Below are 56,346 nucleotides of genomic sequence, written 5' to 3'. Positions count from 1 at the left end.
CTTCGCCGGGTACTTCAACGACACGGTCCGTCCGCAGACCACCGTGGTGATGGACGCGATGCAGGCCGAGGCGGACGCCCAGGGCGTGCAGGCCGCCGACCTGGCCGCCAGCACCGACTCGCTGGCCAACCGGTCGATCTGGACCGTGCTGATCGTGGCGCTGGTCGGCGCCGCCGGGGCCTTCGCGGTGGCGATGGGCGTGGCGCGCTCGATCGTCCGCCGGCTGGGCCGGGTCTCGACCAGCCTGTCCGCGGCCGGTGACGGCGACCTGACCGTGCCCACCGAGGTGACCGGCCGGGACGAGATCGGCCGCCTGGCGGTGGATCTGGAGCGCACCCAGGAGTCGCTGCGCACGCTGGTCTCCGGGGTGGTGGAGACCGCGCAGACCGTGGCCGCCGCCGCCGAGGAGCTGTCCGCCGCGTCCTCCCAGGTGGTCGCGGGCTCGGACCAGACCTCGGCGCAGGCCGGGGTGGTCGCCGCGGCTGCCGAGCAGGTGTCCCGCAACGTGCAGACCGTGGCCGCGGGCGCCGAGGAGATGGGTGCCAGCATCCGGGAAATCGCGCAGAACGCCTCGCAGGCGGCCAAGGTCGCCGGCCAGGCCACCGATGCCGCGGCGGTCACCAACGACCAGGTCGCGAAGCTGGGCGAGTCCTCGGTGGAGATCGGCAACGTGGTGAAGGTGATCACCTCCATCGCGGAGCAGACCAACCTGCTGGCGCTGAACGCCACGATCGAGGCGGCCCGCGCGGGGGAGGCCGGCAAGGGCTTCGCGGTGGTCGCCGGTGAGGTCAAGGAGCTGGCGCAGGAGACTGCCAAGGCGACCGAGGACATCGCCCGCCGGGTAGAGGCGATCCAGGCCGACACCTCCGGCGCGGTGACCGCGATCGGGGAGATCTCGACCATCATCGCCAGCATCAACGACTACCAGCTGACCATCGCCTCGGCGGTGGAGGAGCAGACCGCGACCACCACCGAGATGTCCCGGTCGGTCGCCGAGGCCGCCACCGGGTCGGGGGAGATCGCGAACAACATCACCGGCGTCGCCTCGGCGGCCAACTCCTCCAGCCAGACCCTGGGCCAGATGGGCTCGGCCATCGACGAGCTGGCCCGCCTGTCGGAGGACCTGCGCGGCCGGGTGTCCCGCTTCACCTACTGAGCAGCAGCCACGACGGCCCGCACCCACTCCGGGTGCGGGCCGTCGCGCATTCAGGGGAACCCGCGGGGTGAACGCTCACACGCACCCGCCGCCGTCCGATGGGCGGTCCGAGGGGCACCAGGGGAGTGTGCCCGCCGACGAGGGAGTCAACGGATGCCGCACAGAGGGCGTCACCCCGGGCTACTGGCCGTGATCGGCCTGATCGGTGCTGCCGGTCTGTCCGCCTGTTCCACCTCGGCCGCCGGTGACGACGACGGTGGGCGCCCGCTGGTCGGGGTGGCGATGCCGACCACCGCCTCCGAGCGCTGGATCGCCGACGGGGAGAACGTGCAGACCCAGCTGGAGGCGCTGGCCTACCGGGTGGACCTGCGCTACGCCGAGGACGACGTGCCCACCCAGATCGACCAGCTGGAGGAGATGATCGCCGAGGGCGCCGACGCGCTGGTGATCGGCTCCATCGACGGGGTGGCGCTCAAGGGCGTGCTCGCCGAGGCAGCCGCCGCGGACATCCCGGTGATCGCCTACGACCGGCTGATCCGGGAGTCCGGGGACGTCGACTACTACGCCAGCTTCGACAACGCACGGGTCGGCGTGCAGCAGGCCACCACCCTGTTGCAGGGGCTCGGGCTGCTGGACGCCGCGGGTGAGCCGACCGGGGCGACCGGCCCGTTCACCATCGAGCTGTTCGCCGGGTCCGCCGACGACAACAACGCCACCGTGTTCTACGACGGCGCGATGCAGGTGCTGCAGCCGTACCTGGACGCCGGGACGCTGGTGGTCGGCTCCGGGCAGACCGCCTTCGACCAGATCGCCACCGAGCGCTGGGACCCGGAGGTCGCCGCGACCCGGATGGCCGAGCTGATGCCGCGCTACACCGGCGACACCCGGCTGGACGGGGTGCTCTCGCCCTACGACGGCATCTCGATCGCGGTGCTGGAGGCCGCCACCGCCGCCGGGTACGGCAGCGCGGACCGGCCGTTGCCGGTGGTGACCGGCCAGGACGCCGAGCTGGCCTCCGCCAAGTCCGTGGCGGCCGGGGAGCAGTACGCCACGATCTTCAAGGACACCCGCCAGCTGGCCGAGGTGGCGGTGCAGATGGTGCACGACCTGATCCGTGGCGTGCAGCCCGAGGTCAACGACACCACCTCCTACGACAACGGGGTGACGGTGGTGCCCGCCTACCTGCTGGCGCCGCAGGTGGTCACCGAGGAGAACCTGACCGCCGTCCTGGTCGACGGCGGCACCTACACCGCACAGGAGCTGAGCTGATGTCCGCCGAGACCCCGCGTCGCCGCGCCGCCTGGTTCTGGGACCGGCCGGTGGCGGTCAAGATCGCCGTCACCCTGCTGGTGCTGGGCGGCACCTTCGCCGCGGTCGGTGGCACCGGCGCGTTCGCGCTGTTCCGGGCCGGGCAGAACCTGGAGGAGATGTCCGGCCTGACCGGCGACCTGCAGACCGCGATGGCCGAACTGCGCACCGGGCAGGCCCGCAGCCACCTGCTGGTGCACCGGGCGGCCGAGGCCACCGACGACACGCTGCGCGAGCAGCTGCTGACCACCTCGGAGTGGAACGACCAGGACGTCGCCGGGCAGATCGCCCTGATCGAGGAGTTCCCGGAGTTCCGGACCCAGCAGTGGACCGACTTCGTCACCCGGTGGGAGGCCTGGGTCGCCTACCGGGACGCCACCGTGATGCCGCTGGTCGAGCGGGGCGACGTGGCTGCGGTCGCCACCGCGCTGGCCGCCGACGTCTCCGCCGACCCGGACTGGGCCGGCCGGGCACTGGCGCTGGCGCAGGGCCAGATCGACGCCCAGGTGGAGCAGATCCTGGTCCGCTCGCAGTCCGAGGTGGACCGGACCATCCTCACGCTCGGCATCGCCTTCGTGGTGGGGGCCGGGCTGTCCGGGGTGCTGGCCGTGCTGGTCACCCGGCGGATCACCGGTGCGGTCCGGACCGTGCAGCGCTCGTTGGAGGCGATGGCCGACGGCGACCTCACCGTCGAGGCACCGGTGCAGTGGCGGGACGAGACCGGCGCGATGGCCGGTGCGCTCTCCGCCGCCCAGGGGTCGCTGCGATCCGCGCTGACCCAGGTCGAGCAGGCGGCGGCCTCGGTGCAGCTGACCGCCGACCAGCTGACCTCGGCCAGCGGAGAGGCGGTGGAGGGCACCAGCCAGACCAGCGAGCAGGCCGGGGTGGTCGCCAGCGCCGCCGAGCAGGTGTCCCGCAACGTGCAGAGCGTGGCCGCGGGCGCCGAGCAGATGGGTGCCAGCATCCGGGAGATCGCGCAGAACGCCTCGCAGGCGGCGAAGGTCGCCGGCCAGGCCACCGAGGTCGCCGCCGCCACCAACGAGCAGGTCACCCGGCTCGGCGAGTCCAGCCAGCAGATCGGCAACGTGGTGAAGGTGATCACCTCGATCGCGGAGCAGACCAACCTGCTGGCGCTGAACGCGACGATCGAGGCGGCTCGGGCCGGGGAGGCCGGCAAGGGCTTCGCGGTGGTCGCCGGTGAGGTCAAGGAGCTGGCGCAGGAGACTGCCAAGGCCACCGAGGACATCGCCCGCCGGGTGGACGCCATCCAGGACGAGACCCGGGCCGCGGTGGTCGCCATCGGGGAGATCACCCAGACCATCGCCGGGATCAACGACTACCAGCTGACCATCGCCTCGGCAGTGGAGGAGCAGACCGCGACCACCACGGAGATGTCCCGCTCCGCCGCCGAGGCCGCCACCGGCTCCGGGGAGATCGCCGGTGCGATCACCGGGGTGGCCGGTGCCGCCACCCGCTCGGTGGCCGGCCTGGACCAGGTCGCCGAGCGGATCACCGAGCTGGCCGGGCTGTCCGCGGACCTGCACTCCCGGGTCGCCCGGTTCCGGTTCTGATCCTCACCCGCTGACGCACCCCGGGGCCGCTCAGATCGGCCCCGGGGTGACCGATGGGGAGGTGTCGGCCACGGACGGCCGGTGGTGACAGAGAAGAGGATGCTCGTGACCCGGATCAGGGTGCTGGTGGTGGACGACTCGGTCGTCGTGCGCCGGCTGGTCACCGACTCGCTCTCCCGCGATCCCGACATCGAGGTGGTCGGCTTCGCCTCGAACGGGAGGATCGCGCTGTCGAAGGTGGACCAACTCGGTCCGGACCTGGTGACGATGGACATCGAGATGCCGGAGATGAACGGCATCGAGGCGGTGCGCGCGCTGCGCCGGGCCCGGCACACCATGCCGATCATCATGTTCTCCACCCTGACCGAGCGCGGGGCCTCCGCCACCCTGGACGCCCTGGTCGCCGGTGCCACCGACTACGTCACCAAGCCCGCGAACGTGGGCAGCGTGCAGGAGTCGCTGGCCCAGGTCGCCGGGCAGCTCATCCCCAAGATCAAGGCGCTGGTGCCGCGCCGGGCCGAGGCGCCGGCCGCCGTCGTGCCCAGCCAGGCGACCGCGGCCGCCCCGGTGCTCCGCAGCCCCGCCCGCGGGCCGGTCACCACCCGGCCGATGCCGCCGGTGCACCCGGTGCAGGCGCTGATCATCGGCTCCTCCACCGGTGGGCCCGAGGCACTGTCCCGGGTGCTCAGCAGCCTGTCCGCGCCGCCGCCGGTGCCGGTGCTGCTGGTCCAGCACATGCCGCCGGTGTTCACCCGGCAGCTCGCCGCCCGGCTGGACCGGCTCGGCCCGGCCACCGTGGTCGAGGCCGCCGACGGCGATGCGCTGCGTGCCGGCACCGTCTACGTCGCGCCGGGCGACCACCACCTGGAACTGCGCCGGTCGGCGGGCACGCTGCGGGTGGCGATCACCGACGGGCCGCCGGTCAACTTCTGCCGTCCGTCGGTGGACGTGCTGTTCCGCTCGGCGGTCCGGGAGTTCGGCGGGCAGCTGCTGTCCGTGGTGCTGACCGGGATGGGTGCCGACGGCCGGACCGGCTGCGAGGACGTGGTCAGCGCCGGTGGCACCGTCCTGGTGCAGGACGAGGCGACCAGCGTGGTCTGGGGAATGCCCGGCGCGGTGGCCACGGCCGGCCTGGCACACCGGATCCTGCCGGTCGGCGAGGTCGCACCCGCGATCGAGTCGGTGCTCGCCCGCAGCGGCACCGCCGTCCCGAGCGGAGGCCGGTGATGAGCCTGACCCGCGAGACCTTCGACTGGGTGGCCGACCTGGTCCGCCGCCGCAGCGCGATCCAGCTGGACGCCGGCAAGGAGTACCTGGTGGAGAGCCGGCTGCTGCCGCTGGCCCGGGAGGCCGGGCACGCCGGGGTGGACGCCTACGTCGCCGCCGTGCGGGCCGGGCACCGCGAGCCGGAGCTGGTGGCGGTGGTCGAGGCACTGACCACCAACGAGACCTCCTGGTTCCGGGACTCCTCCCCGTTCAGCGCGCTGCGCACCCACATGCTGCCCGCACTGCGCGCCGACCGCCCGGTGCTGGACCGGCTGCGGGTGTGGTCGGCGGCCTGCTCCACCGGGCAGGAGCCGTACTCGATCGCCATGACGCTGGCCGAGGTGCTCGGCCCGTCCACCCGGACCGAGATCGTCGCCACCGACCTGTCGGACCAGGTGCTGAACCAGGCCCGGGAGGGGCGCTACTCCCAGCTCGAGGTCAACCGCGGGCTGCCCGCCCCGATGCTGGTGCGGCACTTCCGCCGCTCCGGCGCGGACTGGCAGATCGCCGAGGAGCTGCGCCGCACCATCACCTTCCAGCGGCACAACCTGCTGGACGCCCCGCCGCTGGGCCCGTTCGACATCGTGTTCCTGCGCAACGTGCTCATCTACTTCGACCTGGACACCAAGCGGGCGATCCTCGGCCGGGTGCACCGGGTGCTGCGACCGGGCGGGTTCCTGGTGCTCGGCGCGGCGGAGACCACGATCGGGGTGGACGGCGACTGGGAGCGGGTGCCGGTCGCCCGCGGCTCGGTCTACCGGCCGGTGCACGGCGGCGCCGCCGGTCTGCCCACCCCGCGCACCGGCGCCGCCGCCTTCCCCGCTGCCATTCCCCCTGCCAGCCCCCCTGCCATCGTCAATCAAGGAGTGAGCCGATGAGAGCCCTGGTCATCGACGACTCGCGGACCATGCGCCGCATCGTCGCGCACACCCTGGAGGAGCTGGGCTTCAGCACCGTCCAGGCGGGCGACGGGCAGGAGGCACTGGACGTCCTGGCCGCGGGCGACCAGGTCGACCTGGCCTGCATCGACTGGAACATGCCGGTGATGGATGGACTGACCTTCGTCACCCGGGTCCGGGCCCGCCAGGAGTGGCGATCGATCACGCTGATGATGGTCACCACCGAGAGCGAGCACGGCCAGATCGTCCGGGCGCTCGCCGCGGGCGCGCACGAGTACCTGATCAAGCCCTTCACCCCCGATGCGATCCGGGACAAGCTCGACCTGCTCGGGCTGCTCCCTGCCGAGGAGCCGGTATGACCGCCGCCGTCGCGACCGACCAGGTCTACGCGATCACCGAAGAGGTCTTCGACGCGATGATCGACCCCGAGCCCGGCCACCTACGGCCCTGGGTGGGGGAGCTGCCCACCCCGGCCGACCCGCTGGCCGCCTGGGTGGACGTGCACGGCGAGCTGGCCGGCCGTGCCGCAGTGATCTGCGAGACCGCCACCGCCCACGACCTGGCCCGCGCCCTGCTGCGGATGGACCCGGACGAGGAGGTGACCCCCGCCGATCTGGTGGACGCCTTCGGCGAGGTCGCCAACGTGGTCGGCGGCAACATCAAGGCACTGCTGCCCAGCCAGGGTTCGCTCACCCTGCCCCGGGTCGCCGCCGCCGTGCCGCCCGCACCGGACGGTTCCCCCGCCCACGCCCTCGCGCTGGACTGGCGCGGCCACCCGCTGGCCGTCGTGGTCTGGCTGTTCTGACCCCCTCTCGCCCACCGCTCACCAACCGAAGGATGTGACCCGCCATGATCCGCGTGCTCATCGCCGACGACAGCCGTGTCATGCGGCAGATCGTGATCCGCACGCTGCGCCAGGCCGGCTACGACTGGGAGGTCCGCGAGGCCGCCGACGGGGCCGAGGCCCTGCAGGCGGTCCGGGACGACGAACCCGATGTCGTGCTGTCCGACTGGAACATGCCGGAGATGACCGGCATCGACCTGCTCCGGCGACTCCGGGCGGAGGGCTTCGGCACCCCGTTCGGCTTCGTCACCTCGGAGGGCTCGCCGGAGATGCGCGAGACCGCCGAGGCGGCCGGCGCGCTGTTCCTGATCGCCAAGCCGTTCACCGCGGACACCTTCCGCGAGGTCATCGAGCCGGTGCTGGCATGAGTGACGCGACTCCGCTGCCCGCCGCGCTGGAGGTGCGGGAACTCTGGGAGGGCCTGGTCGGCCGGGACGTCTCGGTCACCACCGGCGGCCCGATGGTCGATCCGGTGCTGGGCGGTGGCGCCCAGGTCGGGGTATACGTGGACCGGGCGATGCAGCTGTCCGCGCTGGTGCTGTTCGACCTGCCGCTGGCCGCCCGGATGGGTGCCGCCATCGCGCTGGTGCCGCAGACCGCCGCCGAGACCGCGGCGATCGAGGAGCAGCTGCCCGCTGCCTTGGCGGAGAACTCCGCGGAGATCCTCAACGTGATGGCCGCGCTGTTCAACGTCGGCGACGCCCCGCACCTGAAGCTGGACGCGGTCTACCACCCGCGCGAGCCGCTGCCGGCCGATGTGGCGCGGTGGGTGCTGGCCTACGTCCGGCGGCTGGACCTGGAGGTCGAGGTGGCCGGCTACGGTCGCGGCACCGCCTCGGTGCTGGTGATCTGACGCTACTCATCTGTAGCGGCTGCTACTCCTGAATAGCGGCTCCGCACTACCTCACCGGGGCGCCTGACCACCTCAGATCGGCGGTCCGGCGCCCCGAGCCCCTCCCAGCCGGGCCCGTTCTGGCTAGCGTCGTCGTCGTACCGATCGGTGCTACGGGTGCCGTGCTGGGGCGCGGCGGTCGGGTTGCCCGGAACCAGGTGCCGTGCCGTCCCGATGACAGATGGCACGTCAGGCACCTGCTGATCGGTCGGTCGGTCGGTCGACCTCGGACGGGTATCCCCCTGCCCGGACGGGTCGGCCGACCGGCACCCTCCCACCCTCCCGGCGGGTCACCCGTCCCGGTCCTGGAAGCCGCGCCTGCGCACCCGCGCGGCGTGCCATCATGTGCGCCATGTCCACCACCACGACGGGCACCGCTGTGCCCACGGCGCCGCGCAACGCGCTGGACCGCTTCTTCAAGATCACCGAGCGCGGCTCCTCCATCGGGGCCGAGATCCGCGGTGGTCTGGTCACGTTCTTCGCGATGAGCTACATCATCGTGCTGAACCCCCTGATCATCGGGACCGCCCAGGACGGCACCGGGCAGTTCCTCGGCGGCGGCACCGAGCCCAACCTGGCCAAGGTCGCCGCGACCACCGCGCTGGTCGCCGGCGTGATGTCGATCCTGATGGGCCTGGTGGCGAACTTCCCGCTGGCGCTGGCCGCCGGTCTCGGGCTGAACGCCGCGGTGGCCTTCTCGATCGCCGCGCTGCCGGACATGACCTGGGCCGACGCGATGGGCATCGTGGTGCTCGAGGGCATCCTGATCCTGATCCTGGTGCTGACCGGGTTCCGGCAGGCGGTGTTCCAGGCGGTGCCGATGGCGCTGAAGACCGCGATCAGCGTGGGCATCGGCCTGTTCGTGGCCTTCGTCGGGCTGGTCAACGCCGGGCTGGTCCGGATCCCGGCCAGCCAGTCCACTCCGGTGGAGCTCGGCATCGGCGGCTCGCTGGGCGCCTGGCCGCTGCTGGTGTTCCTGGTCGGGGTGTTCCTGGCGGTGATCCTGATGACCCGCAAGGTCAAGGGCGCCATCCTGATCGCGATCCTGACCTCCACCGTGCTGGCGATCATCATCGAGGCGGTCACCCATGTCGGCGCCCGGACCGCGGACAACGCCGGTGGCTGGGCGCTGAACATCCCCGCCCTGCCCGACGACCCGATCGCGCTGCCCGACTTCTCCCTGCTCGGCCAGTTCTCGCTGTTCGGCTCGATCAGCAAGATCGGCGTCGTCGCGGTGATCCTGCTGGTGTTCTCCCTGATGGTGGCGGACTTCTTCGACACCATGGGCACGATGGTCGCGGTCGGCGGCGAGGCCGGGCTGCTGGACGAGCAGGGCAACCCGCCGCGGACCAAGCAGATCCTGATCGTCGACTCGCTGGCGGCCGCCGCCGGTGGTGCCGCCTCGGTCTCCTCCAACACCAGCTACGTCGAGTCCTCCGCCGGGGTCGGCGACGGGGCCCGGACCGGTCTGGCCTCGGTGGTCACCGGGCTGGCGTTCCTGCTGGCGACCTTCCTGGCCCCGCTGATCGAGATGGTGCCCTCCGAGGCGGCCACCCCGGCGCTGGTCGTGGTCGGCTTCCTGATGTTCCTGCAGATCACCGGGATCGACTGGAAGGACTACGAGGTCGCGATCCCCGCCTTCCTCACCATCATCCTGATGCCGTTCGCCTACTCGATCACCGTGGGCATCGGTGCGGGCGTGGTGTCCTTCGTGGTGCTGAAGATCGCCGTCGGCAAGATCCGCCAGGTGCACCCGATGATGTGGGTCGCCACCGTGCTGTTCGCGATCTACTTCTTGACCGAGCCGATCAAGTCATTGTTGGGCCTCTGAGTACCTAGTCGGCCGTTCCTGCCACCCAGGCAGGTAGGTTGGTAGGTACCCCTCCGCCAGCAGAAGGACCCTCCTGTCATGCGCATCTCCGTCATCGGCTGCGGCTACCTCGGCGCGGTGCACGCGGCGAGTATGGCCACCCTGGGCCACTCCGTCGTCGGTGTCGACGTCGACGCGAAGAATATCGAACGCCTCTCCGCCGGGACCGCCCCGTTCTACGAGCCGGGCCTGCCCGAACTGCTCGACGGCCTGCGCGGCAGCGACCGCCTGGCCTTCACCACGGACCTGGCGCAGGTCGCCGGTGCGAGCGTGCACTTCCTGTGCGTGGGCACCCCGCAGAAGGACGGCGAGTTCCGGGCCGACCTGTCCTACGTGGAGGCGTCCTTCGCGGCGCTGCTGCCGCACCTGAACCCGGGCGACCTGGTGGTGGGCAAGTCCACCGTCCCGGTCGGCACCGCCGAGGAGTTGGCAGCCCGGTTGGAGGGCACCGGCGCCACCCTGGTCTGGAACCCCGAGTTCCTGCGCGAGGGCTTCGCGGTGCAGGACACCCTGCACCCGGACCGGCTGGTCTACGGGCTGCCCACCCGGGCGGACGGCAGCCCGACCGAGGAGGGCGAGCGCGCCCGCCGGATCCTGGACGAGGTATACGCCGCCCCGCTGTCCGAGGGTGCCCCGTTGGTGATCACCGACTACCCGACCGCCCAGCTGGTCAAGGTCGCGGCGAACTCCTTCCTGGCCACCAAGATCTCGTTCATCAACGCGATGGCCGAACTGTGCGAGGCCACCGGCGCGGATGTCACCCGGCTCGCGGACGCGATCGGGCACGACGTGCGGATCGGCCGCAAGTTCCTCAACGCCGGGCTGGGCTTCGGCGGGGGCTGCCTGCCCAAGGACATCCGGGCGTTCATGGCCCGGGCCGGCGAGCTCGGCGTGGACCAGGCGCTGTCCTTCCTCAAGGAGGTGGACGCGATCAATATGCGCCGCCGGGTGCGGATGGTGGACCTGGCCCGCGAGGTCTGTGGCGGCTCGATCGTGGGCCGCCGGGTCGCGGTGCTCGGTGCCGCGTTCAAGCCGAACTCCGACGACATCCGGGACTCGCCGGCGCTGTCGGTGGCCGGGCAGATGCAGCTGCAGGGCGCGCACGTCACCGTGACCGACCCGCAGGCGATCGACAACGCCCGGGCCGCCTGGCCGGGGCTGCACTACGCGGCCACCGTCGCCGAGGCGGTCGAGGGCGCGGACGTGGTGCTGCTGGCCACCGAGTGGGACGAGTACCGCGAGCTGGACCCGGACTCGATCGCCGGCCTGGTCGCCCAGCGGCACATCCTGGACGGCCGCAACGTCCTGGAGCCGACCCGCTGGCGTGCCGCCGGCTGGACCTACCGGGCACTCGGCCGCCCCTGACCCACCCGCTCCCCGACACCCCGTACCGCCACCCGGCGGTGCGGGGTGTCGTGCGTCCGCCGGCTGCGACCTCGGTCCCATGTCGTGACCGAAGGTAATGACCTAAGCTAACGACCATGGCTCAGGAACCTCCGGCGCCGACCCCTGCCCCGGGGCCGCGCGCGGCACAGTGCCGGCCGACCGCCCTGGCCGGCGACCTGCGGGGGGCGATCGGCGTCTCGCACCGCCGGATCCGGTCCCGCCGCGGCGCCGCCGACCTGCCGGACGCCCAGTTCACCGTGCTGGCCGTCCTGCTCCGGCAGGGCCCGATGACCCCCGGGGCCCTGGCCGACCACGAGCACGTCCAGCCGCCCACCATGACCCGCACGGTCAACGCCCTGGTCGAGCTCGGCTTCGTCACCAAGGAAGCGCACGCCACCGACGGGCGACTGGTAGTCGTCCGCCTCACGCCGGCCGGGGAGTCCGAGGTGCGCGAGACCCGCCGCCGCCGGGACGACTGGCTGGCCCAGCAGTTGAAGAACCTCACCGCAGACGAGCGGTCGACCCTGGCGCAGGCAGCGGTGCTGCTGCGCCGGATCGCGGCCGCAGGATGACCCGTCGATGAACTCCACCTTCGCCTCACTCCGTTTCCCCAACTACCGCCTCTGGTTCGCCGGGGCCCTGGTCGCCAACATCGGCACCTGGATGCAGCGGGTCGCCCAGGACTGGCTGGTGCTGACCGACCTGTCCGACGACTCCGGCCTCGCGGTCGGCATCACCACCGCGCTGCAGTTCGCCCCGACCCTGCTGCTGTCCGCCTGGGCCGGGTTGCTCGCCGACCGGGTGAACCGCCGCAAGCTGCTGATCGCCAGCCAGATCGCCCAGGGGGTGCTGGCGGTCGGGCTCGGCGCCCTGGTGCTGTCCGGGCACGCCCAGCTCTGGCAGGTGTACCTGTTCGCCCTGGCCCTCGGCTGCGTGGCCGCGGTGGACCAGCCGGTGCGCCAGACCTTCGTCGCCGAGCTGGTCCCGGCCGGGAAGCTGTCCAACGCGGTCGGGCTGAACAGCGCCTCCTTCAACGCGGCCCGGCTGATCGGCCCCGGACTGGCCGGCCTGCTGATCGCCGCCTTCGGCTCCGGCTGGGCGTTCCTGATCAACGGGGCGACCTTCGCGGCGACCATCCTGGCGCTGACCAAGATGAAGACCGATCAGCTCTACCCGATGCCCGCGGCGCCGCGGGCCAAGGGGCAGATCCGGGAGGGCATCCGCTACGTCCGGCACCGCAGCGACATCCTGGTGATCATGGTCGTGATCGGAGTGGTGTCCACCTTCGGCCTGAACTTCCAGATGACCAGCGCGATGATGGCCAGCTCCGAGTTCGGCAAGGGTGCGGGGGAGTACGGCATCCTCGGCTCGGTGATGGCGATCGGCTCGCTGGCCGGCGCGCTGCTGGCCGCCCGGCGGGAACGACCACGGGTGCGGTTGGTGATCGGGGCGGCGTTCGCCTTCGGGATCGCCACCGGGATCCAGTGCCTGATGCCGACCTACACCTCCTACGCGATCGCCTGCATCCCGGTCGGTCTGGCCTCGCTGACCATGCTGACCGCGGCGAACACCACGATCCAGATGTCCACCGACCCGGCGGTCCGCGGCCGGGTGATGTCGCTGTACATGATCGTGATGCTGGGGGCCACGCCGATCGGTGCGCCGATCGTGGGCTGGATCGGGGAACTGTTCGGTGCACGGTGGTCGATCGGGATCGGGTCGATCTCGGCGCTGCTGGTCTCCGCGCTGGCCGCGGTGTGGGCCAAGCGGCGCTGGCAGGTCGAGCTGCGGTACCGGGTGCTGACCCGCCCGCACTTCCAGGTGCTCTACCCCCGGCGCGGCATCGACCGGGTGGCCGCGCGGGAGGCGGCGGACGGCACCGCGACCTGACCCGGCGGGTGAAAGACCTGACCCGGCGGGTGAAACCCACCCTCGGGCGGCCGTCCGATATGTCCGGAATGTCACTATCGACGCATGACCATGCGCCGTCGCCTGCTCGTGATCGCGGCGGTGCTGTGTGGTGTCCTGCTGGTCGGCGGGGTGTGGCTGGGCGTCCGGGTCGCGCAGGCCGGGACGGCGCTGCAGCGGCTGTCCGACCGGACCGGTCCGGTGCTGGCGGCGCTGACCTCCGGCGACACCGCGGCGCTGGCCGAGGACCTTCCCGCGCTGCAGACCGCCGCCGCCCAGGCGAGGTCGGCCACCGGTGACCCGATCGTCGGGCTCGGGAGCCGGCTGCCCTGGCTCGGCGACGACCTGCGCGCGCTGACCGCGGTCGCCCGGGCGGCGGACACGCTGGCCGGAGAACCGGTCCAGGCGCTGCTGGACCTGACCGCGGCCCTGGGCGCCCCGAGCGGGGACGGCCTCGACCTGTCCGCGGTGGCCGGTGCCGGCCCGGGCCTGGCCGCCGGGCTGGACGCGGTGGCCGGGCTGAGCGAGGAGCTGGCCGCCCTCGACCCTGCCGGGCTCACCGGGCCGGTGCGGGCCGGGGTCGAGCAGTTGTCCCCGCTGCTGACCGTCGACCCCGCCGAGCTGCGCGCCGCCGCCGGCCTGGCGGAGCGGCTGCCCGGTCTGCTGGCCGCCGGGGGCGAGCGCCGCTACCTGCTGCTCGCGATGAACCCGGCCGAGCTGCGCAGTCAGGGCGGCATCGTCGGCTCGGTCGCCGTGCTGACCGTCACCGATGGCCGGGTGGTGCTGAGCGACCAGCGCGGCACCACCGAGCTGCCCGAGCTGTCCGGTCCCGCGCTGCCGCTGACCGCCGCGGAGACCGCGCTGTACGGCGACCGGCTCGGCCGCTGGATCCAGGATGTGGTGCTCAGCCCGGACTTCCCCCGCGCCGCCGCACTCGCCGCCGGCTACTGGGAGCAGACGGTCGGCGGACGGGTGGACGGGGTGCTGGCCACCGACCCGGTCGCGCTGTCCGCCGTGCTGGCTGCGGCCGGGGACACGGTCCGGGTGGACGGGCGCGAGGTGGCGCCGGCGGAGCTGATCGGCCTGCTGCTCCGCCAGGCCTACCTCGACCACGGCGACCCGCGGGACGGCGACGCCTTCTACGCCCGCACCGCCACCGCCGCCTTCGACGCGCTGGCCGGGGTGCTGGCCGAGCCGCAGACCCTGCTCGCGGTCGCCGCCGCCCTCCGGGATCAGGTGGACGACGGCCGGCTGCGGTTCTGGTCCGCCGACCCCGCCGAGCAACGGGCGGTCGCCGCGACCCCGCTCGCCGCGGACTTCCTGTCCGGGATCCCCGAGGGCGACGCCGTCGGGGTGTTCCTGGACGACGCGACCGCGGGCAAGCTCGGCGCGGACCTGAGCGTCCGGACCGCGGTGCAGTTCACCGGGTGCGGCACCGCGCGGCCGACCGCCCGGATCACCGTGACACTGGACTACCGCCCGCCGGCCGACATCGCGACCTACCCGGCCCAGGTGCTCGGCGACGGCGGCACCGGCGTGCCCGCGGGATGGATCGTGACCAACCTGTCGGTCTACTCCGCCCGGGGGGAGGCAGCCGTCTCGATCGAGCGGGACGGCCGGCCGATCGGCGGCGCGCACGGGGAGATCGACGGCAGGTCCGTCCATGCCGTGACCTCACGGCTCGCGCCGGACGGCTCCGAGACGTATCTGATCGAGGTCCCCGCGCCGGGCGGCCGACTGACGCTGTGGACGACGCCGACCATCGACGCACCGGGCCGGGTGGTGGCCGGCTGCGCGGTCGGCTGACCGGAAGTCACCCGCTGCACCAGGCCCGTTCGGTCCTGTCCCGGGCTAGAGTCGCTGTACGAAATGTCCGAAATGTCCGAATCGAACGTTCGCTCGGCAACGATGCCGGGGAGCAGGGAGGTGGACTGCAATGGCACGTCACCACCGCCGGCGGGGCCTGGCGATCCTCATGGCACTGACGCTGGCCTGGCTGGTCCTCGGGCCGGTCCAGGCGGCCTCCGCGACCCCGGCGCGCGTCACCACGGCCTCCGCAGACCTCGCGCGTGCCGCGGTGGACCCCGATGATCCGGACGCTCGTGTCCAGGCCGAGGACAGCGGAAGCGCCGACACCGATCCCGGCGCTGTCGTGCAGCCGATCGACCCCAGCACCGCCTGCCAGCAGCCGACCCAGAGCTACGCCCCGCTCGGCATCTGCCAGTTGGTGATCGCGCAGGCCCAGGCCGTCTGCGTCGGCGGCGCCCCGGTGCTGGACTACGCGGTTGAGCCCGAGGGCACCCCGAACACCACCGTCACCCTCACCTGGCAGAACCCGGGCGGCCCGGACGTCGTGATGGCCGGACTGCCGCTCTCCGGGCGGGTGCTGTGGCCGGGCACCGTGATCGAGAACGGCGTGGTCGTCGACTGGCCGGGCTGGACCACCCTGCCGGACGGCAGCTACCTGCCGGGCGACGAGTACGACTGGGTGCGGCCCGACGTCGGTCTGCTGTTCGAGGTGAACCCCAGCGCGACCACCGTGGTGAGTTACCCGCCGGAGTCCGCCTCGTGCGCGAACCCCGACCCGATCACCCCGCTGGGTGGCGGCGAACAGCCGGTCCGGACGGTCGCCGGCACCGTGAGCGCCGCGCCGGCCCTCGGCGTCACGGCGACGGCCACGCACCGGGTGGTGGCCGTGCAGGCGCCCACGCTCGCCGAGACCGGGGCGAACTCGTCGGTCCAGCTCCGGCTGGCCGTGGCGCTGGTGTTGGCCGGCGTCGTCCTGGTGCTGATCCCGCTGACCGGCCGGCGCCGGGCCCGGGTCTGAGAGCGAGGCCCACCTCACGATGTGGGTGAGAGGGCGAGCCGCATTGCTGGGTGGTGTCCCGTCGGGCACAGTCCTCCGTGTGACGACGGCTCCGCAGTGGCTCAAGCGGTACCTCGAGGGTGAGCACGAGGTGGTGTGGCACGAGCTTCGCCGGCTCGGCGCCCGTGTCCGCGAGCCGGCGTTCGCGCCGGAGGCGCAGGCTGTCTGCGATGAGATGGCGCGGCGGGCGCGCAGCAACATCGAGCTCATGGTGGAGCGCCTGGTGCAGCAGGGCTACCGCTTCCACGAGAACGACGAGGCACGGGCGCCCGCTCAGCCGCTGACCGGTCCAGTTGCCGACGCCGACGGGTTTGTTGCCTGGATGGAGCAGACGTTCGGCCCTGTGCCGATGGTCGTGTCGTCCTGGGTACGCATCGTCGGCGACGTCTGGCTCGTCGGAACCCACCCTGCGTGGGATACCTCGGCGGCGGCTGACCCGCTTGTGGTTGAGGTCGCGGGAACGCGCTACGCCGGTCACGACATCCGCCCGTACCTGCAGGACGAGCTTGAGTCCTGGCGCGAGACGGCTGAGGGTCGGCCGTTCCAGCTGCCGGTTGCGCCGGACCACCTGCACAAGAACAACATCAGCGGCGGGCCTCCGTACGGCATCGAGCTTCCCGATGCGTGCGCCGACGCACACATCGTCACCGATACCGGCATGCCGTTCGTGTCCTACCTGCGCAGCGTGTTCGAGCACGGCGGGTTTCCGCGGTGGAGCGGAGACGACCGCCAGTGGGCGGTGACCCGTTCCCTGGCTGATGGGCTGAAGCCGGTCTGACCGGCCCCGGCTCAACACTCCGCACGTCTCCTACCCCTCGGTGCAGCCACATCGTGAGGGGAAGCGAGGTCAGGCCAGGCGCTCGACCACGTGATCCAGGCAGGCGGTGAGCGCCAGCACGTCCTCCGGCTCCACCGCGGGGAACATCGCCACCCGGAGCTGGTTGCGGCCCAGCTTGCGGTAGGACTCGACGTCCACGATCCCGTTCGCCCGCAGGGTCCGGGCCACCGTGGCGGCCTCGATCTCCGGCGCCAGGTCGATGGTGCCGACCACGGGGGAGCGGTGGGCGGGGTCCTGGACGAAGGGGGTGGCCCAGTCGCGCGCCTCCGCCCAGCCGTACAGGTGCCCGGCCGAGGTGGCGGTCCGCTCGGCGCACCAGGACAGTCCGCCGTTGGCGAGCATCCAGTCCACCTGCTCGGCCAGCAGCACCAGGGTGGCCACCGCGGGGGTGTTCAGCGTCTGGTCGGCGCGCGAGTTGGTCACCGCGGTGGTCAGCGACAGGAACTCCGGCACCCACCGGTCGCCGCGGGTCTCCACCCGGGCTGCCCGCTCCACCGCGGCGGGGGACAGCACGGCCAGCCACAGGCCGCCGTCGCCACCGAAGGACTTCTGCGGCGCGAAGTAGTAGGCGTCGGTGTGCGCGACGTCCACCGCGAGCCCGCCGGCGGCCGAGGTGGCGTCCACCACGACCAGGGCGTCGTCGTAGTCCATACCGCGCCGGACCGGGGCGATCGCGCCGGTGGAGGTCTCGTTGTGTGCCCAGGCGTAGACGTCCACGTCCTCGGCCGCCGGCGGGAGGCCCGCGGTGCCGGGGGCGTACTCGGTGACCACCGGGTCGGCCAGGAACGGTGCGCGGCGGGCCGCGGCGGCGAACTTCGACCCGAATTCCCCGAAGCTGGCGTGCGCCGAGCGCCGGTCGATCAGGCAGGCCACCGCGATCTCCCAGAACGCCGAGCTGCCGCCGTTGCCCAGCGCGACCTCGTAGCCCTCCGGCAGTGCGAACAGTTCGCCGAGCCCGGACCGGATCCGGTGCACCAGGTCCTTGACCGGCGCCTGGCGGTGCGAGGTGCCCAGCAGGTGGCGGCCGGCCTCGGCCAGCGCCCGCACCTGGGCGTCGCGCACCTTGGCCGGACCGGAGCCGAACCGCCCGTCGCCGGGCAGCAGGTGGGCGGGGATCTCCGGGAAGGTGTCGCGGGTCACGGTCACGTGCCGACCCTACTCAAGGTCCGCATCCGCTGGACGGACCAACTAGCCTGTGGACGGATGACTGTGCGAGACGGGCATGACAGGAAGGCACGGGCGTGAGTGACCTGATCGACACCACCGAGATGTATCTCAAGACGATCTACGAGCTCTCCGAGGAGGGCATCACCCCGCTGCGGGCGCGGATCGCCGAGCGTCTCGGCCACAGCGGTCCCACCGTCTCGCAGACCGTGGCCCGGATGGAGCGCGACGGGCTGGTCATCGTCTCCGGCGACCGGCACCTGGAGCTGACCGAGGCCGGCGCGCACAAGGCGACCCAGGTGATGCGCAAGCACCGGCTGGCCGAGCGCCTGCTCACCGACGTGGTCAAGCTCGACTGGGAGTTCGTCCACGAGGAGGCGTGCCGCTGGGAGCACGTGATGAGCGAGCGGGTGGAGCAGCGGCTGGCCGATCTGCTCGGCCACCCGCAGTTCGATCCGTACGGCAACCCGATCCCGGGGCTGCCGGAGATCGGTGAGCCGCCCGCCCCGGTTTCCTTCCTGGACGGGGTGGCCTCGGTCGTGCACCTGGTGGACCGGGCCGGCGGGCCGGTGACCGGCGTGCTGTCCCGGCTGGGCGAGCCGCTGCAGACCGATGTCGAGCTGCTGGGCCGGATGTCTGCGCTGGGCCTGCTGCCGGGCCGGGAGATCACCGCCACCCGCGGTCTCGGGGTCGTCACGGTGGGCGCACCGGGCGCCGAGGCGGTGCTGGATCTGCCGAACGAGGTGGCGCGACACGTGTTCCTCGCCACCTCCTGAGATTCACAGGGAGTGCTGCCGCACCGCGGCGTGGGTCGCTGACCTGCGCCGCGGTGTTGTCGTGTCAGGGGCTCTCCGGCGTGTCGGGCATCGGCCCGGGAAACGTCCCGTGACCGGAACGTGACAATCGCCGTGGGGGTCGGGTACGGTCGATCCTGCTCGTCGGAACCCTCCTCCGTGCGAGCCCTCGAGTGGCTAGCCGAACCCTGCCATCACCCGAGGTCCGTTCGATTCGCCGGCAGGGGCGGGGGAACCAACTTCGGGCGCCATGGTGCGTCCTTGGGGTGAAGCCGCGAGCCACGTCCGTCAGGGCGACTCGCGGCCGGACATCTCCGGTCCGAACCCGACAGCTCACCTCGTAGGCACCAGGAGAGGCCGTAAGTGACCGTTAGTGCTGCACGCGCCCGGCATCGTTCCGCGCGTCGCCCCGTCACCCCCCTGACCGAGCTCACCGGCACCCTCGCCGGCGCCGGCCGCCGCACCGCCGTCGTGGCGGCGTCGTCCGGCCTGATGGTCTCGATGATCGCCGTGCCGGCCAACGCCGCGCCGTCGAGCAACGACACCGCCCTCGGTTCGGTGGACACCACCAACCTGACCGCGTCGGCTCGCGCCGTCCTCGACACCGCCCCGCAGGTGACCGCTCCGGCGGACGCCGCGTGGACCTTCGAGGCCCCGGCCGTGACCGCCGTCGTTCCGGAGCCCGAGCCGGAGCCGGAGCCCGTCGTCACCTCGACCTCGCGCTCCAACACCCGGACCGAGACCGAGACGACCACCGCCGCCACCGCCGAGGTCGCCACCGCTGCTGTGCCGCAGTCGGTCGCCGGCAACGCGGTCCTGGAGATCGCCGCCCGCTACGTGGGCGTGCCCTACGTCTCCGGCGGCACCACCCCGGACGGCTTCGACTGCTCCGGCTTCGTCTCCTACGTCTACGCCCAGCTCGGCGTGAGCCTGCCGCGCACCTCGTCGGCGATCAAGGCCGCGGGCACCGTGGTCTCCGCCGCGGAGGCGCAGCCGGGCGACCTGATCTGGAGCCCCGGTCACATCGCGATCTACGCCGGTGGCAACCAGCAGATCGACTCGCCCCGCCCGGGCAAGACGGTGCAGTTCCGCGCCATCTGGCAGAGCAACCCGGTGTTCATCCGGATCGGCTGACCGCCACACCTCGCACGGCCCCCGCACCCCACGGTGCGGGGGCCGTCGTCGTTCCCGGCACGCCACACCGGCGGAAATGACCGCGTGCGGGCGTGGACCGGGCGCGTACGCTGATCGCGCAGTCTCCCCGGCGGACCCACCAGCCAGGCGGGTCCGGTGCTCGCAAGGAGTTGACCGTGCTCCAGACCGCCCCTGCTCGGACCCTGCTGCTGAATGCCAGTCACGAGCCGCTCTGCGTGGTGAGCCTGCCGCGCGCCGTCACCCTGGTGCTGTCCGGCAAGGCCGTGGTCCTGGAGACCACCGGTGTGGTCCTGCACTCCGAACACGCCTCGGTGGTGCTGCCGGCGGTGCTCTGCCTCACCCGCTACGTGCACGTCCCGCACCGCCGCCCGGTGCCGCCCACCCGGCGGACCGTGTTGCAGCGGGACGATCACCGGTGCGTGTACTGCGGTCTGCGCGCCGACACCGTCGACCACGTGCTGCCCCGGTCCCGGGGTGGCCGGCACGAGTGGGAGAACGTGGTCGCCGCCTGCCGCCGCTGCAACCACCGCAAGGCCGACCACCTGCTGCACGAGATCGGCTGGGAACTGACCGTCCAGCCCCGCCCGCCGCGCGGTGCCGCCGCCTTCCTGCGGGGCACTCCGGCCCAGGACCCGGCCTGGACCGCCTACCTCGCGGCCTGAGCTCACTAGCACACCACGGCGGCGTAAAGAAATCGCCACGGAACACCCCGGTGGAGGGTGCGTCGGCGGCCATCTCGGAGCACACTGGTGCCGTCCCTTCGAGGAGGTCGAGAACGATGAAGCGTGACGCGGAGATCCTGGTCGGCGTGGACGGATCGGCGGCCAGCATGCACGCCCTGGACTGGGCGGCTGCGGAGGCCAAGGTCCGGGGCCGTGGGCTGCACGTCGTGTGTTCGTACACGCTGCCGTCCTTCGCCGCGGCCTCCCTGGACGGGGGCTACGCCGCGCTGGACGACACGGCGATCCAGGAGGGCGCCCGGGCGGTGCTGGAGGAGGCCGGGGCGCGGGTCGCCGACCACGGCATCCAGGTGACCACCACGGTCGCCACCGGTGACGCCGCCGCGGTGCTGGTCGAGCTCTCCCGCCAGGCGTGCCTGGCCGTGGTCGGCACCCGGGGCAAGGGCGGATTCGCCGACCGGCTGCTCGGCACGGTGTCCAGCACGTTGCCCGCGCACGCCTACTGCCCGACGGTCGTGGTCCCGCTGCGGGACGCCCGGCGCGGTGGCGCGGTGCCGCAGGACGAGTCGGTGCCGGTGGTCCGGCCGGTGCGCCGGATCGTGGTCGGGGTGGACGGTTCGCCGCAGGCCGACCTCGCGCTGCGCCAGGCGATCGAGGAGTCGGTGGCCTGGGGTGCCGAACTGTCCGCGGTGGCCGGTGTCCCGGTGGGCGCCGGGGCCGGGGTGATGGCCTGGCTGCCCGCCGCGGTGGACCAGACCCAGGTGCTGGCCGACGTGACCGAGGGGCTGAACGTGGTCGTCGACCGCGCACTGGCCGACTTCCCGGGGGTGAGCGTGCGCCGGCACGTGCTGGACGGCACCGGTGCCGAGCTGCTCACCGAGTTCTCCACCGCCACCGACCTGATCGTGGTCGGCTCGCGCGGCCGGGGCGGGTTCACCGGGCTGCTGCTCGGCTCGACCAGCCAGGCGGTGCTGCACCACGCGGCCTGCCCGGTGATGGTGGTGACCAACCGCTGCCAGCCGGCGCAGGCCGACGGGCAGGATGCCGAGGCCGCGACCGCCTGAGCCCGGTCAGTTCGCGGGCAGATCCGGTCGGCGCAGCAGGGCGGAGAGCACCACGGTCGACCGGGTCCGCACCACGAACGGTTCGGCGGCGAACCGCTCGACCACCTGCTCCAGGTGCTGCATGTCCCGGGTGCGGACCTGCACCACCAGGTCGACGTCGCCGGTGACCGTGCTGGCGGCGACCACCTCCGGGTAGCCCTCCACCGCGGCGCGCATGGTCGCCGGGGAGGTGGAGCCCTGGCAGAACAACTCGATGAACGCCTCGGTCTGCCAGCCCAGCGCCGCCGGGTCCAGCCGGACGGTGAAGCCGCGGATCACGCCCTGGTCGCGCAGCCGGTCCACCCGGCGCTTGACCGCGGGTGCGGACAGCGACACCGCCGCGCCCAGTTCGGCGTAGGACGCCCGGGCGTCGGCGGCCAGCTCGCGCAGGATCTCCTGGTCGATGTCGTCCAGCTCCGGGGTGCGCCGCATCCCCGCATCCTCCCGCACCCGGGCGGTTCAGGCCGACGGCTCGCGCAGCACCTGGGTCAGCCGGTCCAGCGCCAGGTCCAGGTCCTCGGCGTCGATCACCAGCGGCGGGGCCAGCCGGATCGTGGAGCCGTGGGTGTCCTTGGCCAGCACGCCGACGTCCAGCAGCCGCTCGCACAGCCGGCGGCCGGTGCCCCAGGCCGGGTCGACGTCCAGCCCCGCCCACAGCCCCACACCCCGGCTCGCGGTGAGCAGGCCACCCTGGACCAGGGTGAGCAGCCGGCCGTGCAGGTGCTCGCCGAGCATCCGGGCCCGGCGCTGCGGCTCACCGGTGGACAGCAGCTCGATCACCGCCAGGCCGACCGCACAGGCCAGCGGGTTGCCGCCGAAGGTCGACCCGTGGCTGCCCGGGGTGAGCACGCCGAGCACGTCCGGCCGGCCGACCACGGCGGACACCGGCAGCACGCCGCCGCCGAGTGCCTTGCCCAGGGTGATCAGGTCGGCGCGCACGTCCCACAGCTCCAGGGCGAAGGTGGTGCCGGTGCGGCCCAGCCCGGACTGCACCTCGTCTGCGATCAGCAGGGTGCCGGTGGCGTCGCAGATCTCCCGGACCTGCGGCCAGTACCCCTCCGGCGGCATCACGACGCCCTGCTCGCCCTGGATCGGCTCCAGCAGCACCGCCACCGTGGTGTCGTCCACCGCGGCCCGCAGCGCCTCGGCATCCCCGAACGGCACCACCCGGAACCCCGGCGTGAACGGCCCGAAGCCGTCCCGGGCCTCCGGGTCGGTGCTGAACGACACGATCGTGGTGGTCCGGCCGTGGAAGTTCCCGGCGGCGACCACGATCGTGCCCTGGTCGGCCGGGATGCCGCGCTGGTGACCCCACTTGCGGGCGGTCTTGATCGCGGTCTCCACCGCCTCGGCGCCGGTGTTCATCGGCAGCACCATCGGCGCCTCCGATCCGGCCACCGCGGGGCGGGCCAGCTCGGACAGTGCGTCGGAGAACGGCCGCAGCAGGTCGTGGTCGAACGCCCGCGAGGACAGCGTGAGCCGGTCGAGCTGCCGGTGTGCCGACGCGGTGAGCGCCGGGTGCCGGTGGCCGAAGTTGAGCGCCGAGTACCCGGCCAGCAGGTCCAGGTAGGTCCGGCCGTCCACGTCCCGGACCCAGGCGCCCTCGCCGCTGGTCAGGGTGACCGGCAGCGGGTGGTAGTTGTGCGCCAGGGTGTCCGGCGACGCGGCGGCGGTGGTCATCGGCAGCTCTCCTGTCGTGACGCCGGCGGTCAGCCGGCGGTGCGGATCTCCAGCGTGCAGCACTTGGCTCCGCCGCCGCCCTTGAGCAGTTCGGAGGTGTCCACCGGGATCGGCTCGAAGCCGCGCTCGGTGAGCTGGGCGGCCAGGTCGGTGGCACCGGGGGCGACCACCACGTGCAGGCCGTCCGACACCGCGTTCAGGCCCAGGCAGGCGGCGTCCTGCTCGGAGGCGATCACCGCGTCCGGGAACCGGCGCTCCAGCTCGGCCCGCGAGGTGTCCGAGAACGCCGGCGGGTAGTAGGCGATCAGCGGGGCGGCCGGGTCGGAGCTGAGCACCGCCAGCGCGGTGTCCAGGTGGTAGTAGTGCGGGTCGACCAGCTCCATGGTCAGCACCTCGTGGCCGGTGACCCGGGCGATCTCGGCGTGCGAGGAACGGTCGGTGCGGAAGCCGGTGCCGGCCAACAGCACGTCGCCGACCAGCAGGATGTCGCCCTCGCCCTCGTTCACCTCGGCGGCGGTGTGGGTGACGAAGCCGTGGTCGGCGAACCACTTCTCGTAGGCGGGCCCCTCCGGCTGGCGCTCCGGGTAGCGGAACTTCGCCGAGTAGACGATGCCGTCGACCACGGTGGCGCCGTTCGCGGCGTAGACCATGTCCGGCAGGCCGGGGATCGGGTCGATCAGGTCGACGGTGTGGCCCAGCTCCAGGTACAGGTCGCGCAGCACCCGCCACTGCCGCACCGCCAGGTCCGCATCGGTGAACCGGGTGGAGTCCATCCACGGATTGATCTCGTAGGAGACCGTGTAGTGGGTGGGCTCGCACATCAGGTAGCGGCGCGGGCTGGACTGCGGCGTGGTGGCCATGGGACTCCTCGTGGTTCGGATCCGGCCACGACGTCGGGGCCCGGGGACTGCTGTCGAGGGTACGAGTCGTGCGGCGCAGGATTCGGTAAGCGACGTTGCGTCGAACCATCGATCCGTTGCGTCAAGTCCGGATTGGGCGGCGATTCATTGCGTCGCGCTCGATCCGGCGGCTCACCAGCCCGAGCATCGCCCGCAGTCCGAGCGCACCCGCCCAGCCGGTGAGCACCGGCGGCGCCCCCAGCAGGTGCACCCGCTCGGACCAAGTCACCCGCGACCGGCCCGGCCCGTCGCCGGCGACCGTGATCCGGGCCGCTCCGCCCAGCACGGGACCGAGCTTCACGAACTCCGCGGTGCCCGGGGTGGATCCGTGCGGCGGGTCGTAGCGCTCGATCCGCATCCGGTCCACCAGCCCCGGGGCGCCGCGGCGGGCACCGAGACCGGAGACCGCCACCACGATGTCGCCCGCACGGGGTGGCACCTGCGGTGGGCACCAGGACCAGCCGGGGGCGGGGCCGGGAGCGTCGGCGGCGGGCGCCGGGTGGGGGAGGCCGGGTGCGGGGTGGCGGGGGTCGGGCGCAGGGTGGTGAGAGTCGGGTGCGGGGTGGCCGGGGATGCGCGTGGGACGCCCGGAGGGTCCTGCCGTCGCGGGCCCGGTGGCCGGGTCGGCCGCTGACGGGGCAGCAGCGGCGCGCCGGGCCAGGTCCACCCGGGTCAGCGGCACCCAGCGCCCGTGGTTCCGGGCGTCGGCGACCAGCTCCCAGGCCTGCTCGGCCGACAGCGGCAGGCTCAGCCCCACCCGCACGGTGCGGAACCGGGGGCGATCGCGGTGGGACACGCCAGCTCCTCCCGGCCGGTGCGGCACCCGGCTCCGGCGCCATCCTCGCGCGCTCCACCCAGTGGCGCCCGGGCAGCCCGCCGGGGACCAGCCGCGCGCTCTACCCAGTGGCGCCCGGGCAGCCCCGCCGGGGACTAGCCGTGCGCTCCACCCAGTGGCGCCCGAGCAGCCCGCCGGGGACTAGCCTGACCGGCATGCAGACATCGACGTGGGGCAGGGCCGGGCGCGTGACCAGCGCCGTCGGACTCGGGTGCTGGCAGCTCGGCGCGGACTGGGGCGAGGTCGACCCGGAGGACGCCCTGGGGGTGCTGGCTGCGGCGGTGGACTCCGGTGTGACCTTCCTGGACACCGCCGACGTCTACGGCGACGGGCGCAGCGAGAAGCTGATCGGCCGGTTCCTGGCCGAGCACACCGCGCCCCGCCCGACGGTCGCCACCAAGATGGGCCGCCGTGCCGACCCGCACGTGGCCGAGACGTACACCCTGGACGCCTTCCGCCGCTGGACCGACCGGTCCCGGGAGAACCTGGGGGTCGACACCCTCGACCTGGTGCAGCTGCACTGCCCGCCCACGGTGGTGCTGAGCCGGGACGCCACCTACGAGGCGCTGGACACCCTGGTCCAGGAGGGCCGGATCGCCGGCTACGGCGTCTCGGTGGAGACCGTGGACGAGGCGCTGACCGCCATCGCCCGGCCCGGCGTGGTCAGCGTGCAGATCATCGTCAACGTGTTCCGCCGCAAGCCGCTGGAGCGGGTGCTGCCCGCCGCCGCCGAGGCCGGGGTCGCGATCATCGCCCGGGTGCCGCTGGCCAGCGGGCTGCTGTCCGGCCGCTACGACGAGCACACCACCTTCGCCGCCACCGACCACCGCACCTTCAACCGGCACGGTGAGGCCTTCGACGTGGGCGAGACCTTCGCCGGAGTGCCCTTCGACGTCGGGGTCGCCGCCGCCCGGGAGGTCGCCGCCCTCACCCCGGAGGGCGAGACCACCGCCCAGTTCGCGCTGCGCTGGGTGCTGGACCAGCCCGGTGTCTCCACCGTCATCCCTGGCGCGCGCTCGGCCGAGCAGGCCCGGGCCAACGCCGCGGTCGGCGACCTGCCCCCGCTCACCGAGGAGCAGCAGGCTGCGCTGGAGCGGATCTACGACCAGCGGATCCGCGCCCACGTGCACGACCGCTGGTAGGGGTCACTCGGCGGGGAGCAGCAACGGCTCCTCGCCGGTCTCCACCACCCGGACCGGTGCCGTGAAACTCAGCGGCGCCGGTCCGAACGCCTCGGCCGCCCCGTCGATCACCGTGCGGCCCAGCCCGCGGGCGCCGGCGATCCCGACCACCGCGCCGATCCCGAACGGCACCAGCCGCCCCACCGCCAGCCCGCTGTGCTTGGCGAGCTGACGGCGCACCAGCCGGCGGGTCAGCCGGTTGTTCACCCGGGCGATCGTGCCGGTCGGCATCCGGGTCAGCAGCGCCTGGCCCACCCGCACCCCGCGCAGCCCGGTCATCGCCCCGGACTCCACCACGGCCTTCGCGCCGGACTCGCCCAGGATCGTGGCCAGCAGCAGCGCACGACGGCGGTCCGCGTCCTGCACCTCGATCCCGTGCACGCTCGCCACCGCCAGGCTGAACGCGGCCGACGCGCCGAAGAACGTGGCGACATCCGCGGCGGTCAGGGTCAGCGCCACCCCGGTGCCCACCGCCGGAGCCGCGGCCGCCGCCCCCACCGCGCCGCCGGAGCCCTGCACCACCAGCAGGTACTCCTTCTCCAGCAGCGCGATCAGCTCACCGGGCGTGGCGTGCGGGTTCTTGCGCCGCAGCTGCTGCACATGCGCGTGCACCGCCCCGGAGGGCAGCGTCACCGCACGGTCCAGCGCCGCGTCCAGCAACCGGCTCACGGCTGCACGACATCCAGCGTGATCGCCGCACCGGCCTTCAGCGTGCGGCCCACCGTGCAGTGCTCGTCCACCGCCCGGTGCACCACCCGCAGCAGCCGCTCCTTGGTGGCGTCGTCCAGGCCGGACAGGTCCACCACCAGGCGCTCGTGCAGCTCCGGGTACCGGTCCTCGGTCGGGTGCCCGGCCCCCTCGACCTCCACCGTCACGGCGACGTCGTCCCCGAGCCGGTGCGCGATCGCGTGGTCCGAGCTCATCCCGGAACACCCGGCGAGCGCCACCTTCAGCAGCTCACCCGGGGTGAACACGGCCCCGGCCTCCACCGGGCCGATCGCCACCTCGGCGCCGCGGCTGTTGCGGCCGGTGTATGTGCGGGTGCCGGTGCGCTCGACCCAGAGCCGGGTGCCGGCGGCGTTCGCGGGGGTTGCGGCGTTCTCCATCCGGGCATCCTCGCACTAGTCCGGGCGGGCAGCGCGGGTGACGTCGGCGACAGCGGCGGCCGGTCTCCCGGGCCGGGAACGGTAGGCTGACCGGGCTGCGCCGGGTTGATCCGGGGCAAGCGCCTGTAGCTCAGGGGATAGAGCACCGCTCTCCTAAAGCGGGTGTCGGCAGTTCGAATCTGCCCAGGCGCACTCTGATGGCTCGGTCATGACGGCGGGCCAGGTCTCGGCGTCTGACTATCGGGTGTGCTCAGCGGGCTGTGCGTCGGCGAACCGAGTCGACGGTGCGGGAGACGACGTCTCTTTTCTTCTGCTTGGACATCAAGTGCACCTGGCGAAGTTCGGCGACCTGCTTCTTTGTCAGCTTGTTGTTAGGCCGAGCGCCCTCGGCGTCGAACGCGGCTCGAAGCTTCCCCATGCGACCATGAGCGCTGTCGCCGAGCTCCAGCGCCAGCTTGGCCGCAAGAGGAGCGTCACCACGCACGTCCGTCGCCAGCAGCGCCAGCGCCAGGTCAGCCATGGCTCGTGCAGCTGCGGCATCCGCTGGCCGCGCCGTGAGCGCCCGCGTGACGAGGTCGGCCCGATCGGGCTGCGTACTAGCCCCGGGCAGCCGCTCCGAGATAGAGGTGAACGCGGTTTCGTCGACGCCATGCCGTCCGACGGCCGAGAGGCAGGCCACGCCACGATGTCCGATGGCACACCACAGGGTCGTGCGGTCCGGCACCGAGAGTTGCTTCGCGTAAGCGCCTAGCACGTCGGTGGCCGCTCCGCGATGCGAGTCCACCTGGATGTAGTCCTGCACCGTGGGCCGCAGCTCGACCCAGCCGTTCACGATCTGGTCCTTCGGTTCGGACAGCGGCAGGGCCTCGAGCATCATGTCGACCGGCAGCGCAGGCAGACTCGCAACTCGCCGCGCCGTCAAGCGAACCTGCGTCGACGCCACGAGCTCCGCGGAAGCCGTGTCTCGTTCGTCGAAGGCGGCGTCAACGTCTGCGGCCGTGTCCTTGTCGAGTCCACGCACCCGGGCCACGACGTCGGTCACGGTTCCGGGGTCGAAGTACGAGTCGAACGCGGCGAGGAGATCGTTCACCACCGCCTGACGAATCCGCTTCGCCTGGCTTCCGCCAAGGAGCACCTGAGCGATCGAATAGAGGGCGGTGCGCTGCGCCCTCTCGTCGGCGTCCCCGGTCCATTCCATGCTCGCTGCTGCACCGGTGAAGGCGTCCGCGGCTGCCTCATCGCCGGCCTCGTCCAGATACTTGACCGCCGCACTGACCGCCGTCTCGATCTCCGACGGCAGTGAGCCGGCGGTCCCAGGGAGGCCGGTGATGAGCCGGACCACAGCTGGCTTGGCCAGCGTGTCGTCGGCCGTGTCCGCCGTCGCGAGTTTCGCCCACCATGCGCAGTTCTGGATGGGGGCGTGGGCCATCGCGACGAGAGCGTGCTCCGTGCGCTTGCGAGGGTCTGTGATCCGATCGAGCGCCTCGTCCTCGCGGTCGAGGACGGCGTTCTGGATCGCGGCGACCTCGCTGAGTTGACCCAGCATCAAGACCCCGGAAACGAGGCGGCCGGCGTCGTCGGTGCGCGCCATGACGGCGTCCATGAGGTCACGCCAGCGTGCGGCGGCGTCCGGGCTCTTGGCGGCTTCCGAGGAGGTGGTTCGGCTCGTCGTTGCGGGCTTGCTGGCTGCCTCCTTCGCCATCACGGTCAGCAGCTCATCGATCCGGTCACGAGTCAGGGCCCACAAGTTCCACGCCGTGTCGAAAGGCAGCGTGCGGAGCAGGTCATGCATCGCCTCAGGGTGGTTCCGGTACGACTTCAGTAGTAGGCCTCGCACCGTCCTAGACTGCTGCGCATCACCGGAGCCGAGAACCGGACCGAGACGCGTGAGCAAGCCTTTCTCCGCGAACTCGTCCGCGGGGTAGCGTTCCACTAACTCATCGACCAGGTCGGTACGGCCGGTGACCACGCCAAGTGTGAACGCGCCCGGGATCGCCCCGTCGCGCAACGCCCCTTCATGGGTCACCGCGCGCACGATCGGTTCGACAAGCTCCGCAACCAGCCGGAGGTCCTCGTGGTCCAGCTTCTCCAGCAGGCGGCACAGCGACTCCACGATTGTCGCGCGACCGGGGCCCAGCTCGTCCTCGGCCTGCTGGGCGAGGAGGTGAGCCGCGGTGGTGAGGACAGTAGCGGTCTGGCCGTCGAGCGCTTCCAGGACCTCGTCGGGTGACAGGTCAGCGGCGATGTCAATGACGTGCCCGACCTCCGGGTCCGTGATCCCGTGCTCAGTGCCCGCTGACTGCATGTAGAACAGGTCGGGACGCGGGTCGTCGATACCCTGAGCGGCCGCCTTGGCTAGGTAAGACCGCAGCTGGGCGTTTGAGGACCCGGTTGGCCTTGCGGGCGCTCTTGTCGCTCTGCTCTGAGTCGAGCATCGGGCCAGCCGGTTCTCCGGTGCCTGCGGCGACGTACTGATTCGCCAGGTCTCGCAAACGCTCCGCACCCTCGGGCACCGGTGCACCGCGGAGGTGCGACAAGAGCATCGGTGCGGTCGAGAGATCCGCAGCAAGCCGCGGGAACTCGACCTGCAGGACGGTGTACATCGCGATCTCGCTCGCACGGGGAAGCCAGTCCAGGCCGCGCGACTGCGCGGTGCGAACCGTGGTCACGTAGTGGTTGAGCAAGACTTTGACGCGCCTGGGGCTGCGCACGTGCACCGGCACCAATAGGTATACGACCTCCAGGAACAGCTTGTCGTCCGGCTGCGCAGCGCGCAGTTCGGCCCACACCCCCGCGTGGCTGTACACGAGGTCACGAGCGAACCTGGTCAGCGTCTGAGGTCGAAGGGGTGGCAGCGAGAGTTGGTGCTGGAAGATCTTGTCGAGGAACGCGCCGGGCGTGGAATAGTACGGGTCGCTCTCACGGATCGGGGTCGTCTGGGGGACCTCCTGCAGCGCGGATTCCAGCACTTCCCGGTCGGCGGCTACGACGAACACGCAGCCCTGCACCTCGAGGAAGGTCTTGAGGTCGACGAGCGTCGCGACGACGTCTTTCGGACTGCACCTGTCCAGTTCGTCGACGAACACGACGAGCTTCTTCTTGCCCTTGTCGGTCGCCTTTTCCACGAGTGTCTTGAACCGGGACGCGAACTGGTCGTCGGTCTGCGGCGCAGGCGTCGTCACCTTGACGACCGCCGATTCCAGCACTTTCGGCCCGATGAGCAGCGCGACCAAGGTGAGGCTCAAGACGGTTCCCACGCCAGCGACCGTGGCCTCCATCGCGGGGCCGAAGCCACGCTCCTGGCTGACGAGGAACGTGAGGCCAGAGGTCGTGAAGAACCAAAGCGCGGCGATGACTGTCGCGAGCAGCACTCCCAGAAGCAGTGCCACCCAGTTGGAGCGGAGGTAGTTGCCCAGTTTGACGCGGCTGGCCTCTTGATCGACTTGGAGGCCGGTGCTGAAGTCGGCAGCCTTGATTTCCAGGTCCAAAGCCAGGGACTCGATGAAGTTCATCTTCAGAGCGCGGCCGCCGTACTTCCACGCGTCGTACCGGACGACGCGAACGCTGCGGCTGCGTCGCTCGAGCGCACCACGGAGGGACGCAAGGAACGAGGACTTACCCGAGCCCCATGACCCGAAGAGCGCGATGTTCACCGGAGCCTCGGTCGCGAGCACCATGTCCGCGGCGACCTTGACGATGGCCGCGTGATCCAGCCGATCGTCATCGGCGCTCTGGAGCGCGGCGTCGCTGACGAGGTCGTCGGCCATTTCGTTGGTCTCGGCCTGACGTCGGTCACGAGCACTGCTACCCGGAACTCCCATCATCTGCTAACCACCACGATCAACGCGTTTCCTCCTGTAACTTCGCCTGAAGGTGCAACCGTATCGGCCAGGACTGACACCCTCGACCGCCTTCCCGATGGCACCCACGCAGTGGTTGCGTCAGGGACCCGCTATGTCGCGCGTGCTCATTCCCGCAACGTTCGCGGCAATCGGTTCAGGCGGCGCGCCGCGCCCATCGGCGGGCCACTCGCACCGATCTCGCCGGTGTCAGCTCAGTCGCCCGTGCGGCACCCGTTGTTCAGGGCGGTGCCGGTCGGATCGCGTGCGGCTTGCTGGTTCGCAATGCGGGTGACCGTGGGCGGCAGGATGGCCACGGTCAACGGCCGGAGGGTCGAGACCGCCAGCGCGAAGACCGAGGGGGATCTAGTGGCCGAGTGCCGCTCCTATCCCAGCTCGCCCTGCCCAGGCGCACACGCGATGGGGACCCTCTCCTACCGGGGTGGGCGGGCCCCGATTCCGCGCCGGCGCACTCTGGTCCCGGGCGCGCTACTCACTCCGGTGCCGCTGTCCCCTCACCGGCCGGCCCGTCAGTACCTAGGCCCGCGAAAGCGCTCGTTTCGGTGGCGTAGACATATCCCTGTCGACGGGGCCCGCTGCGGCTGACGGGCCCCGTCGGCATCCACGTCCACCCCGGTGGACGTGAGGTCGGTCACCCCCATGGAAGCCCACCTGGCGAAACGCCGGTGTGGCTGTGACCAGGCTGTGTGAACGCTCACGACGTCGGTTGACCCTCGACGGTTGTCGCGTCATAGTTCTCGGCAGACGGTGCGCGTCGCCTGCCCCCTGCGCGGCGCGCACTGTCCTCAGACTCCCCGGCCCTCGCCTCGAGCATCGTCGCTCGGCAGCCGCCGGAATGGGGACAAAGACCGCGAATCCCCGGCCAACTTCCGCATGATCACCCGGGACAGCGGCGCGCCGCCGAGTCACCGGCAGCCCGCCCGGTTAGCGTTCCAGGGTGAATGTCCCCGCGCGCCGCAACGAGCAGCCGGAGGCCGGCGACGTGACCCGTCCCGCCCCGGTCGAGGAAGTCGAGCAGCCCTCTGCCGCCGAGCTGGTGGCGCAGTCGGTGGCGGACTGGAGATCGGCTCTGGTCGAGGCCGCCGGTGGCTCCACCCTGGCCGACGTCGGCCTGCTCGGGGACGCCGCGCTCGACCTCACGGTCGCGCACCCCTCGGGCATCGCCCAGTTGTTCGCCGGGCGGCCGACCCGGCTGTCGAACCTGGTCCGGGAGGACGCCGCCCTCGGCTCCGCCCGCCGCCGCGCCCGGGCCGTGTCCGCCCGGGCCGCCACCTACGCCCAGCAGTACGGCATCGCGCCGACCTACCTGGCGATCGGGCTGGCGAGCTGGACCGAGCGGACCACGCCGGACACCGCCACGGACGATGTCGCCGCGCTGGCCACCGCGACCCGGGCCGGCCGGTCCGAGCCCGAGCAGCGCGACGAGCAGCCGGTGGGCCGGACCGTCCGCGCACCGGTGCTGCTGCGCCCGGTCACCCTGCAGGCCCGGGGCACCGCGGAGAGCGACTACGAGCTGAGCCTGGAGCCCTCGCTGGAGGTCAACCCGGTGCTGGCCCGGGCGCTGCGCGGCCGCGGCGCCCTGCTCGACCCGGGTGCAGTCGCCCGCAGCGCGTTCACCGGCAGCGGCTTCGACCCGCAGGAGGCCCTGAACCGGTTGGGGTCGCTCGGCGCCGCCGTGCTGGAGGACTTCCAGCTCACCGACCGGATCGTGGCGGGCACCTTCGTCCACCCCGGACAGGTGCTGGTCGACGACCTGGACCGGCTGTCCGCCGGGCTGGACCGGCACGAGCTGGTCGCCGCGCTGGCCGGTGCGGGCGACGGGCTGGTGCAGCCGGTGCTGCCCGACCCGGTGCCCGGCGACCGGGATCCGTCCGCCGAGCGCGGGGTGGGTGACCTGGACCCGGCGCAGCAGCACGTGCTGGACGTGGTCGCCACCGGCGCGCACGCCTTCGTCGACGCGCCCGCCGACAGTGATGTCACCGGCACCGTGGCCGCCCTGGTCGCCGATGCCGCCGCCGACGGCCGCACCGTGCTCTACGTGCCCGGGCACCGCCGCGCCGCGATCGCGCTGGCCGAGCGGCTGGACCGGTTGGGCGTCGGGGACGTCCTGCTGGACATCGCCCCGGACGCGGGCTGGCGCTCGGCGGCCGGACGGCGGTTGCTTGGCGCGATGACCCTGGAGGCCGACCCGGGCGACCCGGCACGGACCGCCGCCCTGCGGTCGTCGCTGGTCGCGCACCGCGAGCGACTGCGGGGTTACCTGTCCGGGCTGCACGTCGCCCGCGAGCCGTGGGGGGTCTCCGCCTACGACGCCTTCCAGGCACTGGCCGCGCTGACCGCCGCCCGTCCGACCCCGAGCACCACGGTCCGGCTCGACCCGGCCGTCGCACGGGAGCTGACCGCCGAGCGCCGCGCCGCGCTGGCCGAGTCGCTGCGCGCCGCCGCCGAGGTGGGCGCCTTCACCCTGCGCCCGGTCGACACCCCCTGGTACGGCGCCGCGCTGGACACCGCCCAGCAGGCCGACCAGACCCTGGAGCGGGTGCGCCGGCTGGCCGGACCGGACGGTCTGGCCCTGTTGCAGCGCCGGATCGCCGAGGTCGCCGAGGCCACCGGCTTCGCCCCGGCCACCTCCGTGCAGGGCTGGGGTGAGCAGCTCACCGTGCTCGCGGGGGTCCGCGGCACCCTGGACGACTTCCAGCCGATCGTCTTCGAGCGCAGCGTGGCCGACCTGGTCGCCGCCACCGCGACCAAGGCGTGGCGGACCGAGCACGACCAGCCGATGGGCTTCTGGCTGCGCCGCCGGTTGAAGAAGCAGGCCAAGGACCTGTTGCGCCCGGGTCGGCACGTCGACGACCTGCACGCCGCCCTGGCCAACGCCCAGCACCAGCGCGAGGTCTGGCGCCGGCACTGCGCCGCCGGTGGCTGGCCGCAGCTGCCCGCCGGGATGGCGCAGATCGAGGCCGAGTACCAGCAGGTGCGGGCCGACCTGGACGCCCTGGCACCGGTGCTGGCCGGCACCCCCGAGGGCGGCGAGCTGGTCGCCACCCCGGTGCGGCAGGTCGCCGAGCGGATCGAGCGGCTGCTGGCCGGGGCCGACGCCCTGCCCGCCGTGCCCGAGCGCAGCCGCCTGGTGCGCGACCTGCGCGCCGCCGGCCTCGAACCGCTGCTCTACGACCTCGCCGACCGGCGGGTGCCCGCCTGGCTGGTCGGCCCGGAGCTCGACCTGGCCTGGTGGAGCACCGTCTTCGAGCAGATCATCACCGCCGACCCGGCGCTGGCCGGGTACGACGGCCGCAGCCTCGGCCGCCTGGTCGCCGAGTACCGGCAGCTGGACCACGCCCAGATCGAGTCGCTGGCCGCGCCGGTCCGCACCCGCGCCGCCGCCCACACCCGGCACGCGATGGACCAGCACCCGGAGCAGACCGAGGCACTGTTCGGCGAGCTGGTCGAGGACCGGTTCAGCGGGCTGCTGGAGGCGATGAGCCGCTACGGCGACGTCGCCCGCCGGCTGCGCCCGGTGCTGGCCGCCGCGCCGATGCTGGTCCCGCAGGTGCTGCCCGCCACCCGCACCGTCGACCTGGTGGTGCTGGACGCCGCCGACCACCTGCCGGTCGAGGTGCTGCTGCCCGCGCTGGCCCGTGGTCGCCAGGTGGTCGTGATCGGCGACCCGCGCTGCGCCTCCGGGTCCGCGGTCACCGAACTCGCTGCGGTGCTGCCCCGGGTGGCGCTGCACGCCGACGGTTCCCGCCGCGACCCGTACCTGACCGCGTTCCTGGCCGGGCACGGCTACGCCGGGGTGCTCAGCCCGACCCCGCTGCCCACCGAGGCCGCCGCGGTCGGCTTCCACCCGGTGGACGGCACCGGCATGCCCGACGACTCCGGCACCGTGCAGAGCACCCGCGCCGAGGTCGACCGGGTGGTCGAGCTGGTCGCCGACCACGCCTTCAACCGGCCGGAGGAGTCGCTGGCGGTCATCACCGCCTCGCCGCTGCACACCGCCCAGATCCGGGAGGCCGTGCTGTCCCAGGTTCGCGGCAACCCCGCATTGGCCGCGGCACTGGACGCCGGGCGGCCCGAACCCTTCGTGGTCACCGACCTGACCTCGATCGCCGGGCTGCGCCGGGACGCGGTGGTGCTGTCCTTCGGCTTCGGCCGCACGCCGCACGGCCGGGTGTTGCACCGCTTCGGGCCGATCAGTGACGAGGGCGGCGACGGCCTGCTGCTCGCCGCGCTCGGTGTCACCCGGCACCGGCTGGACGTGGTGAGCTGCCTGACCGCCGACCAGCTCGACCCGCACCGCCTGCGCGGCGCCGGACCGCAGCTGTACGCCGACCTTCTGTCCTTCGCCGAGCGCCGCGCCGCCGGGGACCCCGATCTGCTGGCCGACATGGCCCGCCAGGCCGCCGGGGAGGCGGGCGACGCCGACGAGTCCGGTGCCGACGCGGCCGATGGTGCCGGGGCCTCGACTGCCGGTGACGCCTCCGGTGCCGGGACCTCGGCCGCTGGTGCGGGCTCCGCCTCCGATGCCACGGCCCGGACCGATGCCACCGCCCCGACCGGTGGTGGGGTGCACCCGAGTTCGGACGCCCCGGTCACCGGTGCCGCCGCCTCGTCCGCCGAGTCCGGCTCGCGCCCCGACTCCGTCACCGCCAGCACCGTCGACGGTGCCGGGCAGGACGAGCCGACCGTCACCGACCGGCTGGTGGTCGACCTGGCCGAGCGCCTCTGGCGGCACGGCCTGGTGGTCGAACTCGACTACGGCCTGCCCGGTGGCCTGCGGCTGCCGATGGCGGTCGGCCACCCCGACCTGCCCGGTCGCCTGCTGGTGGCCGTGCTCACCGACGACGACTCCTACGTCCGCGAACCGAGCGTCCGGGTGCGCGACCGCCAGGTCCCCGAGCGTCTGGAACGGCTGGGCTGGAGCGTGGTCCGGGTCTGGTCGGTCGCCGCGTTCATCGACCCCGACGCCGAGGTGGACCGGATCCGCCGCGCCGTGCACGCGGTCGCCGACCGCGAGGTGGAGCGCGCCCGGGCCGACCGCCAGCGCTCGATGTCGCTGCTCGGCGACGTGCCGGTGGTGCCCGCCGCCGACCTGGAGCCCGCCCCCTCCACCGGTGCACTGTCGGTGATCGGCCTGCCCACCGACGCCGGTCTGCCGGTCGGTGGTGGTGCTCGCGACGGTGAGCCGCCCGCGATGACCGCACCGACCTGGACCGTGCCCGGCTTCGAGACCCCCGGCGCCACCCCCGAGCCGTCCGGCGCCGAGACCACCCGGACCGACGAGACCGGCACGCCGCGGGCCGTCCCGCTGCTGGACGACGACCCCGCCCGTCCGCGCACCGGGACCCTGCCGCTGGTCGCGGCGGACATCCCCGGGGTGATGGAGGCCGCGGCCGCCATGACCGGTGCGATCCCGGTGATCCCGAAGGCGATGCCCGGTGACGCCCCCGGCCCGCGGCCGGATGTCCGGCCCGGCCTGCCGATCAGCGCGTACTCCGACGACCAACTGGACGAACTGGTCGCCTGGATGATGGCCGACGGCGTCGAGCGCACCGAGTCGCAGCTCGCCGCCGAACTCCGGCTGGAGCTCGGCGTGACCCGTCGTGGCGCGCGGGTGGACGCGGTGGTGTCGGCGGCGGTCCGGCGCGCGCTCGGCTGACCCGCGTCGGGCCTGCGGTCGGAGGGCACGCGCCGCCGCCGCGCCGGTTCAGCCGGTGCGCGCGCCTGGAGTTGGCCCGGGCAGCCATGGCTGGTGGATGCGTCCGGTCGCGGCTGTGCTCGGTCCGCGCGCGGGTGACGCCAGGTGCGCTCCGGCAGGACGCGGGTGCAGCGGCTGTCTGCTCGCGGTGGCGCCGGCACGCCGGCGGTCAGCCCCAGTGCGGCGGCACGTCCCGGATCAGGCGGTCGTCGTTGCTGTCGGCGGGCCGGTCGCCCCAGCCGGTGTCGGAGTCGTCGGCGCTGCGCCGCGGGGTGACCGGGCCGGCGTCCTCGCCACCGACTCGCACCACCCGGCGGTGCCGCCGGGGTCGCGGCGGTTGCTGGTCGGGGGTGGCGGGCTCGGTCACGGCACGATCATCCCACCGCCGGCGGCACTGCGGCCGCTGCGGTGAGATCCCCGGACGGCCCGGACCGCCCGGACGGCCCGGACGGCTCGGGCGGCCCGGACGGCTCGGACGGCTCGGGCGGCCCGGACGGCCCGGACGGCTAGAGGCGGTGCGCCCCGGAGCCACCGCGGGCCTCGGGGCTGCCGGGGGCCTCGGGGGTGCCGGGGGCGGGCGGCTGGTTGGTGTCGGCGCGCAGCGCGGTGCTGGACTGGGCGGCGAGCAGGTCGCGGATCTCCTGGAGCAGCAGGATGTCCTCGGACGGCCGGGCGGGCTCGGCCTCCACACCCTTCTTGCGGCGCTCGGCGAGCTTGTTCAACGGCAGCACGATGATGAAGTAGATCGCGGCCGCGGTGATCAGGAACTGCAGCAGGGCGTTGAGGATCATGCCCACGTTGATCTCGGCGTCGTTGCGGCCGGAGATGACCCAGAGGCTGGAGATGTCCGGCTTGCCGAAGATCATCGCGATCAGGGGGGCGATCAGGCCGTTCTGGATCGCGGTGACCACGGAGCCGAAGGCCGCGCCGATGACGACGCCGACCGCGAGTTCGATCGCGTTGCCCCGGGAGATGAAGTCCTTGAATCCCTGGAACACCGCGGCCAGCCCCTTGGCCCGGTCACCCGCAGCCCGCAGGCTCTTGTTCACTGCCTCGCTCATCGGCCCCTCGCTCTGATCGTTTCGCGGCATTTGTTCGCATCATTCCACGAGGATCGCCGACAGGCCGGTGGAGGCGCTGGCGGCGCTGAGCCCGACGGCGTCTGCCGGGTCGACGGCGAGCAGCAGGGGCCCGGTCGCGGGGTCGGAGCCGCCGAGCAGGCCGCCGGTGCTGCCCGGGTCGGCGGCGGTGAGCACCAGGGCGCCGGTGGCGACGGTGTGTGGCTTGCCGCCGAGTGGGGCGCTGACCACGTCGATCCGGCGGCCCGGGGTGAGCAGAGCTGCGGTGGAGTCGTCGGCGAACCGGACCGGGACCACCACGGTGCCCGGCGGGCCGGTGGCAGTGCTGTCGGTGAGCAGCCCGGGGACCAGGGGGAGGCCGGCCGGGACCGCGACGGCGGTGCGGGAGCCGACCAGTCCGGAGGCGTCCTCGGCGCTGCCCTCCGGCACGGCCGACCGGGGCAGGGCGCGCAGGGTGAGGTCTCCGGCGGTCAGCGTGTTCCCGGCGGGGAGGTCGCGGGCGGCCACCATGACGGCTGCGGTCGGTGGGCCGGGGGAGCGCAGTACCTGGAGTGCGAGGAACGCGGCGAGCGCGGCGCACACGGCCGCGGCCGGTCGCCGGAGCCGCCACAGGGTCAACCGCAGCGCCAGGTGTCGTCCGCTGGCCGGGCGACGGTCCGGACCGCCCGGCGGGCGGCGGCCCGGGCCCGGCCTGGTGCTGGAGCCTCGTGAGTACCCGGCGGCCGTCGCGTGTCCGAGCGGCGGCTCGCGGCGGATGGGCGGCGCAGAACAGGGCGTCTCGCGGTGGCTCGGCCGCACAGCACCGGGTGCGACGGTCGGGGCGAAGCTGGGGCGTGGCATGCCGGGACGCTAGGTCGGCGGCACTGCCCGCGGGGGCGCAGCACACAGCCCCTGGGGACCAGGAGAGGTCCGCAGGGGCTGTGGACAGATGACGGGCCCGGGTTCCCGGGCGGGGGTCAGCCGGCGGCCGGTGCGCTGGTGGCCGAGCTGCTGCTCGACCCGGTGCTCGGCGTGCTGGTGCTGCTCGTCGTGGACGTGCTGCTGGTGGAGCTGCTGCTGCTCGACGTCCCGGTCGTGCTGTTGCCACCGGACTTGGCCGGGGCGCTGCTGGACGTCGAGCCCGAGCGCGAGTCGGTGCGGTAGAAGCCGGAGCCCTTGAACACCACGCCCACGCTGGAGAACAGCTTGCGCAGCTTGCCGCCGCAGTTCGGGCATTCGGTCAGCGCGTCGTCGCTGAACGACTGGTGGATGTCGAAGGAGTGGCCGCACTCGGTGCAGGTGTAGGCGTAGGTGGGCACTGCTCGTCTCCCGGGGGATCAACTGGCCGGGGCTGGCACTCCCGGCGTCCGAGTGCCAATGATACGCGCCCCCGTCCAGTGGCTCCGATCAGTGCGGCAGCGGTCGCCAGCCCTCGGGGGTGGCGACCATGTCGACCGCCCGGTCGTGGGTCTCCCGGGGCAGCGGCCGGGTGGTGGCGTCGTAGACCTCGTCCGGGAAGACCAGCGCGATCACGGGCACCCCGGGCCGGGCGTGCTGCAGGGCGCGGTCGTACCAGCCGCCGCCCTGGCCGAGCCGGGTGCCGGAGGTGTCGACCGCCAGCGCCGGCGCGAGGATCAGGTCCGCGCGGGACAGCGCCTCGGCGCCGAGCGAGGGGGTGCCGGGCTCCGGCGGGCGGCCGGGCGCGCGCTGCACCAGGTCGTCGGGTCCGGCATAGGTCGCCCACTCGCGGGCCAGCCCGGCGCCGAGCACCGGCAGCAGCACCTCGATCCCGCGGGCGGCCAGCAACTCCAGGACGGCGGTGGTGTCCGGCTCGGACGGCCGGGCGCTGTAGGCGGCGACGCAGCGGGCACGGTCCAGACCGGGCAGGGTGCCGACGACCTCGGCCAGGGCGGCGGCGGCCTCGGCGCGCTGACGGGCGGTGCTGTGCTGGCGGGCCGCCCGCAACATCGCCCGGAACTCGTCCTTGGTGTCCGTGATGTCCCCGCCCCCCGAGGCAGGCGGATAGGGCTGAGCAGCGGCGCACATGTGTCCAGTGTCGCAAACATTCGATTGACGAGGCAGGACCAATGGTGTGCCGTTAGCCTCCGGTCATGGCGATCCACAAGGCAGTCATTCCCGCGGCCGGGCTCGGTACCCGGTTCCTCCCCGCGACCAAGGCGACCCCGAAGGAGATGCTCCCGGTCGTCGACCAGCCGGCGATCCAGTACGTGGTGGAAGAGGCCTCCGCCGCAGGTCTGGACGACGTGCTGATCATCACCGGCCGGAACAAGGGCTCGATCGAGGACCACTTCGACTCCGCACCCGAGGTCGAGCGCGCGCTGGAGAAGAAGGGCGACCAGGCCCGGCTGGACGCGGTCCGCCGGTCCACCGACCTGGGCCACGTGCACTTCGTCCGGCAGGGTGAGCCCAAGGGCCTCGGGCACGCGGTGCTGCAGGCCGCCGACCACGTGGGCGACGAGCCCTTCGCGGTGCTGCTGGGCGACGACCTGATCGACGCCCGCGACCCGCTGCTGCCGACCATGATCGAACTGCAGCAGCGCACCGGTGGATCGGTGATCGCCCTGCTGGAGGTCGACCCGGCCCAGATCTCGCTGTACGGGGTCGCCGAGGCGGAGCCGATCGAGGGTGGCGACGACCCGGACCAGGTGCGGGTGACCGGACTGGTGGAGAAGCCCCCGGTGGACGAGGCGCCGAGCAACCTGGCGGTGATCGGCCGGTACGTGCTCAGCTCGGCGGCCTTCGACGTGCTGCGGCGCACCGAGCCCGGCCGGGGCGGGGAGATCCAGCTCACCGACGCCCTGGCGGAGCTGGCGACCATGCCCGCCGAGCAGGGTGGCGGCGTGTACGGCGTGGTCTTCCGCGGTCGGCGCTACGACACCGGCGACCGGCTGGACTACCTCAAGGCGACCGTGCGGCTGGCGGTGGACCGGGAGGATCTCGGGCCGGACTTCCGCGGCTGGCTGGTCGAGTACGTGGACGGCCTGCGCGGCTGACCCGGTCGTGCCCGCCGGGGCGTGCAGAATGCGCTCATGAGAACCGTCCAGGATCAGTTGGCCGCCGTGCTCGCCGCGGTGGGTCCGGTGGCACCACTCGACGTGGTGCTCACCGACGCCTCCGGCACGATCCTGGCCGAGGACCTGCGCGCACCGGTGGACGTGCCCGCGACCCCGCTGGCGGCCTGTGACGGGTACGCAGTCGCCACCGCCGACCTGCGCGGGCTGGACCCGGACGCGGCCGTGGTGCTGCCGGTGGTGCACGACGTGCCGGCCGGTGCGCCCGCGGTGTTGCGGCTGGCTCCCGGTCAGGCGGTGCGGATCGCCTCCGGTGGTCCGGTCCCCACCGGGGCGGACGCGGTGGTGGCGGCCGACGACACCGATCGTGGCGACGTCCGGGTCACCCTGCGCCGGATCCCAGAGCCCGGCGAGCACATCCGCCCGACCGCGATCGACGTCCCGGCCGGCCAGGTCGCACTGGCCGGTGGCATCCGGCTCGGGGCGCGCCAGCTCGCGGTCGCGGCAGCCCTGGGTCGCCGCCGGCTGCGGGTGCACCCGGCGCCCCGGGTCGTGATCGTCTCGATCGGTTCGGAGCTGATGGAGCCCGGCGCCCCGGCCCGGGACGGCGGGGTGTACGAGTCCGCCGGGCACGCGCTGGAGGTGGCGGTCCGGGACACCGGGGCCACGCCGGTGCGGGTCGGGGTGGTCTCCGACGACCGGGCGCTGCTGCGCGAGGCGCTGGAGGACCAGCTGGTCCGCGCCGACGTCATGGTCACCACCGGCGGGCTGTCGGAGTACGCGCAGGACACCCTGGCGGACGTGATGGCCCCGCTCGGCACCGTTCGGTTCGACCAGGTGGCGATGACCCCGGGGTTCCGGCAGGGCTTCGGCACGGTGGGCGGCGGGGGCGGTGCGGTGCCGTTCTTCGCGCTGCCCGGCCACCCGGTGGCGTCGATGGTCGGCTTCGAGCTGTTCGTCCGGCCCGCGCTGCGGGCGATGGCGGGGCACACCGACCTGTTCCGGCCGTCGGTCCGGGCGGTGGCGGACCAGGGGTGGTCGTCGCCCGCCGGGATCCGGCAGTTCGTGCCGGTGGCGGTGTACGGCTCCCCGACCGAGGGCTACCGGATGGCGCCGGTCGGCGACCCCGGCCAGTGGTCGATCGGCGGCCTGGCGCAGGCGAACGCGCTCGCGGTGGTCGGCGAGCAGGACACCGCGGTGGAGCCGGGGCAGGCCGTGCCCTGTCTGGTGCTGGAGGGGTGATGCCGCCCCGGGGGTGGCCGGTGGAGCTGCGCGAGGGCGAGATCCTGCTGCGTCCGCTGCGCCGCCAGGACGAGGCGGTGTGGATGCAGCTGCGGGCCCAGAACGCCGCCTGGCTGGCCCGCTGGGATGCGACCTCGCCGGTGCCGATGACCGGTCGCCGGCCGACGTTCGGGCAGTTCGTGCGCACCCTGGACCGGCAGGCCCGGACCGGCGACGCGATGCCGTTCGCGGTGGAGTACGCCGGGGACCTGGTCGGCCAGCTCACCGTCTCCGGGATCACCTACGGGTCGCTGTACTCGGCCTCGATCGGGTACTGGGTCTCCCAGCACGTCGCGGGCCGCGGGATCATCCCCACCGCCGTCGCGATGGCCACCGACCACGCCTTCGGGCCGCTGCGGCTGCACCGGGTGGAGATCAACATCCGGCCGGAGAACGCGCCGTCGCTGCGGGTGGTGCAAAAGCTCGGGTTCCGGGACGAGGGGGTGCGCGAGCGCTACCTGCACATCCAGGGCGAGTGGTGCGACCACCGGACGTTCGCACTGACCACCGAGGACGTGCCCGCGGGGCTGTTGGCACGCTGGCGGCGGACCCAGCACACCCAGGCCTGACCCGGCGGTCCCAGTACCTCGCACCCGGGCCGATCGGCGCCGACCGCCCGCGCCCGGACCGCCCACCGCCCCGATGCCGGGCGAACTACACGGGTGTGATTCGGCCCTCGACACGCCGTGACCGATCCGGCGGAGCGGCGCGTGCGCCACCTACCGTCAGGGGGTGTACGCATTCGCCGGGCCTGCCGTCCTCGCGGTGATCGCCCTGTGGATCGCGTACCTGGTGCCGCACAAGCTGCGGCACCGGCAGCAGTTGCTCGAGTCGCGGACCGAGGACAGGTACTCGGCGGCGTTGCGGGTGCTGGCCGTCAGCGGCCCGGCGGGGTCGCGGAACCGGCTGCGCGCGGACGTCGCCCGGGCTGCCCGTCCGGACTGCGGGTCGCCACAGAAGAGGACCGCCCTGCTCAACCGGGGCACCGGAGCCCCGATCGGGAACGAGGGACGCGACATGGACCGACCGCACACCACGGCGGAGGGCATGGGGGCCGACGCTGCCCGCAAGGTCGCGCAGCTCAAGGCCGCCTACGCCGCCGCCACCGCCCGCCGGGGCGCCGCCGCCCGTCGCCGGGGCGTGCTCGCCGCCTCCCTGACCGTGCTGACCGTCGCCGGCTGGATCGTCGGTGCGGTCAGCCTGATGCCGCTGCTGGCCGCGCTGATCCCGACCGTTCTGCTCGGCACCGTCCTGGTGCTCGGCCGCCGGGCCGTGGTGCAGGGAGAGGCCGCCGAGGTCGAGTGGCAGCACCGGATCGCCGAGGCCGCCACCCCGGTGGTCCGCACCGCCCGCCCGGGCCGGATGGGCGCGCCGGGTCACGCGGTCCGGGCCTCGGTGGATGCCACCCAGGCGATGCCGCGGGTCGACCAGCGCCCGGCCCGGACCGGCAAGAAGGTCACCGACGCCGACGGCACCTGGTCGCCGGTGGATGTGCCGCGCCCGACCTACACCAGCAAGCCGCGCGCCCCGCACCGCGAGCCGGCCCCGCTCGGCGAGGTGGAGGGGTCCACCGCGGTGCGCCCCGCCCGGGTGCCGTCCGCGGACCGCACGGTCGCCGCCTCGGCCAGAGCCGCCGCCGCCACGGGGACGCCCGGCACGGCGACGCCCGGCACCGCGACGCCCGCCACGGCGACCAGGGCTGCGGCCGCTGCCGGGGCCGCACCTGCCGGGAGCGGCACGACTGCCGACGCCGGTCGCGCGGCGACGGCCACCGACCGTGGAACCGCCGCCGCGACGGCCGAGGACGGGGCTGCCCAGGCCACCGCCCAGGTCGCGCCGCAGGCACCCGGAACGACCCGCGCACCGCAGGCCGCCGATGCCACCGCCGCCCGCCGGGTGGACGGCGCCGCGGACCCGGCGACGCCGGTGATCGCCGAGGAACCCACCGGGTCGATCGACCTGGACGCGGTGCTGGCCCGTCGTCGCGCCGTGGGACAGTGAGCGGGACCATGTCGTGGAGTGCCCGTCCCGGGTGCTAAGCTGGTCACCGCTTCGCGGGGCTATGGCGCAGTTGGTAGCGCGTCTCGTTCGCAATGAGAAGGTCGGGGGTTCGAATCCCCCTAGCTCCACCCGCAGGCGAAAGCCCGGAACCTCAGGTTCTGGGCTTTCGTCGTTCTCGGGCGATTCGATCGGTGATACTGGACGCCATGACCTCACTTTCCGCCGGTGACGGCGCCGGACTCATCCGGGCCGACCACGCCGCGCCGCACCGGCTGGTGATGTCGGGCGAGGTGGATCTGGCGGTGGTGAGCACGTTGCGCCGCGAGCTCGGGGTCGATGACGATCCGGTGCGGCTGGCCCAGGCCCTGGACGGGGTGGACGAGGTCGACATGACCGAGGTGACCTTCGCGGACTCCTCGGCGCTCGGGGTGATCGGTGCACTGGTGCTGGCCCGGCAGCGGGCGGGGGTCGCACCGCTGCGGGTGGTCGGAGCCGGGATGCCGGTGCGGTCGGTGCTGGAGATCAGCGGGATGGCGGCGTTCCTCGACCTGCGCTGAGGCGTGTGGGTGGCCCGACGTACGGTCGGCGGCATGAACAGCGTCGTCTTCTACACCGCCACCACCCTGACCGGGCAGCTCGCGGACGAGCAGCACTCGCTGTCCTGGCTGTTCGCCGTGGACTCCGCCGGTCCGGATCACGAGGCGTTCCTGTCCGGGATCGGGGTGCTGGTGAGCGGGTCGCACACCTACGAGTGGGTGTTGCGCGAGGAGGACCTGATCGCGAACCCGGACAAGTGGCCCGCCTACTACGGCGACCGGCCGATGGTGGTGTTCACCACCCGCGACCTGCCGGTGCCCGCCGGGGCCGACGTGCGGTTCGTGCGGGGCGGGGTGGCGGACGCCCTGCCGGGAATCCGGGCGGCGGCGGGGGACCGGGACGTGTGGGTGATCGGCGGGGGTGACCTGGCCGGGCAGTTCGACGACGCGGGGGCGCTGGACCGGCTGGAGCTGACCTACGCCCCGGCGACCTTGCCCGGGGGGATGCCGCTGCTGCCGCGCCGGATCGGGCCGGACCGGTTGGTGCTGCGGGACGTGCAGCGGTTCGGCCAGTTCGCCCACCTGAGCTACGACCTGCGGCGCTGAGACGGCCCGGAAGTGGGCACCGCGGCGGTGGCAAGATGGCTCGGTGCCCGCCCCCTCCACGCCCCCCTCCGGCCGTTGGCTCCGCACCTGGAGCGCCGTCAAGAAGTGGGTCGACCCGCTGGTCATGATGATCATCGCGGTGTTCCTGCTCGGACTGTTCGCCCCGGCGACCGGGGCACTGGCCACCGGGGTGGACCGGGTCAGCACGGTGGCCGTCATCCTGCTGTTCTTCCTGTACGGCGCCCGGATGTCCACCGGCGAGGTCTGGGCCGGGCTGCGGAACTGGCGGTTGCAGGGCGGGATGCTCGCGGCGACCTATCTGGTGTTCCCCGTGCTGGGCCTGGCGGTGCAGTTCCTGCCCGAGTCGGTGCTGCCGAGCGAGTTGCAGACCGGGCTGCTCTACCTGTCGCTGCTGCCGTCGACGATCCAGTCCTCGGTGGTGTTCACCTCGATCGCCCGCGGGAACGTGGCCGGCGCGATCTGCGGGGCGACGGTGTCCAACGTGCTCGGCATCGTGCTGACCCCGCTGCTGGTCGGGCTGATCATGTCCCGGGCCGGTGGTCCGATGGGCGGGTCGGCCGGGGCGACCCTGCTGCAGCTGCTGCTGCCGTTCGTGCTCGGCCAGCTGGTGCAGCCGAAGATCGGGCACTGGATCCGATCGCACAAGATCGTCACCCTGATCACCGACCGGGGCACGATCCTGCTGGTCGCCTACTCCTCGGTGTCCGAGGCGGAGACCTCCGGGGTGTGGGACGGGCTGACCGTGGGCGTGCTGATCGTCCTGCTGGTGGTGTGCGCCGTGCTGCTGGCCGTGATGCTGGCGCTGACCTGGACCGGCGGGCGCTGGCTGGGGTTGAACCGCCCGGACCGGATCGCGCTGCTGATGTGCGGGTCCAAGAAGAGCCTGGCGACCGGGCTGCCGATGGCGAGCGTGCTGTTCGGGCCGGTCGCCGCCGCCGGGGTCGCGCTGCCGGTGATCGTGTTCCACCAGTTGCAGCTGGCCACCTGCGCGGTGATCGCCCGCCGGCTGGCCACGACCGAGCCGGAACCGGTGCCGCTGGCCCGGAGCTGACCGCCGCTCGCCTGCGGCCGACGGTCGTGTGTGCGGTGCAGGACCCGGCCGCGAGGTGCGCCGACGGATCCGGCCGGGCCGGTCGTGCGGTGCAGGACGCGGCCGGGGGCGTGGACCGTGCTCGGGCCGGTGACCGGCAGACTGGACTGCACACAGGGGTCCGTTCACCGTCGCCGCGCCCAGGAGGTCCGCACCGTGCCTGCACCGATCGCTCTCGTCCCGCTGCCGCAGTCGGTGGAGTGGCTCACCGGGGACCCGTTCGTGCCGGGCGAGCAGCTCACGCTGGCGATGGGACCGTCGCCGGCCGAGGCCGCGCTGGGCGACCTGGCCGCGGCACGGCTCGGCGAGGCCGCCGGCCGCCCGGTGACCGCCTCGCAGGCCGACACCGGTGACGTGGTGTTCCGGCTGGCGCCCGGTGGGGCGGCGGGGTCCTACACCCTGACCGCCGGCGCCGACGGGGTGCTGGTCGAGGGGGCGGACCTGCCCGGGCTGGTGCACGGCCTGGCCACCCTGCGCCAGCTGCTGCGCCCCGGTGTGGACACCGCGCCGGTCCCCGCGGTCCGGATCGCCGACGCCCCGCGGTTCGGCTGGCGCGGGCTGAGCCTGGACATCGCCCGGCACTACTTCGGCCCCGAGCAGCTCCAGCGGGTGATCGAGCTGCTCGCGGACTACAAGTTCAACGTGCTGCACCTGCACCTGTCCGACGACCAGGGCTGGCGGATCGACCTGCCGTCCCGCCCGGAGTTGGTGGACCGGTCCGGCAAGAGCGCGGTCGACGGCGACCCGGGCGGGTACCTCACCGGCCCCGAGTACCGGGAACTGGTCGACTTCGCCGCGGCCCGTGGCATCACGATCGTGCCGGAGATCGACGTGCCCGGACACGTGAACGCCGCGCTGCACGCCGTCCCGGAGCTGACCCCGAGCGGTGAGGCACCGGAGGTCTACACCGGGATCGAGGTCGGCTTCAGCAAGCTCACCGCCGACCTGCCCGCCACCGAGCCGTTCCTGCGCGAGGTGTTTCGCGACCTGGCCGAGCTGACCCCCGGCGACTACCTGCACATCGGCGGTGACGAGGTGCTGACCATGGAGAAGCCGGAGTACGCCCGGCTGGTCGACATGGCCGCCAGGGCGGTGCGGGACGCCGGCAAGCAGGTGATCGGCTGGCAGGAGATCGCCACCGTGCCGCTGGAGCCCGGCACCGTGGTGCAGTACTGGGAGCCGAAGGAGGACCTGTCGTTCTTCGCCGAGGCCGCCCGGTCCGGCGCCCGGTTCATCATGTCGCCCGGGTCGAAGGCCTACCTGGACATGAAGTACCACGAGGGCTTCCCGCTCGGGCTGCAGTGGGCCGGGTTCGTGCCGCTGCGCACCTCGTACGAGTGGGAGCCGACCGAGCTGATCGACGGGGTGCCCGCCGAGTCCGTGCTCGGGGTCGAGGCCGCGGTCTGGACCGAGACCCTGCGCACCCTGGACGAGCTGACCACGATGCTGCTGCCCCGGCTGACCGCGGTGGCGGAGGTGGCCTGGACCGAGCCGGACCGCCGGGACTGGGACGACTACGCCGAGCGGGTGGCCGCCCAGGCCGCAGACTGGCGGTCGCGCGGGCTGGTGTTCCACCCGGCCGAGCCGGTGGAGTGGCCGGAGAGCTGACTCAGATCCAGGACTGCAACCACATGTGCAGGTGCCAGAAGTCGTAGGGCACCACCCACGCGGTCCAGATCGGGTAGAAGAACGCGCTCACCGCGAGCACCGTCGTGACCACCGCCGCGGTCACGACGGTGCCGCGGCGTCGTTGTGCGGGATCCGGTGACTGGATCAACAGCCCCAGGACGAACACCAGGGTCAGCACCACCCACGGGGTGAACGCGATCGAGTAGAAGGTGAAGATCGTCCGGTGCGCGTAGGCGAACCAGGGCAGCCAGCCCGCCAGGATTCCGGACAGCACCGCGGCCGCCCGCCAGTCCCGGTGCCGGAACAGCCAGATCACCGCCACCACGATCGCCACCGCGCCCAACCACCAGATCACCGGATTGCCCAGTGAGGTGATGGCCTGCGAACACTTCTCGGCACCGCAGGCCGCCTGGGCGTCGGCGCCGGTCAGGGTGGACACCGACTTCGGGTAGTAGAACGACGTCGGCCGCCACTGCACGATCCAGCCCAGCGGGTGCGCGGCGTAGGTGTGCTCGCTGGTCAGCGTGGTGTGGAAGTGCCACATGTCGGTGTGGAACTTCCACAGCGACCGCAGCGGGTCCGGCAGCCAGGTCACGCCCTCGCCGGGGTGTTCGGCGGCCCACTGCCGCAGGTAGGACCCGGGGTGCGCGAACCAGGACGCCCAGGTGCCCAGGTAGGTCCCGGCCGCGGTCAGCACCATGATGAACCCGGCCGGGATCGCATCCTTGACCAGGGCGGCCAGCGCCCACGGCCGGACCCCCACCGTGCGGCGGGCGGTGGCGTCCCAGGCGACCGTCAGCAGCCCGAACACGGCCAGGAAGTACAGCCCCGACCACTTGGTCCCGATGCACAGCCCCAGCAGCACCGCCGCAGCGAACCGCCACCACCGCCACCCGAGACCCGGCCCCCAGCCCAGCGTTCCGCCCGAGTCCAGGATCGCGGCGGTGCGGTCGGCCAGCCGCCTCCGGGCCTGCTCCCGGTCCAGCAGCAGCGCGCCGAACGCCGCCAGCGCGAAGAACATCACCGTGTTGTCCAGCAGACCGGTGCGCGAGTGCACGATCGCCTCGCCGTCCACCGCCATCAGCAGCCCCGCCAGGGTGCCGAGCAGGGTGGACCCGAACAGCCGGCGGCCGATCCGGGCGACCATCAGCACCGCGAGCGTGCCCAGCACCGCCGAGGACAGCCGCCAGGCTGCCGAGGAGTCGATGCCGCCACCGAGCTCGATGCCCAGCCCGATCAGCCACTTGCCGACCGGCGGGTGCACCACGTACTCGGCGGTGCTGCCCAGCGCCGACCCGTCGCCGGCGGCGAACAGCGCGTCCGCCCCCTCGGCCCACTTGCCCTCGAAGCCCTGCTGGAACAGCGACCAGCCCTGCTTGACGTAGTACGTCTCGTCGAACACCAGCTCATGCGGGGTGCCCAGCCGCCAGAACCGCAGCACCCCGGCCAGCAGCGTGACCGCCAGCGGCCACAACCAGCCGGTCAGCCGGGCCCGCCGGGTCGCGTCCAGCGCCAACCCCCGGGCGCCGATCAGGGCCAGGCGCAGCCGGTCGGCGGTGGGCAGTGCGTCCTCGGGATCGGGTTCCGGCGCCGCGATCGTGATCGGCAGCGCGCCGGAGTCGATGGGCTGCCAGACCGGGCCGGGATCCCGGTGCCGGGGAGCGCCCGGCTCGACGGGGGGATGCGGGTCCTCGGTCGGCGACACGCTGGTCATCGTAGGGCCACGGACTGGGCCGCACCCGGGCGTGGCAGGCTGACCGGGTGGACCCCCAGAACCCCGGCCGGCTCATCCTGGCGGCGACCCCGATCGGCAACGCCGAGGACGCCTCCCCCCGGCTCCGCCGGCTGCTGGCCGAGGCCGACCTGATCGCCGCCGAGGACACCCGCCGGCTGCGTGCCCTCGCCGCCCGCCTCGGCGTCGAGATCGGCGGTCGGGTGCTCAGCCACCACGAGCACAACGAGCAGGCCACCGTCGGCGAACTGCTGGACGCCGTCGCCGCGGGCTCCACCGTCCTGGTGGTCAGCGACGCCGGGATGCCAGCCGTCTCCGACCCCGGCTTCCGCGCGGTCGCGGCCGCCGTCCAGGCCGGTCTCCCGGTCACCGCCGCCCCCGGCCCCAGCGCCGTGCTCACCGCCCTGGCGCTGTCCGGCCTGCCCACCGACCGGTTCTGCTTCGAGGGCTTCGCCCCCCGCAAACCCGGCGAACGGGCCCGCAGCTTCGCGCTCCTCGCCCGGGAACCGCGCACCATGATCTTCTTCGAGGCCCCGCACCGGCTCGCCGCCATGCTCACCGACCTCACCGCCGCCCTCGGCGACGACCGTCCCGCCGCCGTCGCCCGGGAACTGACCAAGACCTACGAGGAGGTCCGCCGCGGCACCCTCGCCGAGCTCACCGCCTGGGCCACCGGGCACGAGGTCCGCGGCGAGATCGCCGTCGTGGTCGGCGGCGCCCCCGACACCGTCGAGGTCGCCGAGGCCGACCTGGTCGCCGAGGTGCTCGCCCGGGTCGACGGCGGCGAACGCCTCAAGGACGTGGTGGCCGACGTGGCGCAGGCCGCGGGGGTGTCGAAGCGGGAGCTGTACGCGGCGGCGCTGGCGGCACGCGCGGCGCGGTGAGCGTCAGGGCATGTCCTCACGGGGAACCGTGGTGGGCTGCCCGTCCTCGCCGATGATGGTGACGTCGTAGGGGTTGGGGATGTTGTAGTCGCCGATGGGGGCGTGCTCGCGCCAGTTCTCGAACTGTTGGGCGGTGGCGGTGGAGGCGTCGCAGTCGCCGGTGACGGTCTGGTAGCCGCGGACGCGCATCGCGGGGGCTTCGAGGCCGAGGGCGTCGAGTTCGGCGATCTCGTCCGCGGTCAGGGGGGACAGGGTGGTGTCCACCAGAAGCGAGCTCCACAGGCCCGCCTTGTCGCGGGGTTCGCCGGTGGCTTTGCTGACCTCTTCGGACGAGTAGGTGCACGAGTGGACCACCGTGGTCCCGTCGGGGTTGTCGTCGACCGACAGAACGAGCCGCGGGCTCGGGCCGAGGGCGACCCATTCCCAGCTGGCGGCGCGGGGGTTGAGGTCGATGACTCCAAGGTTCGCGTCGGGGTCGATGTACTGGGTGAACTGGGCGAAGTGGCTGGTGTTGGTCAGGTTCGCCCAGGCGACGACCTCCATGGTCGTACGGAGGGTCTGCACGGCCGGGTGGTCTTCGTAGGGGGTGTCGGGGGGGAGTTCGGGGGTGAGGGGTGTGATGTCGGCTGCCGGGTAGGGGCCGGTGTCGGTGGGGGTGGGATCTGGTTCCTGGTCGCCGGTGCAGGCGGAAAGGGAAAGGCACAGAGCCACAGCAACGCCGACCAATCGGACCATGGGGCGGGTCATGGCATGTCTCCCCGGTTGCGTGCCTCGATCTCGCCGTTCTCGTTGATGACCAGGACGTCGTACATCGAGCTGGTGACTCCGGCGTTGAGGGCGGTGGCCTTGTCGCCGTACTCGTCGGTCGTGGCCTTGGTGAGGGTCCCAAGTGTGGTGCCGTAGGGCGGGTCGATGCGCGGCCACGCCTCGGTCAGCTTGTCGGTGATCGCGGTGGACAGGGTGGACTCGCCCTGGCCCATTCCCGACTCGCGAAGCGCCGCCAGCTCGCCCGGAGTCATCAGCGCGCTCCACTGGCTTTCCGCCAGGAGGTCGATGTTGCCGAGGGCGACCTGGGCCAGCCAGTCCACCGCTGCCGTGCCGGTGCTGAGCCCGGGGATCGCGCCGATCAGCCGCATGGTGAAGTCCAGTTCCTCGCGGGCTTGGCCGTCGATCAGCTCGGCGTGATGTCCGGCCTCCGCGGAAGCCGAGGCGTAGGTCATTCCGTACAGACCGCCGAGACCGGCGAGCAGCTTTTCGGCGGTGGTGTCATTCGGGTGCCCCGAACCGGTGAGGTGTGTCAGCACCCGGTCGGTGTAGTCCGTGATCCGCCCGCCGAAGGCTGCGGCAGCAGACACGTCGGTGGTCGCGATCCCCAGCAGGCGCGACAGGTTGCCGAGCGAGGTCGCGAGAGCCGGGACCTCGACCAGGACGCCACCGATCAAAACCTCCACGGTGATCCGGTCGCCCTCGAAGCTGCCGAGGTTGCCCATCCCGCTCACCACCTCAGGCACGAACACCCCCATCGCCAGCGCGATGTCCCGCGACGCCTCGGGCGACATCGCCCCGACCTGGAGGTGCAGGTTCCCGCCGAGCCGCTCGAAGGCCTGTGAGGCGAAGTCGACGATCCCGCCCCAGGTGGCACCCATCGGGTCCTGCGCCCGGGCGTCCACCGCCTCCGGACTGGTCACGATCGCCTGGATCACCGCTGCCGGGCCCTCGAACCCGTCCGGGCTCCAGTCCCACTCCCCGAACCAGAATGCCCCGGCCGCACCCTCGAGCAGACCGAGTGCCTCACCGGGGACCCGGGCGAGCTGACCGAAGATCGCGCCCATCAGCGTCGGGCCACCGCCGCCGAGACCGGCGAGCACGCCCGCCTCGAACTCCGCGCGGGTGTAGCCGAGGAAGTCGATGGTCGGCAGGCCGCCGGTGCGGGTGACCAGGGCGAACCGCTCGGGGTCCTCGGTGCGCAGCTGTTCGACCCGGGTGAACGCGCCGACGGCGACCTGCGGGTTGAGCCCGTCGGCGGCGAGCAGGAAGGGCACGACCAGGCCCCGGGCGTAGCCGTCGGCGGTGTCGATCAGGCCCTCGCCCCATTGCCGGGCGGTGTCGGTGTCCCAGGTCAGGGAGGCGGTGACCCATCCGGTGCAGAGCAGACCGGACAGCTGGGCGGCGGTGACCCCGCCGTGGAAGGCGCCGTGCAAATCCCCGGCGGTGCTGAACTCGGCCATGAAGCCGGCGAGACCCTCGGGCCCGAGACCGGCGTAGAACGCAGCCATCACGTCCGGGTCGGAGGAGTACTGGGCGAGGAACCGGGCTACCAGGTCGTAGTCCTCGGCGGTGCGGCCGTCGGCGTCGTTGATCCGGTCCAGCAGGTCGTCGACGATGTCCTCGGGCGGGCGGATGGACCCGTTGGGGCGGTAGGCCAGTCCGGCCCAGGCGGCGGCGCCGGGGCCGGGCGTGCCCTGGAGTTCGTTCACGGTGCGGGCGTCCAGGGCCCGGCGCTGGTCGGCCAGGTCGGCGAGGGCGGACAGTTCGCGGTCGATCGACTGCTGCGCCTCGGCGACCAGGAAGGACAGCGACCCGACCGAGCCGCCCGCGGTCGCGTTGCCGGTGGTCACCTGCTCCTGGGCCGCGGTGAGCTGGCGCTGGTAGCCGGTGCGCAGGTCCTGGGCGGAGTCGAGCCGGAGCCGGATCGTGTCGCCCTCGGCCTGGAGCTGTTCCAGGGCCGTGGCGTAGCCGGCGATCGCCTGGGAGAGCCGGAGCCAGCCCTCGGCGGTGGCCGTGGCGGTATCGGAGACCGAGGTGGCGGCGGTCAGGAAGGCCTGCGCGGCCTGTCCGGACCACACATCGCCGGTCAGTGATCCGGCCGCCGTGACGGCCGAGGTCCGGCGCTCGGCGAGTTGTTGTGCCGCGTCCTCCAGTGCCCAGGCCGCGACCCGGCAGCCGGGCACGTCGCCCGCGTCGGGGAACCGGTCGCTGCGGCTCATGAGGCGGCCCCGGCCAGTGCCGCGTCCGCCTGTTCGAGGGCGGCGACCGAGTCGTCGGCACGGGTGGCGAGGTTGGTCCAGCCGGTGAGGGTGTTGGCCTCCTGATCGCGGAGGGTGAGGAACGCCTGGACGAAGGCGCCGATCACCTCGTCCGAACCGCAGAGCGAGATCGAGGGGCAGGATCGCCACTCACCGCTGCCGAGCCCGCGGAATGTCTGTGCCGTGGCACGCAACTGCGTGCTGTCCAGTACCAACTCGCCCATGACGTTGCCCCTGCTCTCCTCGGACGAACCTGAGGAACGGTAGGGGGCGACCGGTCGGACGCGCGGGTGTTCGGGGGTGCGTTGGGTGCCGCTGACCTGCGAATTGAGTGGTGTCCGGCCCTACAGCACGTCCGACCCCGGCAGCACGCGTGCCCCGTGCACCGGCCCGGAGGCGGTGAGCACCGAGTCGACCACCCCGGCGGCGGTCATCGCGGCGGCCAGGGCGAGGGCGTGCTGCCGGCTGCGACCGAGTGCGGCGACGGTGGGGCCGGAGCCGGAGATCACCACGCCGAGCGCCCCGGCGTCCTCGGCGACCGCGAGGGTCTCGACCAGGTCGGGGCGCAGTTCGAGCGCCGCCGCCTGCAGGTCGTTGTGCAGCAGGGTGCCGACGGCCACGGCGTCGCCGGCGCGCAGGGCCTGGAGCAGGGCGACCTCGGAGTCCAGATCGGGGATCCGGGGGTCGGGGGTGAGCGCGTCGAACTCGTCGAAGACGGCGGGGGTGGGCAGGCCGTCCTCCTGGATGCCGAAGGCCCAGTGGTACTCGCCGCGGCTGAGCGCGGGGGTGAGCAGGTCGCCGCGGCCGGTGCCCACGGCGGTCTGGCCCATCAGCAGGAACGGCACGTCGGCGCCGAGGGTTGCGCCGAGTTCGGCGAGCTCCTCCCGCGGCAGGGCGGTGCCCCAGAACGCGTCGCAGGCGAGCAGGGCGGCCGCGGCGTCGGCGGAGCCCCCGGCCATCCCGCCGGCGACCGGGACGGCCTTGGTCACCCGGAGCTGGATGCCGTCGGCGATGCCGGTGTGCTCGGCGAGCAGCCGGGCGGCGCGCAACGCGAGGTTCTCCTCGCCGGCCGGCACCCGCTCGGCGCCGGGGCCGACCACGGTGACCCGGAGGGTGTCGGCGGCGCGGGCGGCGACGTCCTCGTAGACCGACACGGCCTGGAAGACGGTGCCGAGCCGGTGGTAGCCGTCGGGGTCGCGCGGCCCGACCCGCAGCGAGAGGTTGACCTTGCCCGGGGCGCGGACCCGCACCTCACGGCGGGCGAGTCGCAGGTCGGTCACGCCCCCACTGTGCCAGGTCCGGCGGGTGCGGGCGCGCGTTCAGCGCCGGCGGCGGGCGGGGGCGGGGCCGCGGTGCACCAGCGCCTCGGCGGGCAGTTGCTCGGCGACCCGGGCGAAGGCGGCGATGTCGAGCGCCTCGCCCCGGGCCTGCGGGTCGACCCCGGCGGCCTCGATCGCGGCGGTCGCGGTGGCGGTGTCCCCGGCGAGCGGGGCGAGGGCGGCGCGCAGCATCTTGCGGCGCTGGGCGAAGGCGGCGTCCACCACGGCGAAGACCTGTTCGCGGGTGGCGGTGGTGGGCGGCGGGGCGTGCCGGTCGAGCCGGACCAGGGCGGAGTCGACGTTCGGCACCGGCCAGAACACCGAGCGGCCGACCGTGATGGTGCGGCGGGCGGCCGCGTACCAGGCGGTCTTGGCCGACGGCACGCCGTAGGTGCGGCTGCCCGGGGGCGCGGCCAGCCGGTCGGCGACTTCGGCCTGCACCATCACCAGCACCCGTTCCAGGGTGGGGAAGTGCTCCAGGAAGCTGAGCAGCACCGGCACCGACACGTTGTACGGCAGGTTGGCGACCAGCGCGGTGGGGGGCGAGCCGGGCAACTCGCGCACGTCGAGGGCATCGCCGCGGACCAGGGTGAGGCCGGGACCGCCGTCCGCACCGGCGTGCACATCGGGCAGGTCGACGACGGTGACGTCCAGGCCCGGCACGTGCCGGCGGACGGTGTCCGGCAGCAGGCCGGCCAGCACCGGGTCGATCTCCACCGCGGTGAGGTCCGCGCCGGCCTCCAGCAGGCCGAGGGTGAGCGAGCCCAGGCCGGGGCCGATCTCCACCACCCGCTCGCCGGGCACGATGTCGGCGCCGCGGACGATCTTGCGCACCGTGCCGCCATCGAGGACGAAGTTCTGGCCCAGGGTCTTGGTCGGCCGGACCCCGGCCCGTTCGGCCAGCTCGCGGATCTCCGCCGGACCGAGCAACGGCCCCGCCGCGGACGCGACGGGGCCGTTGCTGTCAGTCATGGACCGAGAGCCTACTGGCTGCTCAGCTGAACAGCCGCGAGCCGCACACCGGCCACTGGCCGGCACCGGAGCGGTTGTACAGGTCCTGGGCCCGGGCGGTCTGCTCCGCGGCGGACGCCTGGGACGGCAGGCCGGAACCGCCGACCGCCCTCCAGGTGCTCACCGAGAACTGGTACAGGCCGTGGTACAGGCCGTTGGAG

The 56,346-nt window shown here is 73.2% G+C and carries 52 protein-coding genes, 2 tRNA genes, 1 pseudogene and 1 riboswitch (2 of these 56 cut by a window edge); of the genes and pseudogenes, 34 read left to right on the top strand and 21 right to left on the bottom strand.

The genetic code is table 11. The features are described 5' to 3' along the window. The 16 genes from HGA03_RS01560 to HGA03_RS01485 form a co-directional block, all read left to right on the top strand. On the top strand, positions 1-1,156 hold the 3' portion of the coding sequence (locus HGA03_RS01560; protein ID WP_168628451.1) for a methyl-accepting chemotaxis protein. It extends 428 nt beyond the left edge of the window; the window shows 1,156 of its 1,584 coding nt (coding positions 429-1,584); the start codon falls outside the window, past its left edge; its stop codon occupies positions 1,154-1,156. A 153-nt stretch (positions 1,157-1,309) separates the two neighbouring features. Continuing rightward, positions 1,310-2,425, top strand: coding sequence for a multiple monosaccharide ABC transporter substrate-binding protein (gene chvE, locus HGA03_RS01555; RefSeq protein WP_168628450.1), 1,116 nt, complete (start codon positions 1,310-1,312; stop codon positions 2,423-2,425). Then, positions 2,425-4,035, top strand: coding sequence for a methyl-accepting chemotaxis protein (locus HGA03_RS01550; RefSeq protein ID WP_168628449.1), 1,611 nt, complete (start codon positions 2,425-2,427; stop codon positions 4,033-4,035). The genes chvE and HGA03_RS01550 overlap by 1 nt, the downstream gene beginning before the upstream one ends. A gap of 99 nt (positions 4,036-4,134) precedes the next feature. Continuing rightward, positions 4,135-5,262: a protein-glutamate methylesterase/protein-glutamine glutaminase gene (locus HGA03_RS01545; RefSeq protein WP_203767194.1), complete on the top strand. Its 1,128-nt coding sequence runs from the start codon at positions 4,135-4,137 to the stop codon at positions 5,260-5,262. Next, complete coding sequence (locus HGA03_RS01540; protein WP_168628447.1) at positions 5,262-6,179, top strand: CheR family methyltransferase; 918 nt, start codon at positions 5,262-5,264, stop codon at positions 6,177-6,179. The genes HGA03_RS01545 and HGA03_RS01540 overlap by 1 nt, the downstream gene beginning before the upstream one ends. Continuing rightward, positions 6,176-6,559, top strand: coding sequence for a response regulator (locus HGA03_RS01535; RefSeq protein ID WP_168628446.1), 384 nt, complete (start codon positions 6,176-6,178; stop codon positions 6,557-6,559). The genes HGA03_RS01540 and HGA03_RS01535 overlap by 4 nt, the downstream gene beginning before the upstream one ends. After that, positions 6,556-7,005 carry a chemotaxis protein CheX gene (locus HGA03_RS01530; RefSeq protein WP_168628445.1) on the top strand — a complete coding sequence of 150 codons (450 nt, stop codon included), beginning with the start codon at positions 6,556-6,558 and terminating at the stop codon, positions 7,003-7,005. Before HGA03_RS01535 ends, HGA03_RS01530 begins: the two co-directional genes overlap by 4 nt. Positions 7,006-7,049: 44 nt before the next feature. Further along, positions 7,050-7,412 (top strand): response regulator, encoded by a 363-nt coding sequence (locus HGA03_RS01525; protein WP_203767192.1) that lies wholly within the window; start codon positions 7,050-7,052, stop codon positions 7,410-7,412. Next, a complete protein-coding gene (locus HGA03_RS01520; protein ID WP_168628444.1) occupies positions 7,409-7,897 on the top strand; it encodes a hypothetical protein in 489 nt (162 codons plus the stop codon). Before HGA03_RS01525 ends, HGA03_RS01520 begins: the two co-directional genes overlap by 4 nt. 391 nt (positions 7,898-8,288) lie before the next feature. Next, entirely contained in the window at positions 8,289-9,767 is a 1,479-nt protein-coding gene (locus tag HGA03_RS01515) for an NCS2 family permease (RefSeq protein ID WP_168628443.1), read from the top strand. Positions 9,768-9,845: 78 nt separating this feature from the next. Further along, a complete protein-coding gene (locus tag HGA03_RS01510) occupies positions 9,846-11,171 on the top strand; it encodes a UDP-glucose dehydrogenase family protein (protein WP_168628442.1) in 1,326 nt (441 codons plus the stop codon). 116 nt (positions 11,172-11,287) lie between these two features. Next, positions 11,288-11,764 carry a MarR family winged helix-turn-helix transcriptional regulator gene (locus HGA03_RS01505; protein ID WP_168628441.1) on the top strand — a complete coding sequence of 159 codons (477 nt, stop codon included), beginning with the start codon at positions 11,288-11,290 and terminating at the stop codon, positions 11,762-11,764. A 7-nt stretch (positions 11,765-11,771) separates the two neighbouring features. Further along, positions 11,772-13,082: an MFS transporter gene (locus tag HGA03_RS01500; protein ID WP_168628440.1), complete on the top strand. Its 1,311-nt coding sequence runs from the start codon at positions 11,772-11,774 to the stop codon at positions 13,080-13,082. A gap of 84 nt (positions 13,083-13,166) precedes the next feature. Then, positions 13,167-14,906 carry a DUF4012 domain-containing protein gene (locus HGA03_RS01495; RefSeq protein WP_168628439.1) on the top strand — a complete coding sequence of 580 codons (1,740 nt, stop codon included), beginning with the start codon at positions 13,167-13,169 and terminating at the stop codon, positions 14,904-14,906. A gap of 130 nt (positions 14,907-15,036) precedes the next feature. Continuing rightward, positions 15,037-15,927, top strand: coding sequence for a peptidase (locus HGA03_RS01490; protein WP_168628438.1), 891 nt, complete (start codon positions 15,037-15,039; stop codon positions 15,925-15,927). A gap of 79 nt (positions 15,928-16,006) precedes the next feature. Continuing rightward, positions 16,007-16,744, top strand: coding sequence for a hypothetical protein (locus tag HGA03_RS01485; RefSeq protein ID WP_168628437.1), 738 nt, complete (start codon positions 16,007-16,009; stop codon positions 16,742-16,744). 69 nt (positions 16,745-16,813) lie between these two features. On the opposite strand, the gene serC is transcribed toward HGA03_RS01485, so the two are convergent. Beyond that, positions 16,814-17,950 (bottom strand): phosphoserine transaminase, encoded by a 1,137-nt coding sequence (serC, locus tag HGA03_RS01480; protein ID WP_239073486.1) that lies wholly within the window; start codon positions 17,948-17,950, stop codon positions 16,814-16,816. Positions 17,951-18,045: 95 nt separating this feature from the next. On the opposite strand from serC, the gene HGA03_RS01475 reads away from it, so the two are divergent. The 4 genes from HGA03_RS01475 (at position 18,046) to HGA03_RS01460 (ending at position 21,661) form a co-directional block, all read left to right on the top strand. Then, positions 18,046-18,744, top strand: coding sequence for an iron-dependent transcriptional repressor DtxR (locus tag HGA03_RS01475; protein WP_168628436.1), 699 nt, complete (start codon positions 18,046-18,048; stop codon positions 18,742-18,744). 187 nt (positions 18,745-18,931) lie between these two features. Next, a riboswitch (cyclic di-AMP (ydaO/yuaA leader) is annotated at positions 18,932-19,123 on the top strand. Positions 19,124-19,125: 2 nt separating this feature from the next. Then, positions 19,126-19,896, top strand: coding sequence for a C40 family peptidase (locus HGA03_RS01470; RefSeq protein ID WP_168628435.1), 771 nt, complete (start codon positions 19,126-19,128; stop codon positions 19,894-19,896). A gap of 176 nt (positions 19,897-20,072) precedes the next feature. Further along, a complete protein-coding gene (locus HGA03_RS01465; RefSeq protein ID WP_239073485.1) occupies positions 20,073-20,579 on the top strand; it encodes an HNH endonuclease in 507 nt (168 codons plus the stop codon). 116 nt (positions 20,580-20,695) lie between these two features. Next, positions 20,696-21,661, top strand: coding sequence for a universal stress protein (locus tag HGA03_RS01460; protein WP_168628434.1), 966 nt, complete (start codon positions 20,696-20,698; stop codon positions 21,659-21,661). Positions 21,662-21,667: 6 nt separating this feature from the next. Here HGA03_RS01460 and HGA03_RS01455 read toward each other — a convergent pair whose 3' ends face one another. The 4 genes from HGA03_RS01455 to HGA03_RS01440 form a co-directional block, all read right to left on the bottom strand. Then, positions 21,668-22,132: an Lrp/AsnC family transcriptional regulator gene (locus HGA03_RS01455; RefSeq protein ID WP_168628433.1), complete on the bottom strand. Its 465-nt coding sequence runs from the start codon at positions 22,130-22,132 to the stop codon at positions 21,668-21,670. A gap of 27 nt (positions 22,133-22,159) precedes the next feature. Beyond that, the gene (gene rocD, locus HGA03_RS01450; protein ID WP_168628432.1) at positions 22,160-23,380 is read right to left on the bottom strand and encodes an ornithine--oxo-acid transaminase; all 1,221 of its coding nucleotides are present in this window, start codon (positions 23,378-23,380) and stop codon (positions 22,160-22,162) included. Positions 23,381-23,409: 29 nt separating this feature from the next. Then, positions 23,410-24,240, bottom strand: coding sequence for a dimethylargininase (ddaH, locus tag HGA03_RS01445; protein WP_168628431.1), 831 nt, complete (start codon positions 24,238-24,240; stop codon positions 23,410-23,412). Between the two features lie 121 nt (positions 24,241-24,361). Continuing rightward, positions 24,362-25,075, bottom strand: a complete 714-nt coding sequence (locus HGA03_RS01440; RefSeq protein WP_168628430.1) for a hypothetical protein — start codon at positions 25,073-25,075, stop codon at positions 24,362-24,364. 194 nt (positions 25,076-25,269) lie between these two features. Here HGA03_RS01440 and HGA03_RS01435 point away from each other — a divergent pair, with 194 nt between their 5' ends. Beyond that, the gene (locus HGA03_RS01435; RefSeq protein ID WP_168628429.1) at positions 25,270-26,256 is read left to right on the top strand and encodes an aldo/keto reductase; all 987 of its coding nucleotides are present in this window, start codon (positions 25,270-25,272) and stop codon (positions 26,254-26,256) included. 3 nt (positions 26,257-26,259) lie between these two features. On the opposite strand, the gene HGA03_RS01430 is transcribed toward HGA03_RS01435, so the two are convergent. Both HGA03_RS01430 and HGA03_RS01425 read right to left on the bottom strand, forming a co-directional pair. Further along, a complete protein-coding gene (locus HGA03_RS01430) occupies positions 26,260-26,964 on the bottom strand; it encodes a hypothetical protein (protein WP_168628428.1) in 705 nt (234 codons plus the stop codon). Continuing rightward, entirely contained in the window at positions 26,961-27,401 is a 441-nt protein-coding gene (locus HGA03_RS01425; RefSeq protein ID WP_168628427.1) for an OsmC family protein, read from the bottom strand. The genes HGA03_RS01430 and HGA03_RS01425 overlap by 4 nt, the downstream gene beginning before the upstream one ends. Before the next feature lie 119 nt (positions 27,402-27,520). Between HGA03_RS01425 and HGA03_RS01420 the strand changes: the two genes are divergently transcribed. Further along, positions 27,521-27,593 (top strand) — tRNA-Arg (locus HGA03_RS01420). A gap of 58 nt (positions 27,594-27,651) precedes the next feature. On the opposite strand, the gene HGA03_RS01415 is transcribed toward HGA03_RS01420, so the two are convergent. After that, the gene (locus tag HGA03_RS01415) at positions 27,652-29,706 is read right to left on the bottom strand and encodes a hypothetical protein (RefSeq protein WP_168628426.1); all 2,055 of its coding nucleotides are present in this window, start codon (positions 29,704-29,706) and stop codon (positions 27,652-27,654) included. Then, entirely contained in the window at positions 29,687-31,168 is a 1,482-nt protein-coding gene (locus HGA03_RS01410; RefSeq protein ID WP_168628425.1) for a KAP family P-loop NTPase fold protein, read from the bottom strand. The genes HGA03_RS01415 and HGA03_RS01410 overlap by 20 nt, the downstream gene beginning before the upstream one ends. Positions 31,169-32,198: 1,030 nt before the next feature. Here HGA03_RS01410 and HGA03_RS19520 point away from each other — a divergent pair. Continuing rightward, positions 32,199-36,920, top strand: coding sequence for a hypothetical protein (locus HGA03_RS19520; RefSeq protein WP_239073484.1), 4,722 nt, complete (start codon positions 32,199-32,201; stop codon positions 36,918-36,920). Positions 36,921-37,128: 208 nt separating this feature from the next. Here HGA03_RS19520 and HGA03_RS01400 read toward each other — a convergent pair whose 3' ends face one another. From HGA03_RS01400 to HGA03_RS01390, 3 genes are all read right to left on the bottom strand, one after another. Continuing rightward, positions 37,129-37,326, bottom strand: a complete 198-nt coding sequence (locus tag HGA03_RS01400; protein ID WP_168628424.1) for a hypothetical protein — start codon at positions 37,324-37,326, stop codon at positions 37,129-37,131. Between the two features lie 139 nt (positions 37,327-37,465). Beyond that, on the bottom strand, positions 37,466-38,020 hold the full coding sequence (mscL, locus tag HGA03_RS01395) for a large conductance mechanosensitive channel protein MscL (protein WP_168628423.1): 555 nt from the start codon (positions 38,018-38,020) through the stop codon (positions 37,466-37,468). A 39-nt stretch (positions 38,021-38,059) separates the two neighbouring features. Further along, complete coding sequence (locus tag HGA03_RS01390; RefSeq protein WP_168628422.1) at positions 38,060-38,548, bottom strand: SAF domain-containing protein; 489 nt, start codon at positions 38,546-38,548, stop codon at positions 38,060-38,062. Between the two features lie 468 nt (positions 38,549-39,016). On the opposite strand from HGA03_RS01390, the gene HGA03_RS19515 reads away from it, so the two are divergent. Beyond that, complete coding sequence (locus tag HGA03_RS19515; protein ID WP_308439737.1) at positions 39,017-39,181, top strand: hypothetical protein; 165 nt, start codon at positions 39,017-39,019, stop codon at positions 39,179-39,181. Positions 39,182-39,243: 62 nt separating this feature from the next. On the opposite strand, the pseudogene HGA03_RS19510 reads toward HGA03_RS19515, so the two are convergent. Together HGA03_RS19510 and HGA03_RS01380 are read right to left on the bottom strand one after the other, a co-directional pair. Further along, a pseudogene (locus tag HGA03_RS19510) lies at positions 39,244-39,336 on the bottom strand (FmdB family zinc ribbon protein); the annotation flags it as partial. A gap of 88 nt (positions 39,337-39,424) precedes the next feature. Next, on the bottom strand, positions 39,425-40,063 hold the full coding sequence (locus HGA03_RS01380; protein WP_168628420.1) for a 5-formyltetrahydrofolate cyclo-ligase: 639 nt from the start codon (positions 40,061-40,063) through the stop codon (positions 39,425-39,427). A 65-nt stretch (positions 40,064-40,128) separates the two neighbouring features. Here HGA03_RS01380 and galU point away from each other — a divergent pair, with 65 nt between their 5' ends. From galU to HGA03_RS01335, 9 genes are all read left to right on the top strand, one after another. Next, a complete protein-coding gene (gene galU, locus HGA03_RS01375) occupies positions 40,129-41,031 on the top strand; it encodes a UTP--glucose-1-phosphate uridylyltransferase GalU (RefSeq protein ID WP_168628419.1) in 903 nt (300 codons plus the stop codon). Positions 41,032-41,067: 36 nt separating this feature from the next. Continuing rightward, positions 41,068-42,291: a molybdopterin molybdotransferase MoeA gene (locus HGA03_RS01370; protein ID WP_168628418.1), complete on the top strand. Its 1,224-nt coding sequence runs from the start codon at positions 41,068-41,070 to the stop codon at positions 42,289-42,291. After that, positions 42,291-42,899: a GNAT family N-acetyltransferase gene (locus HGA03_RS01365; protein WP_168628417.1), complete on the top strand. Its 609-nt coding sequence runs from the start codon at positions 42,291-42,293 to the stop codon at positions 42,897-42,899. The genes HGA03_RS01370 and HGA03_RS01365 overlap by 1 nt, the downstream gene beginning before the upstream one ends. Positions 42,900-43,062: 163 nt before the next feature. Beyond that, positions 43,063-44,331: a hypothetical protein gene (locus HGA03_RS01360; RefSeq protein WP_168628416.1), complete on the top strand. Its 1,269-nt coding sequence runs from the start codon at positions 43,063-43,065 to the stop codon at positions 44,329-44,331. A gap of 55 nt (positions 44,332-44,386) precedes the next feature. Then, positions 44,387-44,459: transfer RNA gene (locus tag HGA03_RS01355), tRNA-Ala, on the top strand. A 78-nt stretch (positions 44,460-44,537) separates the two neighbouring features. After that, on the top strand, positions 44,538-44,888 hold the full coding sequence (locus HGA03_RS01350; protein ID WP_168628415.1) for an STAS domain-containing protein: 351 nt from the start codon (positions 44,538-44,540) through the stop codon (positions 44,886-44,888). 33 nt (positions 44,889-44,921) lie between these two features. Further along, positions 44,922-45,473 carry a dihydrofolate reductase family protein gene (locus HGA03_RS01345; protein ID WP_168628414.1) on the top strand — a complete coding sequence of 184 codons (552 nt, stop codon included), beginning with the start codon at positions 44,922-44,924 and terminating at the stop codon, positions 45,471-45,473. 43 nt (positions 45,474-45,516) lie between these two features. Continuing rightward, entirely contained in the window at positions 45,517-46,545 is a 1,029-nt protein-coding gene (locus HGA03_RS01340) for a bile acid:sodium symporter family protein (RefSeq protein WP_239073483.1), read from the top strand. 195 nt (positions 46,546-46,740) lie between these two features. Further along, a complete protein-coding gene (locus HGA03_RS01335; RefSeq protein ID WP_239073482.1) occupies positions 46,741-48,192 on the top strand; it encodes a family 20 glycosylhydrolase in 1,452 nt (483 codons plus the stop codon). A gap of 1 nt (position 48,193) precedes the next feature. On the opposite strand, the gene HGA03_RS01330 is transcribed toward HGA03_RS01335, so the two are convergent. Then, positions 48,194-49,927 carry a dolichyl-phosphate-mannose--protein mannosyltransferase gene (locus tag HGA03_RS01330; RefSeq protein ID WP_168628413.1) on the bottom strand — a complete coding sequence of 578 codons (1,734 nt, stop codon included), beginning with the start codon at positions 49,925-49,927 and terminating at the stop codon, positions 48,194-48,196. Positions 49,928-49,974: 47 nt separating this feature from the next. Here HGA03_RS01330 and rsmI point away from each other — a divergent pair, with 47 nt between their 5' ends. Further along, a complete protein-coding gene (gene rsmI / locus HGA03_RS01325; protein ID WP_168628412.1) occupies positions 49,975-50,829 on the top strand; it encodes a 16S rRNA (cytidine(1402)-2'-O)-methyltransferase in 855 nt (284 codons plus the stop codon). Between the two features lie 3 nt (positions 50,830-50,832). Here the strand turns inward: rsmI and HGA03_RS01320 are convergent, their stop codons facing one another. The 6 genes from HGA03_RS01320 to HGA03_RS01295 form a co-directional block, all read right to left on the bottom strand. Further along, on the bottom strand, positions 50,833-51,576 hold the full coding sequence (locus HGA03_RS01320) for a hypothetical protein (RefSeq protein WP_168628411.1): 744 nt from the start codon (positions 51,574-51,576) through the stop codon (positions 50,833-50,835). Beyond that, positions 51,573-53,816, bottom strand: a complete 2,244-nt coding sequence (locus HGA03_RS01315) for a hypothetical protein (RefSeq protein WP_168628410.1) — start codon at positions 53,814-53,816, stop codon at positions 51,573-51,575. Before HGA03_RS01315 ends, HGA03_RS01320 begins: the two co-directional genes overlap by 4 nt. Beyond that, positions 53,813-54,079 carry a hypothetical protein gene (locus tag HGA03_RS01310; RefSeq protein ID WP_168628409.1) on the bottom strand — a complete coding sequence of 89 codons (267 nt, stop codon included), beginning with the start codon at positions 54,077-54,079 and terminating at the stop codon, positions 53,813-53,815. Before HGA03_RS01310 ends, HGA03_RS01315 begins: the two co-directional genes overlap by 4 nt. A gap of 120 nt (positions 54,080-54,199) precedes the next feature. Continuing rightward, positions 54,200-55,135 carry a 4-(cytidine 5'-diphospho)-2-C-methyl-D-erythritol kinase gene (locus HGA03_RS01305; protein ID WP_239073480.1) on the bottom strand — a complete coding sequence of 312 codons (936 nt, stop codon included), beginning with the start codon at positions 55,133-55,135 and terminating at the stop codon, positions 54,200-54,202. 39 nt (positions 55,136-55,174) lie between these two features. Continuing rightward, positions 55,175-56,146, bottom strand: a complete 972-nt coding sequence (gene rsmA / locus HGA03_RS01300; RefSeq protein WP_168628408.1) for a 16S rRNA (adenine(1518)-N(6)/adenine(1519)-N(6))-dimethyltransferase RsmA — start codon at positions 56,144-56,146, stop codon at positions 55,175-55,177. Between the two features lie 22 nt (positions 56,147-56,168). Beyond that, on the bottom strand, positions 56,169-56,346 hold the final stretch of the coding sequence (locus tag HGA03_RS01295; protein ID WP_239073479.1) for a resuscitation-promoting factor. The gene runs 926 nt beyond the window's last position; only the last 178 of its 1,104 coding nucleotides appear in the window; its start codon lies beyond the right edge, outside the window; its stop codon occupies positions 56,169-56,171.

It is taken from the genome of Cellulomonas denverensis (assembly GCF_012396125.1).
GTDB lineage: Bacteria > Actinomycetota > Actinomycetes > Actinomycetales > Cellulomonadaceae > Cellulomonas > Cellulomonas denverensis.
This window is presented reverse-complemented; position numbering and strand designations above follow the sequence as displayed.

Bases quoted from the DNA above. Each gene is read 5' to 3' on its own strand.
- HGA03_RS01535 (WP_168628446.1), top strand. From the start codon at position 6,176: ATGAGAGCCCTGGTCATCGACGACTCGCGGACCATGCGCCGCATCGTC.
- HGA03_RS01460 (WP_168628434.1), top strand. From the start codon at position 20,696: ATGAAGCGTGACGCGGAGATCCTGGTCGGCGTGGACGGATCGGCGGCC.
- HGA03_RS01390 (WP_168628422.1), bottom strand. From the start codon at position 38,548: ATGGTGGCCGCCCGCGACCTCCCCGCCGGGAACACGCTGACCGCCGGA.
- HGA03_RS01495 (WP_168628439.1), top strand. From the start codon at position 13,167: ATGACCATGCGCCGTCGCCTGCTCGTGATCGCGGCGGTGCTGTGTGGT.
- chvE (WP_168628450.1), top strand. From the start codon at position 1,310: ATGCCGCACAGAGGGCGTCACCCCGGGCTACTGGCCGTGATCGGCCTG.
- HGA03_RS01425 (WP_168628427.1), bottom strand. From the start codon at position 27,401: ATGGAGAACGCCGCAACCCCCGCGAACGCCGCCGGCACCCGGCTCTGG.
- HGA03_RS01520 (WP_168628444.1), top strand. From the start codon at position 7,409: ATGAGTGACGCGACTCCGCTGCCCGCCGCGCTGGAGGTGCGGGAACTC.
- HGA03_RS01510 (WP_168628442.1), top strand. From the start codon at position 9,846: ATGCGCATCTCCGTCATCGGCTGCGGCTACCTCGGCGCGGTGCACGCG.
- HGA03_RS01330 (WP_168628413.1), bottom strand. From the start codon at position 49,927: ATGACCAGCGTGTCGCCGACCGAGGACCCGCATCCCCCCGTCGAGCCG.
- HGA03_RS01540 (WP_168628447.1), top strand. From the start codon at position 5,262: ATGAGCCTGACCCGCGAGACCTTCGACTGGGTGGCCGACCTGGTCCGC.
- HGA03_RS01515 (WP_168628443.1), top strand. From the start codon at position 8,289: ATGTCCACCACCACGACGGGCACCGCTGTGCCCACGGCGCCGCGCAAC.
- rocD (WP_168628432.1), bottom strand. From the start codon at position 23,380: ATGACCACCGCCGCCGCGTCGCCGGACACCCTGGCGCACAACTACCAC.
- HGA03_RS01380 (WP_168628420.1), bottom strand. From the start codon at position 40,063: ATGTGCGCCGCTGCTCAGCCCTATCCGCCTGCCTCGGGGGGCGGGGAC.
- HGA03_RS01435 (WP_168628429.1), top strand. From the start codon at position 25,270: ATGCAGACATCGACGTGGGGCAGGGCCGGGCGCGTGACCAGCGCCGTC.
- HGA03_RS01415 (WP_168628426.1), bottom strand. From the start codon at position 29,706: ATGCAGTCAGCGGGCACTGAGCACGGGATCACGGACCCGGAGGTCGGG.
- galU (WP_168628419.1), top strand. From the start codon at position 40,129: ATGGCGATCCACAAGGCAGTCATTCCCGCGGCCGGGCTCGGTACCCGG.
- HGA03_RS01530 (WP_168628445.1), top strand. From the start codon at position 6,556: ATGACCGCCGCCGTCGCGACCGACCAGGTCTACGCGATCACCGAAGAG.
- HGA03_RS01490 (WP_168628438.1), top strand. From the start codon at position 15,037: ATGGCACGTCACCACCGCCGGCGGGGCCTGGCGATCCTCATGGCACTG.
- HGA03_RS01545 (WP_203767194.1), top strand. From the start codon at position 4,135: ATGCTCGTGACCCGGATCAGGGTGCTGGTGGTGGACGACTCGGTCGTC.
- ddaH (WP_168628431.1), bottom strand. From the start codon at position 24,240: ATGGCCACCACGCCGCAGTCCAGCCCGCGCCGCTACCTGATGTGCGAG.
- HGA03_RS01550 (WP_168628449.1), top strand. From the start codon at position 2,425: ATGTCCGCCGAGACCCCGCGTCGCCGCGCCGCCTGGTTCTGGGACCGG.
- HGA03_RS01505 (WP_168628441.1), top strand. From the start codon at position 11,288: ATGGCTCAGGAACCTCCGGCGCCGACCCCTGCCCCGGGGCCGCGCGCG.
- HGA03_RS01500 (WP_168628440.1), top strand. From the start codon at position 11,772: ATGAACTCCACCTTCGCCTCACTCCGTTTCCCCAACTACCGCCTCTGG.
- HGA03_RS01525 (WP_203767192.1), top strand. From the start codon at position 7,050: ATGATCCGCGTGCTCATCGCCGACGACAGCCGTGTCATGCGGCAGATC.
- rsmA (WP_168628408.1), bottom strand. From the start codon at position 56,146: ATGACTGACAGCAACGGCCCCGTCGCGTCCGCGGCGGGGCCGTTGCTC.
- HGA03_RS01310 (WP_168628409.1), bottom strand. From the start codon at position 54,079: ATGGGCGAGTTGGTACTGGACAGCACGCAGTTGCGTGCCACGGCACAG.
- HGA03_RS01365 (WP_168628417.1), top strand. From the start codon at position 42,291: ATGCCGCCCCGGGGGTGGCCGGTGGAGCTGCGCGAGGGCGAGATCCTG.
- HGA03_RS01320 (WP_168628411.1), bottom strand. From the start codon at position 51,576: ATGACCCGCCCCATGGTCCGATTGGTCGGCGTTGCTGTGGCTCTGTGC.
- mscL (WP_168628423.1), bottom strand. From the start codon at position 38,020: ATGAGCGAGGCAGTGAACAAGAGCCTGCGGGCTGCGGGTGACCGGGCC.
- HGA03_RS01410 (WP_168628425.1), bottom strand. From the start codon at position 31,168: ATGGCCGACGACCTCGTCAGCGACGCCGCGCTCCAGAGCGCCGATGAC.
- HGA03_RS01370 (WP_168628418.1), top strand. From the start codon at position 41,068: ATGAGAACCGTCCAGGATCAGTTGGCCGCCGTGCTCGCCGCGGTGGGT.
- HGA03_RS01315 (WP_168628410.1), bottom strand. From the start codon at position 53,816: ATGAGCCGCAGCGACCGGTTCCCCGACGCGGGCGACGTGCCCGGCTGC.
- HGA03_RS01345 (WP_168628414.1), top strand. From the start codon at position 44,922: ATGAACAGCGTCGTCTTCTACACCGCCACCACCCTGACCGGGCAGCTC.
- HGA03_RS01455 (WP_168628433.1), bottom strand. From the start codon at position 22,132: ATGCGGCGCACCCCGGAGCTGGACGACATCGACCAGGAGATCCTGCGC.
- HGA03_RS01350 (WP_168628415.1), top strand. From the start codon at position 44,538: ATGACCTCACTTTCCGCCGGTGACGGCGCCGGACTCATCCGGGCCGAC.